Source organism: Fuerstiella sp. (assembly GCA_022447225.1).
GTDB lineage: Bacteria > Planctomycetota > Planctomycetia > Planctomycetales > Planctomycetaceae > S139-18.
The window spans coordinates 57,672-115,342 of record JAKVAZ010000010.1 but is presented as its reverse complement, the minus strand read 5'-3'; the positions used below and the strand labels follow the sequence as shown (position 1 = coordinate 115,342).

Here is a 57,671-nt window from a genome sequence, read left to right as displayed (position 1 = left end):
CACCAACGGGGTCCCGGTCCGTGATTGTCCCGAAAGCCTGATTAATCCATCACGGAACGACAAAAAAGGACTCTCTGCATACCGTCTGAGTCACTGGCTTGATCCGGCCACACTCCGTGACCCGCGAAGAAGCAGACAGGCGAAAATTCTGTTCCCACGGACTGACAACCAAGTCTAATTGTCGCACTGGACAAATTGCTGAACAGAACCGGACCGGACAGTGTTTGAGCGGGGAAATCGGCAGGCTCGGAAGTTAATGTCAATCGTCAATTTGCAACCGCCACGCGAATTAACTCTGCAGACCTGCCATTTCCAGTGCCAGATGATAAATCTCTTCTGTATCAAACTTTCTGTCGTTCGCCTGGAACAGTTCCCGCACGGCCTGCTTATGGACCTGCATCTTGGCAGCCCCAACGCCTAAGGCACCGTAACACAGAACTCCGTCACGATCGACGGCTTTGTCGGTTATCTTAATTTCTGAAAGACCTGCCGGAGGAACCGCATTCAGATCCACAGCAACTTTGAGACTATCGATCGACGCCAGACAACCGTCCGGAAGGAAACAGACACCCGCAGCGCCCGCAGCAAACAGCAGATCCACACCTTCTGCCGCCGCAAGGGATTCTTTTGTCGTGGATGCTGCGACAGGTTCCGGGCGCTCGATTTCACGTCCATCGACAATCCGGTCACAAACAGCGGCAGCACGTTCCCTGGATCGTGATGCGAGCCGCACTTTGCAGAATTCCCCGGCCAGCAGTTGCGCAACTCGCTGGCCCACAGGCCCGGTTCCGCCAAGAACCAGAGCGGATGCACCTCGCAGATCCACATGTTTTCTGGCTGCAACCACCGCAGCAGCAGCCGTTGTATTGCACCCGTTGGAATCCATCATCAGCGAAACCCGCATTGGTCCAAAAAACGTCCGACCAATTTTGTGTGCAAGTCGCTCACCCGCAGCAACATTGCTTCCGCCCACAAAGATAGCCGTGTTATTCAGATCGGCCGGCCCCCTCGTAAAGATCGCACCGTGGACCAGCCCTTCGACATTGTCTTCGCTGATACCTCCGTAACTCAATATTTGTTCTGCACCTGCATCAACGGCCACCACCTGATCAAATGTGGCTGGCTGTTCATCGGTGTCGAATTGGATGAGTATCTTCTGCATGAATTCATCGCCCAACGGTTGCGTGTATAAAAATCGAAGCACATTCTAGTGCAGTGTGCCGGGAAAATAACTAGAGCTCACATTCGAAAACGCTCCCGATGGTCGCTCTGAGCATGCCAACAAAATGGTAAGAATCCCGACCAAAAGACTCCAGTGAGGGCAGTGTCCCTGATCCGTTTCCTGCGACCGCTTCCCTACCCGCCGGAATTCCCGTTGGGCACTCTCCGTGATGCCTACAGCGGGCTGGTGTGTGATGTCATCAGACTTTAACGGGACTTCAATCGAATTCATCTGCCCGGATCCGGAATTCCAGTGCGGAGAAATACAGCGAATACGTCCGTTTTGACGTGGAGTGTCATTGCAGCATCGTCTCAGTATGATTTATTACGGACTTATGAGGGGTCTGATGAAATCGGCAATGCCACAGTACAGGCTTGCGGTTCAGCGACCTGCACACCGAACAGAATAGCCTGTGTTCGACCAGGGCCTCACCTCCCTCAATAATTGATGATGAGCGATGGAGTGCCCTGCCTCGTTAGCAGGCTGGAGATTCAGAATGCAGCGGGTTTTTGTTTCCGGAATCGGAATGACAACGTGTCTTGGCAACGATCGAAGGACGAACTGGAATCATTTAATTAATGGCAGTTGTGGCCTGGATACTCTCCAAGTCCACGACACCACCGACCTGGACGTCACTATCGGTGGTGAAGTCCGTGACATTGACCTGACACGCGTGAACGTGAATGACCTGGTCAACAGTAAACGTATGGATCGGGCAACGCAGTTTTCTGTCTTCGCTGCACACGAAGCACTGGAAGACGCCGGTCTGCCAACGTCAGACATCGGTGAGAACGCATCAGTGATCCTGGGTGCCGGACTGGCAGGTCTTGAGACTTATGAATTTCAACATGAGCGGATGCTGTCACGCGGCCCTTCGCGCGTCAGCCCCTTTACAATTCCGATGCTGATGCCCAATGCACCACCGGCATGTGTGAGTCTGGCATTCGGTATTCACGGGTCCTGCCATACGTGCAGCAGTGCATGTTCATCCTCCGGACACGCGATGATCGACGCCCTCGAAGTGCTCAGACAGGGCAATGCCGACTTCGTCATTACCGGAGGAACAGAAGCCTCTCTCACACGGCTCGGAATAGCCTCGTTTGTACGCATGAAAGCAATGTGCCGCGACAGCAACGACAGCCCAAAAACTTCAATGAGGCCATTTGATATCAGTCGTGCAGGATTTGTAATGGCCGAAGGGGCATCCATCCTCATATTCGAAAATGAGGACCACCTCAGAAAACGTGGTGGCCGGGCGTGGGCAGAAGTCCTCAGCGGAAAAGCGACCAGTGATGCATTTCATCTGGTGCAGCCCGATCCGGCAGGGAGAAAGGCCATAATCGCCATCGATTCCGCACTCGAAGCAGCAGCGCTGAATGCGGCCGATATAGCAGACTGCACATACGTTAATGCCCACGGCACCAGTACGAAGTACAATGACGCAATGGAAACCGCAGCACTGAACCGTGTCTTCGGAGACGACGCCGGCAAGCTGCGGATCAGTTCAACGAAAAGCATGACGGGACACATGATCGGGGCGGCCTGCGCTGTAGAAATGTCTGTGTCTGCTCTGGCACTGACAACCGGAATTCTACCCCCCACAATTAACTACTGCACACCCGATCCGGACTGCAATCTGAACTACATTGCCAATGAATCCGTCGAAGCCGACGTCCGCTATGCAGTTAACAACAGTTTCGGATTTGGGGGGCATAACGTCTCGCTGGTGATTGGCCGGGTGGACGACCCGGAGTTGCAGCGTACCGACGACGTTTAATGCCGTTTGACAGAATCGAAAATTGATTGATCGACAAAATCCATGTTTGTTTTGTATCGGGAATCCCGTCAGAATAATCAGTGAGGTCGACGCGGCTGTTTCGGTTCAACACTTCGGACAGCGATGATCAGCCGGTTGCTTCCAGTGTGTGCCATAAAATCGGGAGAATTACGTGATCAAACAGTTCACCGTCATACTGGGTCTGAATCTGCTTTTTATGTTTGAATCTTCAGCTGTCGATGAATCTGTACCGTCCAGACTGATTCCGGACGATGCTCGTCTTGAGACGCTGTGGGAAGAAGGAGGATTCACAGAAGGTGTGGCTGCAGGTCCCGACGGCCTGATGTACTTCAGTGATTTTGCTCAGCCCTTTGACGCTCGACCTGCAAGAATCATGAAGTTTGACCCAAAGACGGGCGACATCGCCATCCACTCAAACGACAGTAAAATGGCCAACGGCCTGATGTTTGACCGCCACGGGCGACTGCTTGCCTGTTGCGCCTCACCGCTGGGAGGCAAACGAGCCCTGGTCGAAGTTCTCTCAGACGGATCGCTCAAAACGATTGTCGACCGGTTTAACGGCAGGCGTTTTAATTCACCCAATGACATCGTCATTGATCGCCGCGGTCGAATTTACTTCAGTGACCCAAAATATGTGGGACCGGAGAAGATGGAACTACAGTCGATGGATGTGTATCGACTGGACCCTGACGGCTCACTGAGACGGGCTACGTCAGAGATTACAAAACCAAACGGTGTCATGCTTTCCCCCGATGGAAAAACGCTGTATGTCGCCGAAACCGACAACGGGACCGATCAGGCGGAATCTGTCACCGATGCTCAGATCGGCCGAATGACACTCAATGCCTTTCCTGTCGCCTGTGACGGCACGCTCGGAAACAAACACGTCATCGTGGATTTTGGCAGCGAAACAGGAATCGACGGCATGACAGTGGACACCTCCGGGCGCATCTACGCAGCAGTCCGGTCAGCAGAGAAATTTGCTGTCGTGGTTTTTGATCCTGACGGTAATGAACTGGCAAGGATCAGGACCCCCACACTTCCCACAAATTGTTGTTTCGGCGTTGGGAAAGAACTGCAAACTCTCTACATCACTGCAGGAGGCGGTTTGTACAGGATTCGCATCAACGCAACCGGTCATCATTCTGCAACTGCCCGTTCGTAACCTGACTCAGGTCCCAAACCATCCCCCCGGCAATACTGAACTCTCACCATACGGCTACCAGTGGTTGCGACACGATCAATTCGTCACTATTAACAGATTTTGGGGCTCGGACTCGGTGTAAAATCCGGTCGATCACAGATTCTGCTGCTCGTTATCAGTTCAAAACAGGACTGCAGTTTTGTTGGCAGCCGCAAAGTGTTCCGACAGCATTCAGACAACAACCGCATTCGATTCATGGAGCGGCGGCGGTTGCACCGTGAGACAATATCGCCCCGGCAGTCGCCAAACAAACGTTGCATTGTTTCACAGCCCTGCTCCAACAGGGATACGTCCTGTGGAGAAAACAGGACACAATGGCCGACCAGACGCGAATGAGATCTCTGCTTTTTTTGTCCTACGGAATTTGTTCGTCCCGGCAACACAGCCAGGACTCATACGAATAAGATATATTGATTTCTGTGAGTCCTTCGGATGGAGCGCCACCAGCATCAGAGACGATGCCCTGCACCGGCTGCCGAAAGTGCGGAAAGCAGTCTTCACTGTCACGTGATATCGTCTCAGGTGGACCACACCGACATAGACACACATAACGGCAGAATTTGCCACTGTGAGTGTGGCAGCCGGCCTGCTGATCGTTACAGGGATATTCGGGATCAGACAGGCACAGATCCAACTATCCGTTACGGACCAATTAACCAGAATTGTTGATCCAGACCTCACGATGCGTCCGATGATACCAGCGTATCTTTTTCGTTGCGCTCAGAACGGCTCAAAGCTGTTATGTTGGTAATGTCTGTGAAGACACTTCCGGCAATGAACAAACGGATGGATACAGCGAGTGGGAATTCATCAGGAACGGCAGCTAAAGAAGTTTCCGTTCTCTCAGATCAGATCCGCTCCGCTCCTGGAAAAGTCCAGCAACCACTGGTAATCCGCCCCAAACAGCTGCTCTGCAGTTTCAAGCGGCCTGGAACGGAAGGCATCTCAGGAGGAGAGCTTTCATGCGAAAGTATGGTAAATGGTTATTGGTTCTGGCTGTCCTTACAGCGGTTCCCGCTGTTGCCAGCGCGGACGGATTGACAGACAACCTTCAACAATTGTCTGCGGCGGGTAATCCAGCTCAGAAGAATCTCAATCAACAGCATGCAGAACGCGTCAAAGCAACTCTGCAAAAGGCTCAGATTGATGGCTACGGTATCAGTATCGAAGTCAATGGTGGAGTCGTAAAGCTGAAAGGCAAGGTCCGGGAACCTGGACATGTCGCTCGGGCTGAAAAAGTTTGTCAGCAACTGTCCGGGACTACTCGTGTAGTCAACGAACTGAAATACGTGTCGAAACGCCGCACTCGTTCCGGACTGAATACATTTTTCAGCCGCCTGAAAGGACGGCAAACGCAGCAGAAACAGGCGGCGCAACCCAACAGGCAGGCGGCGCAACCCAACAGGCAGGCGGCGCAGCCGTTCGTGCAGGTCAAATCCGAAGTACCGTCCGGTCCCAGCAATCAGCAAATCGCAGAACAGGTCGGTCAATCACTCAGTCAGGCCGGTCTTGCCGGACAGGATATTGGAATTCGATACCAAAACGGTGTCGTCACACTTAACGGCAACGTGGATTCTGTCACACGTCACAGTGCCGCAGAACAGGCAGCACGCAAAGTGACAGGTGTTGTGGACGTAAAAAACCAATTGAATGTGACTCAACCGGCTCCGCAGTATGCTCAGCAGACACAACCTGTGTCACATGAACAACGATTCACCACTGCAGGGTTCGTCCAGCCAGTTCAAATTCCGGCATCAGCTGAAATGGGTCAGGCGTCACCTCCAATGAGTCAGGTTTCGGCGGGACCAGCCGCAATAGGTGGTGCCGGTGTGTTCTCCCATCCGCAGCTTCCCAACCACGCCTGGCCGGCTTACGCTCAGTATCCGAACTCGGCTGCCGTAACCTATCCGACACAGTACAGTGCCAGTGCGTTCCCGTACATTGGCCCGTTTTACCCTTATCCCCAAGTTCCACTGGGATGGCGTGATGCCAGACTGCAGTGGGACGACGGTTTCTGGAATCTCAATTTTAACAAGCCACAGAGCGTTTGGGACATACTGTACAGTCCCGGCGGAAAATGAGCTTTGCTACCACATGCTGGCTCAGCTGAAGCATCCAAACATTTAAACTGATCCTAAGGTGTTTTCGTCACTGGCGAAAACACCTTTTTTCGTTGGCCATGGTCAATGGCTCCGAACTGCAGCCGGGAACGTGTCTGATCTGAAGTGTGTTGCCCGGTAGCCGACGTGACTTTGCCGCGGCTGGATGTCGGCCCGCTTTTGCCCCGTGACACAATCGTTTCAATCTGAACGGTACACACCGAAGGAACCCCGTCGAACAGACCTGCCTGTCACACCGAAACTGAAACAGCACTGTTGCTAACAGAAACCGTAAGATTAACCTCCAAATTGCCAACATTGTCACAAGTTGAATAACCGGAACGATCGATACAAGGGAAAGACATCCATCGGGATGGGTTGCGGAATAGCCCTGCCGGGTGACGCAACAGGGGCAGATTTCGCTGCCTCCAATGAACCGAATCAGGGCACTTGCCCACAATTCTCGCAGGGAAATGGAACAATGCAGACGTTTGGCAGGCAACTTCGACGTTGGGCCGTGCTGACCGCGATCTGCCTGATGACCTTCGTCAACAGCGGTTGCACGTTGACAGGCGGGGTTGTTTCGGTGCTTTATGAGTACGTGACTTTCTGGGAAGCACCCTTTCCAATCCCGGTCAGTGCCTATCAGTCTCAGCGGGTCGAAGACCAACTGTACGACAATGAGCGGCTCAGGGTGCCTATTCTGGACCCGATCGAAGGTGAAAATGCACCTAATTTCTGCATGGATCCACCGAGTGACGATGAGGTCATGAGGACGCTCCCTGACAGTCCTGCAGGAGGTTTTGCGTTTCTGAACGAAACTCACCGCAACAATGTGCGCATCGTCAAAGAGCTCATCGTGGATCGCATGGATGACTGCAAAGTTTATCCTTTGGTAGGACCGGCACGACTGCATCACTGCCACTACAAGTGCACCGTGTACTATGACAAAGTCCTTCGAAGTTACTGGCCGATACCTTTCACACACAACGATCAGACACAGGAAGTGGTCTACATCGACAAAGATCACCTGATTCGCTGTACGGGGCCGGCAACCTATTAAACCGATATCAATCTGCAGATAAATCAAAAAAAGGGCCGACATGTAAATGTCGGCCCTTTTTCTATATCCAAGTCCCCGCTATCCAGCAGTCAGGGACTGTCATTTCCCGTTGACACAATCTGTCACCTGAAGTGACGCAGGTCAACCGCCTTCGAGCAAAAGGTTCCCGCTGATCGAAGACTGGCTCAGTCAGTTGTCACCGGCCGTGGCCTGCTCAAAGCTGGCACCTGGCAGATTGACAGAATCCAGTGCGGCGATCGCGGCGTGACCATCAACTTTGCCGTCAAACGTGACAATAACCCGGCGATCATTGATCACGCCCTCCTGTTCCTGATCAACCAGTTCCACTCCTGCCACACCGTCGATATCCGCAAGCGCATCCTTGGCTCTGGGGAAACAGCCAAACGGGCATTCCATTTCCGGAATCGCCAGCGTTGCTAAATCTCCGGAATCGAAAGACGTTACTGTCGGAGCAGAATCAACAGACGAAACATCAACCGTCTGTTTCGCTGCCTGTACAGGCTGTTGGTCGACTGCATTGAAATCGTTGTCCGCACAGCCAATCAGAAATGAGGTGGACGCAAGCAGAGCAAGATGTTTCATCGTCTTCATTCGTTCGTGTTGCGGGAAGAACCCAATCGGCCCCGTCAGGTGTGTATCAAGGGCGTCAACAACCGGAGCACCCTCCCGGAATTATATTCCTTAACCGTCCAAAGACAATTCCGTACAGCAAAACAGGCCTGCTCCGCAGCAAATCTCAAAGGTTCACACACAATGCTGTACCACGAGTCACATTTGCTTCCACCAGTCAGGTTGAGCAAACAGTTCAGCAATACTCACTTCAAACCCAGGCAACTGGTCACCGCCTTTGACAATTTTCTGGTCACTCAGCACCAAGGTGTGTTCACCCCGGTTAAGAACCTGAACCTCCCGCTTGAATGGATCTGCGATCCATACACATTCCACACCGTGGTTCAGAAACATCAGTGTCCGTTCTCTCATCAACTGTCGTCGGTCGTTCGATGACGCAATTTCCACCACCAGCCTTGGTACCAGAGTGGCAATCGTCAGATCAGACTGTCCAAACCGTTGACCCTGGTCGAAATAGCTGATTGGCGGCATCAGGACTGTGTCGGGAGCAGTCTCCACAAGCATGCCAACGTCGTGCGCGGCATAACCCGAGAATTCCGAAGTTTGATCGCTCAACCACCGGGCCACAGCCCGGGAAAGGTTCAGAACAATCGTGCCGTGTTCATCATTGGGAGACTCCAGCAACACCGGTCGACCTGAGTGCAGTTCATGCCAGCGACCACCTTCCGGAAAGGTGTGCCTGGTTTCAGTAAACTCTCCGGCTGTCATGAGTCCCGTAATCATTGTTTTTCGTCCGCCAGATTCGAATTAGGACTCCATTGTCTTTTGACAGGCCTGTCTGTCCAGTCAGTCACCGGCCTGTGAATCAGTGTTCAGCAGGCCCAAAATTCCCAGGCCATAAAACGTGTACTCGGCATCGGCCTGTCGGTCCCAGCTGGCCCCCATGAACCCACCTTCTTCCTGTTCCAGTGCGCTTGACACGAATTGATGAATCCGATCCGGAGAGACCATGTCTCCTCGTCCCAGGTCCTGTGCAGTCAACAGACCGGTAAACGTCGACAGACCATCTGCAAAGGGAATACGAGCATTCGCCTGAAAACCACCTTCGCTGCTGACAACGTCTGTCAGGAAGCCCAGCACGTCTGATCTGATATCTTCGTCCAGCCCGTTCAGGTCACGGAGAAGGGCAATCGCGGCAGCTGTCGGGTTGGTGCCACTTCGCCTCATCGGATCGATCTCCACGAACCCGCCATCGTCCCGCTGCCGATCATACAAAAACTGGATCAGGGCATTCGGTCGGGGAACCGTCCTGCCAAGCATCTGCCATGTCAACGTGACCAGAAACGAATGGTAGGTGCTTCCCGCCGTTCCACCGCGGCTTTTTGCATAACCACCATCACGGGTCCGTAACGACTCCAGTCGGGCTGCAACGCGGTCAATGACATCGGAAGGCTGTTTTTCCAGCAGATTGCGTCCGTCGGACAACTGGATGACCAGCACACTGTAGAACCAACTCAGCAGGTCAATCACATTCAGTTTAAGAGGCTCCTGCGCAGACAGAAATTCTGCCGTCGAATCGACGGTTGAAGACTCCAGGCCACCAGTCACTGCCAGGCCACGAACGGCAAACCCAGTGTAATACAGGTCTGAGTCACCTTCACGACCCCGAAATCCTCCGTCGGACAACTGCTGAGTCAGCAGGAACCGTCGATGCCGTTCAATTCGCGCAGGATCGATCCGACGCAGTCCTCCGGCAATCCGATCAGCCAGTGTAAACAGATACATAAAGTTGCCTGAAAGAAGAGAACTCTGACCTGTCGAACTCCCGGCTCAACAGCATCATTCACGTGAGGATCCCGTCAATGCCGCAGAAAACCAGTCCGACAGCGTCGACAACAAGCAGGCACAGGAGCAGCCAGGCATCGGACGTTCTGTCATCGTCATTTTCCGGCTGACTTCAATGGGTCATCAGTGCACGCGCTGCCCCGGCACAGAACCGTCATCGGGCCCCAGCAGAAAGACTTCTTTTCCCCCGGTTCCACTGGCACACACCATGCCCTCACTCAGACCAAACTTCATTTTTCGAGGCTTGAGATTCGCCACACATATCACGAGACGTCCCGTGAGTGAATCCGGGTCATAAGCCGATTTGATTCCGGCAAAAACACTGCGAGTCTCGCCACCGCCCAGCGAAAGTGTCAGATGCAGCAGCTTATCAGCCCCCTCCACATAACCGGCTTCAATGATTCTGGCAACCCGGAGATCCACCTTCACAAAATCATCGATGGTGCATTCGCTGCTCATCGGTTCCTTCACCAGTGCTTCACCGGAATCTTTCCACGTATCAGCCGGATGAAAATCGGGCACAGACGCCGGTGTCGGTTCATCCGCAAATGCTTCTTTACTTTCTTCAATCATTGCAATGACCTGTTTCTCTTCAATTCGTTTCATGAGATGTTTGAATCTGCTGACCGGTGTTCCTGTCAGCGGAACCTGGGAATCATCCCAGTGTTTGATCGGAACATTCAGCAGATCGCTGGTTTGCTGAGCCAGTTCGGGAAGCACGGGTGACAGGTAAACCACCAATTGTCGAAAAAGGTTAAGCGCCACGGTACAGACATCCCGCAGTTCGTCCGCTCGCCCGGGGTCCTTACGCAAAACCCACGGCGCCGAATCTTCGACGTACTTATTGGCGCGATCACCCAACTGCATGATTTCACGCATTGCCTCGCTGTAGTGCCGGGTTTCGAACAGTTCCGCCAGCCGATCGGCTTTTCCGGCAGCGTGAGCAAACAGGCCCCCGTCATCCGGATAGACCTCTGCGAGATTCCCGTCCTGAACAAATTTCGCCGCCCTCGAAGCCAAATTGACGATGTTGCCAACCAAGTCCGAATTCACCCGGGCAACCAGTTCACCAGGATTCAAATCAATGTCGTCCAGACCGCTACTCAACTTAGCAGCGTAGTAGTAACGCAATACCTGTGGCGGCAGATGATTCAGATAAGTGGAGGCCATCACAAATGTGCCCTGAGACTTGGACATTTTCTCACCACCCACCGTCAGGAATCCATGAATATGAATTCTGTGAGGCAGGCTGAATCCGGCCGTCTTCAGCATCCCCGGCCAGAACAGCGTGTGAAAATATGTGATGTCTTTACCAATGAAATGATGAATTTCTGCGCGATCGTTCTTCCACCAGTCATCCAGCTGACCACCATGGATCTTACACCACTGTGCCGTGGACGCCATGTAGCCGATTGGAGCATCAAACCAGACGTACCATGAATTACCGGGACTGTCAGGAATTTCGAATCCGAAATACGGATTGGGACGCGAAATATCCCAGTCTCTCAATTCACTGCCCAGGAAATGCCCTTTAAGGTACCTGGCGACTTCGGGCTGCAGACATCTGCCGGACTGAGTCCACTCGTTAAGAAACTCTCGCAATGGTTCCAGCTGAATAAACAGATGCATTGCTGTACGCATTTCGGGAACAGCATCTGACAGCGTACTCGTCGGATCGATCAGGTCTGCCGGCGAATACGTCGCTCCGCACCTGCTGCAGTTGTCACCGGGCTGATTAGCAGCCTGACACTTTGGACAGGTACCTCGTACAAATCGATCAGCCAGGAATGTTTGAGCTGCCGGATCGAACAGTTGCGAGACCTCTTTCTCACGGACCAGTCCGGCATCAAGCAGCGACTTCCAGATTGTTTCACAAAGTTGACGATTTTCCGGACTGTGAGTACTGCCATAGTTGTCAAATTCGATCTGAAACTGCGTAAAGTCTCGGAGATGATCCTCCCGCATCTCGGCAATGAGGTCTTCTTCGCTGCGATTCTCACTGCGAGCCCGCAACATGATCGCCGTCCCGTGCGTGTCGTCCGCACACACAAACAGAACACGGTGGCCACGCAGTTTCTGAAATCGCACCCAGATATCAGTCTGGATGTATTCCACCAGATGCCCGATATGAATATGTCCGTTGGCATAGGGCAATGCCGCCGTGACCAGTAGCTGTCGCTGAGTCATTACAGGCCTGAAGCAAATTGAAACTAAAAAGGGGAGTCACTGCCCGGGAACGCACAAACTTTTCAACGTCGCCGGCTACTTAGTCAGAGTTCCCTTGGACGAAGGAACACCGGTTTGTCGAGGATCCACGGCAACGGCTTTCCGCAGTGCACGGGCTGTTGCCTTGAAACAGCCTTCAGCAATATGGTGACTGTTCGAACCATGGTGCAAAATAAGGTGCAGATTCATACGAGCATTCGACGCAACAGCATTCCAGAATTCCTGAATCAGTTGAGTATCAAATTCTCCGATTTTCTCAGTGGGAAATTCCACGGCGTATACAAAGGCAAATCGACCACTGAGATCCAGTGCCGAAGTCACCAGCGTTTCTTCCATCGGCAGCGTGACGTCACCATATCGCAGGATTCCCGCTTTGTCGCCAATCGCTTCTGCAATGGCCTGACCAAAACAGATTCCAACATCCTCTACTGTATGATGATGATCAACGTGCAGATCGCCCTCAGCTTTCACGGTCAGGTCCAGCAGTCCGTGCCGCGCCAGTAGTGTAAGCATGTGGTCAAAGAAACCGACATTGGTCTGAATATCGCATTCACCGGAACCGTCAATACGGAGCGACAGACGAATCGATGTTTCGGCTGTCTTGCGTGAAATTTCAGCCATTCGCGTCATTTGGAATACCTCATTGAGATTGAGTCCATCATGTGTCAATCCGGCTCTAGGGTTTTTGCCGCCAGCTCGCCTGATTCGCGATTACGCCTTCTGGCTGCCGGAGTAAACACATACACAAATCGGAAAACGTTTCAGCGGAACATTGAGCGGTAACAGGTTCTACTTCATCTGTTCAGCGATCAGAAACGCTATCTCCATTGCCTGTTCATAATTCAGTCGGGGATCCACCTGGCTGCGATAATCGCGCTGCAGATCCAGTTCAGTAAGATTGGCCGGCCCGCCCAGACACTCCGTGACATCCTCGCCTGTCAGTTCCAGATGGATACCACTCAGACGCGTGCCGACTTCATTGTGGATCCGAAACGCGGAAATGATTTCCAGCGTAATATCGTCAAAAGCTCGTGTCTTGATCCCGTTTCTGGTTGTCTGGATGTTTCCGTGCATTGGATCGCAGCTCCACAACACATTCAGCCGGGCTCGACGGACACTTTCAGCAAGCTGAGGCAGTTGAGACGCGATTCTTTCCGCACCAAATCGATGAATAAGAGTCAGCCGTCCCGGTTGATTATCCGGATTGAGAACGCGGATCAGATCGATCAGTTCATCCGCCGCCATTGAATTCCCTACCTTAACACCAATCGGATTGCGGATTCCTCGAAAGTACTCCACATGGGCCCCGTCAATCGCACGGGTCCGATCACCAATCCAGGGCAGGTGAGTGCTGAGATTATATGACCCGCGATTGCGCTGATCGGTTCGCGTGACTGCCTGTTCGAACAATAAATGCAGTCCCTCATGTGATGTGAAAAAGTCGACCCGGGTCAGTTGTTCCAGTTCCGTTTCGGACACGACTTCCATAAAACGAATCGCATCGCTGAGTGATTCCAGAATTTCCTGGTATCTGCGGGATCCTGGTGTATTCCGAACGAATTCCAGATCCCAGTTCTCCGGATGATGCAGATCAGCAAAGCCACCCTCACTGAGTGCACGTATGTAGTTGATGGTCAAGGCTGATCGTTCGTAGGCCCGCAGTAACAGATCCGGATTGGGTCGGCGATCAGCTTCGGTGAACCCGCTGCGGTTGACAATGTCTCCCCGGTAACTCGGCAATTCAACCCCGTCACGACTTTCCACACTGGCCGAACGAGGTTTGGCGTACTGACCGGCGATACGGCCAATTCGGATGACCTTCTGATGAGACCGACAGATGAGCACCAGGCTCATCTGAATCAGCACCTTCAGTTTCCGTAAAATCGAGACGGCATTGCAGTCATGGAAACTTTCTGAGCAGTCACCACCCTGAAGTACGAACGCGTTTCCGGCTGCAGCGTCGGCCAGTTGCTGCCGCAGTCGATCCACCTCCCACGCCGTGACCAGCGGAGGCAACTGTCCAAGCCTTTGCAGAATTTCGCTGACCTGTTTTTCGTCGTCGTAAACAGGCTGCTGCTGTGCAAGTCGCGACTGCCATGACTCCGGGGTCCATTCAATGCTCATAAGACGAATTGTTTCTGTGTTCAGGCCGTTTTGCACCCGATTTACAGGTAAATTCCCTCAGACTGCGGCGGATTCTCACGCAACCGGTCAGAAGAAAGCCCTCCGTCGGGTTAAAGTCGACCCGGTTCAATCACAGACCACTGACATCGGTGCCCTGGCTTGCTATACCACACTCCTCCGCCGGAACTGACACAGGGGTGACCCACAGCAGCGTAAATGCAGATAGTCACCTGCCTGAAGTATCCGGTTTGGGTTATCAGTTTTTTTCTGCACCTTGAACTGCAGCAGTAAATTATGGTTCAGATCAACGAAAATTTTCTTAAGCTCAAAGCTGGCTACCTGTTTCCTGAGATCGCACGTCGCGTATCAGAGTTTTCGCAGGCCAACCCCGATGCTGACGTTATTCGGCTGGGGATTGGTGACGTGACTGAACCGCTGCCGCCGGCCATTGTGCAAGCCATGCATGAAGCCGTTGACGAAATGGCCGGTCGTGAATCATTTCGTGGATACGGCCCGGAACAGGGCTACCCGTTTCTGCGGGACAGCATTGCCAAGTATGACTACCAGGACCGCGGTGTGAGCATAGGGGCCGATGAAATATTTGTCTCCGACGGGTCCAAATGTGACAGTGGTAACATTCTGGATATTTTCGGACCGGGAAACCGTATTGCCATTACTGACCCGGTGTACCCGGTCTACGTGGACACCAACGTCATGGCAGGACACACCGGACCTGCCGATGATCACGGTCGCTACGGCGGGCTTGTCTATCTGCCGGTGACGGAAGAGAACAATTTCATTCCGCAACTTCCGTCGGAACCGGTGGATTTGATCTACCTGTGCTATCCCAACAATCCCACAGGAACTGTGGCGACTCGCGAAACTCTTGGTCGATGGGTGAACTACGCAAAAGAATGCGGCTCCATCATTCTGTTCGACGCTGCCTACGAAGCCTACATTACAGATGACGATATTCCGCGTTCGATTTATGAAATCAGCGGAGCCCGTGAGGTTGCGGTTGAGTTCCGCAGTTTCAGCAAAAACGCCGGTTTTACAGGGACACGATGTGCATTCACGGTTGTTCCGAAAGATCTCACGGTGGCGTCTGGCGGTCAACAGGTGTCATTGCATGATCTCTGGAATCGTCGGCAGTGTACGAAATTCAATGGTGCTTCCTTTGTAGTTCAGAAAGGAGCGGCTGCCGCGTACTCCGAAGAAGGTCGCAGCCAGATCAGCGACCTTGTGAATTTCTATATGACGAATGCCCGACTTCTGAGAGAAGGACTGCAGAAACTTGGAATCACAGTGTACGGAGGAGAACATGCGCCCTACGTTTGGCTCAAAACACCAAATGACCTCAGCAGCTGGGACTTCTTCGATGTGTTGCTGTCAAAGGGACATCTGGTTGGAACTCCTGGCAGTGGATTTGGCGCCTCAGGAGAAGGCTACTTTCGACTCAGCGCCTTTAACAGCCGCGAAAACGTGGAAGCTGCACTGGAACGGTTCAAGTCAGCAGTCGACCGGTCCGTTACGTGATAACCTGACACGGACCAAAACCGAAGATTGTTCAACACCCTGGTGCCGGCGACATTAAGACTAAATCAACTCGCTCCGAACAGTTCCTGTACCGGCTATTGGAAATGGCCGGCCAAGGCCGTCATGGATGATTGTGCCGGCGTCGATACCAAGCAAATGGTAAATCGTGGCCAGAATATCCTTGGGCGAAACGGGGTTATCGCGAACGTCACCACCCAAATCGTCGCTGGACCCAATGACCTGACCACGTGGAACTCCACCACCGGCTAAGGCGATTGAGTACACTCGAGACCAGTGATCACGACCGCCCTCATCGTTGATACGCGGGGTTCGTCCGTGTTCACTCATCCAGATCACCAACGTTTCATCCAGCGTTCCACGCTGTTCAAGATCGAGAATCAGTCCGGAAAATGCAGCGTCAAATCCGGGCCACAACCAGCCCTTTAGTCTTGGAGTCTGGTTCCAGTGAGTGTCCCAGTCGGTATTGAGATACGCATATTCGTCCCAGAACACAGTTACAAACCGACTTCCAGCGTCGACCAGTCTGCGGGCCAGCAGACATGACTGACCAAAAAGAGTCATCCCGTAACTGTCACGTACGCTGCGGGATTCAGCCTGAACATCGAGAGCGTCACGAATCCTGGGAGACGACAACAGCGACCACGCCATCTGTCGATAGCGGTTGAGATTGACCACGGACCGCTGGTCTTCCATATCTTTTCTGACGTCAGACAACTGGTTCAGGAGACTGCGTCGCCGGTTGAGCCGATCCAGCGTTACGTTGTTGCTTCCTCCGACTCCGGCAATTTCAAAACCGGCTGCCGGATCAATTCCTGCATACGGATCTCTGACCCTGTGTTCCACACCGTACGGTCGCTGCTTGACAATTTCACGATTACCCTCAGCCGCAAAATTTGTCAGCACCGGGTCATAGGCGGAACCCAGAAATGTTGCATAAGGACCTGCCTGCACGGATGCCGCTTCACCGCCGCGCGAATTCATTTTCCAGGGAATTGCGACATTCCTGGGAACGTCAGGTACCTTGTCTGCCGTTCGCTCGTCCACATAATCGATGACAGATCCGATGTAAGGCCAAAGTTGTGGATCACGCGGTCGGGTCTCCAAAGCCGGAGAATAGTCAGGAATTCCACTCGTCACATAGGCCGTGCAGTGCAGTGGATAGGGGTGTGTCATCGACCGAATCAAGGACACTCTGTCCATCACCTTTGAGATCTTTGGCAACCCTTCGCAAATCTGCAGTCCGGGGACACTCGTTGATACAGGATTGAACTCACCGCGAGTTTCAGCGGGAGCGTTGGGTTTGGGATCAAAGGTCTCATGCTGCGGTGGTGACCCGTACGGCAAAAGCAGAATGCATGATTTGGCCCTGCCAAAACCGGACGAGAGACCGGACGAAACCGACGTATCCTGAGCCCTCAGCAAATCACTCAACCCCAGGCCCAGCGACGCCAATCCTCCAACGTGCAGCGAATCTCTACGGGTGAGTCCACCGCACAGCGCGCGTCTCGATCCGAGTATTCGTAGCATGAGGATGTTCCGACAGTTGTTACGTTGGCGCCCTGGAGATTTCTGCGCCGTTTATTTTATTCAGATATGAATTGATTCAGGTATCAACGACTCATTGAGTTGTCAGCACAACCGGTTGGAGTTTGCCAAAAACGAACCGAGGCTGGGTCCGCACATACTGCTCAACGGACTTCTGACCACCTCAAAATCATTCCGTGACAATGTTGTGACTACAATTTCTGAATACAATAAAGATGCAGTTCACTACGAAGCAGAATGGCATTCTGCAGGAACGCAAATGAGGCAAACGTGCGTTCTTTGCCGTCACCAAGTTTGTTCTTCGCAACTTCACCGTATTCCAAGCCGGGTTTGACAACGGTGGTGACCCCTGTCTCATTTTGAAAGTAAATCATACCATCGGCAAACGATGGAGATGCAGAATACTCGCCTGAAAGTCTGTGCTGCCAGTGAACTTTTCCGGAAACCGCGTCCACGCAACTGGCAATACCCCCATCATCGACCATATAGACCTCGTCACCAATCACCAAAAGCGACGAGCAACGGGGTACAGCTTTTTTTCTCTTCCATTTCACGTGAGAGTCCGACACCTCCCCGTGGCCGGTCGGATCAATGGCAAATAACTGCCGGTCGCCATACCCGCTGCACACGTACACCATTCCATGCCCCACAACAGGCCGGGGAACAACCGAATAACCTTCACCGTAAGCAACTCGCCACAGTTGCCTGCCGGTTTTCGGGTCGTATGACCAGACTCCCCCACTCCCGGGACAAATCGCCTGCAATCGACCCTCAGCATTCAGAAGCGTAGGCGTGGAAAAGCTGAACCCACTCGCTGGTTCAAGTTCCCGATCGGTTCGCCAGATCTCTCTGCCCGTCAGTTTGTCCAGTCCGACAACAAATCGCTTATCTCTTCCGTCACAACACATGATCAGAATGTTGTCGGCAAGAGCTGGCGACCCACCATTACCATGCACGGACGCATACACCAGATTCTGATTTTTCCAGATCACAGAACCATCAACATTCAGACACGCTGTACCGTGCGGGCCAAAGTGAACATACAGCCGGTCTCCATCCAGCACAGGAGTAGCACTCGCATGGCTGTTTTTGTTGTGAATTTCCACTTCGGTGCCCTGCTGGCCAAACACTTCGTTATTCCAAACGATTGCTCCGTTTTCGGCGTTCAGGCAAAGACAGCGCAGCGATCGGACTACGTTCTCACCGGTACCGTCGACCACAGCGGTGGTCATATAAACCCGACCGTCCGCAACAACAGGTGAAGACCAGCCTGCCCCCGGCAGGTCAACCTTCCACGCAATATTCTCACTTTCACTCCAGCTCACAGGCAGTTCGGTCGCTTTCGCATGCCCCTGGCCGTTGGGACCACGAAATTCGGTCCAGTCAGCAGATTCAGCAGAGCCGGCAACCAACAGAATTGCTGCCGCAAGTAATCGGATTTGGTCTGAAAAACTCAACATGTCAGGGTCATTGAATTTGAAGAAATAAAGCGAAAGATATCCAAGTCAACACAGTCTATCGTTCGGACAGAAAAGTTGTACTCTTGTGTTTGCCGGGTTAAGAACGGTTTCCGGGTACAATTGGGCGTTCAACCGATTCGTGGAACATTCCTGCCGGGTGTGGCACCTGTCGATATGCTCTGCAGGTGCACTGCCAGTCGTGCTGTTCGCAACCTGGGTGAATGAACACACACGACCAGCAGGAGTCCCCGCACCAAGCCAATGCCGGTTTATTTTTGAGGCCCTGATTCAGCCCTGGCCGCTCGTCTGAAAAACGTGTTTTCGACGCTCAACTCATGTTCCAGTTCAACCCGTAAGACAGAATACATTTGCAGGACTGTCCACTCAACGAAAACGCACAACAGACGACAAAGCAAGTGGGCTGCGTTTTCGCAAATCTGCTAAAATGCGTTTGCTGCATTCCCTGGTTACTGTTTGATTCAGGACAAAGAACATGATCCGAACTCTCGTGGTCATTTTAGCACTACTCCCCACAAGTATGTGCAATACGACACTGGCTCATTTCATCTGGCTGATCCCCAGGACGGATACAGATGGGCCGTCGGTTATTCACGTCTATTTTGGTGAGGACGCTCTCGACAACAGTACCGATTTTTTATCGCAGCTAAGCAATTTACGCCTGCAAAATGTGTCCGGCAATGCGGCAGCAGTCGACCTGCCAATCGCACGTACGGACACAACTTTGAAGGGGACCACAAAATTCACGGGGCACAATCTTGTGGTTACTTCCTATGACTTTGGAGTGATGGATCGAGGTGACCAGGTCTTTCGACTTAAATACTACGCGAAAGGCGGCCCCGACGTCACCGATTTTGCGTGGACAACGGCGGTTACCGCTGATGACCTGCGTCTGGACATTCATCCCGCACTTGCCAATGGTTCGGTGACACTGAGAGTACTGTTCGACGAAAAACCGGCTGCCGGTGCAAGGGTGACCGTTACCCGCCCCGGTATGGGTGAATTTACAGGCAACACCAGTCCAAAAGGTGAAGCCGTTTTTGCGGTGACGGATTCCGGAATCCACTCTGTCCTGGTGCGGCATATCCAGAAAAACGCAGGCGAACTTAGCGGAAAGAAATATCCGGAAACCCGACACTACTGCACCATTGCTCTTTCAATACCGGAGTCTGGTTTATCGACTGTGGCGACCGGGCTCCCAAACCTGCCGCGACCGGTGACCAGCTTTGGTGCGGCCGTTGTGAACAGCCAAATTTACATGTACGGGGGTCATACCGGGAATGCTCACTCTTATTCTACTGAAGAACAATCCAATGAACTGACACGACTGGACCTGAAGACCGGTCAATGGTCCACGATTGCAACGGGACCTCACCTGCAGGGTCTTGCTCTGGTGACTCATGGCGGAAAACTCTACCGCATTGGCGGTTTTACGGCACTCAATTCCGAAGGCGAAGAACACGATCTGCATTCACAGGACTGCGTCGCCGGTTTTGACCCGGCCCTCGGTACGTGGGAACAACTGCCACCTCTGCCGGAACGCCGTTCTTCCCATGACGCGGCCGTCGTTGGCGACTGCATTTATGTTGTCGGTGGCTGGATGATGGGTGACGGCGATACCACATGGCAGACTACGGCATGGAAGCTCAATCTGACCGCGGCAAACCTGAAGTGGGAAGCGATTACCGACCCGCCGTTTCAGCGACGGGCTCTTGCCCTGGCGGCTCATCACGGCCGACTGTATGTCATTGGCGGAATGCAAAAAAAAGACGGTCCCACGACAGCGGTGGCGGTGTACGATCCGGCGACGGGAGAATGGTCCGAAGGACCTTCACTGTTTGTTCAACAGCCAGACGCAGCAAGTGAGGGACAAAAGCAGGAGCAGGAACTGTCGTCCGGCCGGATGACCGGGTTTGGAGCATCCGCTTTTGCAACCGGCGGATCACTGTACGTGACGACAGTCACGGGCCACCTGCAGCGATTATCATCTGACGGTTCACGATGGGACGTCGTCGCAACCGGACTGACACCACGATTCTTTCACCGGCTGCTGCCGCTGGATGACAACCATCTGATCGCAGTGGGTGGATCAAATATGAGTATCGGTAAGTTTGAAGAAGTGGATCTGATTGATGTGCGCCACAGGTGAATCGCGGGATGAAGTCGCAAGTCCGCCGGAATTTGTGCACTATCCTTCAGTATGCGTATAACATCAGTGAACAGAGGTGCTGCGATCGCACCTCCAATTTATTTGTCTGCCGCGACAGCTCCCCGAAGTTATCTGACAAGTATGTTGAGGAATGCAATACGAACTGGTGACCGGTCACAACAGCGAGGATTTACTCTGATTGAGCTTCTCGTGGTCATCGCCATCATCGCGATTCTGTTGTCGCTGCTGTTGCCGGCGGTGCAGCAGGCTCGGGAAGCTGCCCGAAGAACGACATGCAAAAACAACCTAAAACAGATTTCCCTGGCAGTTCACAACTACATGGAAGTGGCTCTGGTACTGCCACCCAGTGCCTGTATCAATCCTGAAATCACGGTAACCGGAAACAATGGCTCGTGGAGCGTGCATGGCCGTATCCTGCCGTTTCTCGACCAAAGCAATCTGTATAATTCCGTGGATCTAACCGAAGCCTGGGACTTTCAGACAGCAATCGACGGCCTGAAGATTCCTGTCTACGTCTGTCCCTCAGATCCTCGAAGTGACGAAGCACGGGATCCTGGGAGTGGTAAAGTTACTCTTTATCCCACCAACTACGGATTTAATTTTGGCACCTGGTTTGTCTATGACCCGGTAACAGGAAACGGTGGAGACGGAGTCTTCTTCCCGAATGCCGGGCTAAGTGCGGCAGCAATCACCGACGGGTTCAGTAACACACTGCTGGTCAGTGAAGTCAAGGCATGGCAACCGTATCGACGCAACGGCGGACCGGCGACAACAGCTGTGCCGGCCGGAATCGAAGAGGCAGAAGCCGCAGCCGCCAGTGGCATCCAGTTCAAAAACACGGGGCATACCGAATGGCCTGACGGACGCGTCCATCATCATGGTTTCACTACCGTCATGACTCCCAATTCTGTCGTTCCATGTACCGATGGCTCGCAGACATTTGACTGCGACTACAACTCATGGCAGGAAGGCAACCAGGGCATCAGCGGAAACGCCAGCTATGCTGTGATTACGTCTCGCAGTCACCACCCCGGTATCGTGCAGGCAGCTCTCGTCGACGGCTCGGTCCGTTCCGTTTCAGAAAACATTGACCTGAATATCTGGCGGGCCGTGGGAACACGTGCCGGAGGAGAAATCACGGGGGAATTCTGATTTCAGGGTTAACACGATGGTTCCTCAAAGTTGACTGGTACCGAAATTGATCAGCACACCGCGGAGTCACTCCGGCTGCGAAACACCAAGCGAGGTTCTCAGCACTGACACCAATCACGGATACGAAGATCCGGTATCTGTAAACATAAAGGCCGCAAATTCGAACAACAGTCGTCATCCCCCACTCGTTTCAGGCAACCGCGTGCTGTCTGAAACGGCTGCTGTAGAGAAATCAGCAGGAAAAACGGCCTTCAACGGATTGCTGATTGACGCACAATGGTGAGCAACACCACCAAATTACCCTGGTGAGCGGGAGACGTGAGTCCCCCAACTTCCTGCGTCAGATCGCGAACCGGACGTTAGCACTCCGAACTGAGCCGTCCACCGTTAGGCACCACCGCCTAAACCAGAATCTCCCGGACGATGCGCGGCTTGAAGGTGTCGGTTAACTTTTCCTTCAGTCCGTTTCGTTCGAAGAACAGATCTTCGTGGTGGAGCCCGAGCTGATGGAGGATTGTGGCATGCCAGTCAGCAATACTGACCGGGTTCTCGACGGCTGCGAAGCCAAGATCGTCGGTATTACCGTAACTGACTCCAGGTTTGATTCCCCCGCCGGCCATCCAAAGTGAAAACCCACGTGGACCGTGGTCGCGGCCGGCCACCTTCATCTTGGTTTTATCGCTCACCTGAGCGATCGGAAGTCGACCGAATTCTCCTCCCCAGACGACAAGAACGTCGTCCAGAAGCCCACGTTGCTGAAGGTCCTCAAGCAGCTGGGCCACGGGCTGGTCCGTGCGATTACAGGCCGACGGAAGCGCATTGCTGATATCCGAATGGTTATCCCAGATCTGGCCATTGATGTACAGTTGCACGAACCTCACACCACGTTCGACCATACGGCGTGCCATAATGCACCGTCGAGCGTAGGAATCGGTCGTCTCGTTACCAACGCCATATGCTTTCAGTGTTGCCTGGGACTCCTGGCTGATATCAAGAACGTCTGCTGCTTCAAGCTGCATTCGGGCAGCGAGCTCGTAGCTGCTGATTCTTGCATCCAGTTCCAGATTGTTGGGTCGCTGCTTTCGATGAATGTTGTCAATTCGGCGCAACAGGTCACGCTGCATCCGGACAATCGGATCCGGATCCGCATTCTGTGCGTGAAGGTTCAGGATGGGGGAACCCTGTGAACGAATGCGAGTTCCCTGGTAGACCGGGGGAAGAAAGCCGTTCTGCCAGCTTTGCACCGTATTGACGGGCAGTCCAAGCGGGTCATCCAGAACAACGTATGCAGGAAGGTTCTGATTGACACTTCCCAGACCGTAGGCAATCCATGCGCCGACGGAAGGTCTCCCCGGCAGCAGTCGACCGGAATGGATCTTGAATAATGCGGGTTCATGGTTCGAGTGTGAATTGTACATCGACCGGATAATGGCGATTTTATCGACATGCTTTTGAAGATGCGGCATCACATCGGAAACCCATGCGCCACTCTCTCCGTACCGATCAAACTGAAACGGACTTCGCAGCAGTCCACCTGCCGACTCCGGGGATGACACATCCTGAGCGATCTCATTGAAATACGGCTGGCCGTGACGCCGGTCCAGTTCAGGCTTCGGATCAAACAGATCGACCTGACTTGGCCCACCGTTCATGAACAGGTGGATCACAGCTTTGGCCTTCGCCGGAAAGTGAGTCTGGCGCGGCTGGAAGTCATAAATCCGCCGAGGACCGTCGGTCGCGGGTCGAATGCCATCGACACCGGAAATCGTATCGCGTCCGGTAGCGTCACGATTGGCAAGGTACGCCAGTGCGGCTCCCATCGTGCCATGGGCAGCTCGGTGAAAGAACCGCCGCCGCGATTGAGCCGCGTCGTGATTTTGAAACAGCACGTCAGTCTCCCCAGGGCTTCACAGCCGCTTGAACACCATGGTTCAGGTAAATCAAAAACCTGAATCTCCAATGGTCACAGGGTGGTTAGTCAATGTACAGAAATCCGGCGGAATTAAGAATCGTGTGACAGTAAACACGAAGCGCTTCCTGTGCAGGATCACCATTCTTTTCTTCAGTTTGTTCAGAAGAGTATTCAGCCCATTTTTCTTCGAGTTCGCCGAGCGTTCTGCGTCCAAAATCCAGTTCTTCCTGAGTCGGTCGCCGGGACAAAGCCGCAAGATACAGGCGTTGAATTTTCGAATCCGACTCCATTGCTGTTTCATCAAGACCTGCCGCAAAACGAGCGGACAGACTCCGCACCATCTGGTTGTTCAGCAGGTACAACGCCTGTTGCGCAACATTGGAATTGGCGCGAATCTGGCAAGCCGGGTTCATTTGCGGCAAATCAAAGGTCTCCAGAAACGTTGGCATCTCCTTTCGACGCTGGCGGAGATAGACGCTTCGGCGGTATTTCTCTTTCCGGGGAACAGCCATGACCAGACCGTCGCTCGCGACACTGACCTCGTCCGGTTTGCCAAATGGCGTATCATCGAGCGCATCGGCGATACAAATCAGTGTGTCGCGAATTTCTTCCGCTTCCATTCGGCGCAGGGACATCCGAGAGATCCATTTGTTGTCAGGATCGACAGCAAGGTGGTCGTCTGAGACGACTGACGACTGCCGCCATGTTCGCGACGTCAGGATCAGGCGATGCATGTGTTTGACGCTCCAGCCACTGTTGACGAATTCCCGGGCCAGCCAGTCAAGCAGTTCCGGATGAGTCGGTCGGTCGCCCAGTTTTCCGAAATTGTCCAGTGACGCGACAATGCCGCGTCCAAAGTGGTGTTTCCAGATACGGTTCACCATAACCCTCGCTGTGAGCGGATGATCGTGTTGGATCAACCATCTGGCGAAAGCCAGTCGTCGTCCCGTTTTTCCAGCCCCGGGCCACGGCTCGACCGGCTCAAACGGTGTCCTGCCGTCGGTCAGAACAGCGGGAACTCCCGGACCAACCAGTCGTCCGGGCTGTTGATAATCACCGCGTCGAAAAACGTAGGTTGGGGAGGGTTCGCCACGATCCCACAAAGCCCGAATCTGAGGCACTTCCTGCATGTCGGCCCTGATCGACTTAATCGCCGCGTTGACCTCGTCGAACACCTTTTTATACGTGGGCGTGTTCTTAAGCTGATCATCCGTAAGCTTCAGCCGTGATCCGTAATCTGCAACAAGCTGCTTCTGATCCTCAAGCCTGTCCTTTTCCGCCGTGTTCACAGCAATTCGAACTTTATCGCGGATTGTTTCCGGCAGGCGCGCAAGCTCTGTGTCAAGTTTCTCTTTCTGAGCGGCTGCTTTCGCGGATTTCAAACGCTCGTTTTCACGGTCAATTTGGGGCTGAAATTTCTGATTGTGTTCTGCGACGGCCTGCCGCTGCCATGGAAAGGCAACGTCCAGCGTACGAGCCTCGAAGTGACCATCCGACTGGCCCGCAGCACTTGTGGGCTTGAGCCAGTCATGGATATCGAACGCCCCCTGAAAGACAGCGACCAGCCGGTAATAGTCGCGGTGAGGGAGGGGGTCATACTTGTGGCTGTGGCAGCGGGCACATTTGAGTGTGAGTCCCAGCACCGTGGATCCCAGGATGTCGATTTCGTCGGCCAAAACTTCCATCCGTTCAGGGACAAAGTTGACAACGTCTGAACCGGTCCCGTCAGGTGCCATTCGCAGGAACCCGGTTGCAACAAGGTTATCAATCACTTCGGGTGTCAGTCGGTTCGGATCGGAATAGTCCGCCAGCTCGTCACCTGCAATCTGTTCCAATAGAAATCGGGAGTACGGTTTGTCTTCATTGAATGCGCGGATCACATAGTCGCGGTAGCGGTACGCGTACCTTCTGACAGGATCGGAACTTCTTTTTCCTTCTGAATCAGAGTAGCCGGCAGCGTCCAGCCAGAAACGCCCCCACCGTTCTCCATAACGGGGAGAATCAAGCAGGCGATCGATGGTTCTCTCATATTCCGTCGCGTCATTACTTTCAACAAATGAATCAATCAGTTCCACTTTCGGAGGAAGCCCGGTCAGATCAAAGCACATTCTTCTCAGTAACGTTCCCCTGTCCGCTGCCGGATTAAACGACAGGTTGTTTGTTCGCAGTTGTCTCATCACGAATGCATCGATCGGGTGATCGCCTGCACCGTTTGACTGAGGAACATCAATACTGGCCGGCAGCGGTTGAAAGGACCAGTGCTGACGATCCTCATCTGTGACCATCCGATCCGGTTCACTCGTCGCAACATCCGGCACGATATCAACAGTTGGGGCACCGAGACTGATCCAGTTTGCGATCTGCTCGACCTCAGATGAGGTGATTGGCAGGACGCCTGCGATAATCAGTTGATCACGCGGAGGCATTTCCCCGGCATGAATCCGTTGCAAAAGCAAACTCTCCTCAGGCTTACCGAGCACGATTGCCGGACCTGATTTTCCACCCTTCAACATCGATTCCCGGGTTCTGAGATCGAGTTCACCCTTCCGGACACGTCGGCCGTGGCAGGACGTACAGCGGATCAGCATAATCGGCAGAATATCATGCTGGTTCAGCTGCATACGGTCGAGAAAGTCTTCAGGTCGGGTCCCGTCCGCGAACGGTGATCCACCTGCGATCCACCGTTCAATTATGTGCAATTCATCGTTCGTGAGTGCGGTGCCTTCTCCTTCGGGTGGCATCAGGCCCTCATGCAGCATTTCAACAAGGATGCTTTCTTCCGGCTTTCCGATCTCGATCACCTGACCGGATTCGCCACCATTGAACAGTCCCTCACCGGTCGTCAGATCCAGTTCGGCCTTAAGTTCATTGGGGTTGTGACACCGGGTGCATTTTTCGTTCAGAATCGGCAACACGTCGGTCTCGAATTCCGGAGACAATTCGCCCTCCTGTTGATCTGCGGCAAATAGAGAACCACAGATCAATCCGATAACCAACGTTGCTGCAGAAAATGAACTGAAATTTTTGAGACGCATTGCTACTCACGCACCCCGGCTGACATCCTGAAACGCTGCAGGCACCCGTTGTCAGGACAGGATGCCGTCAATGACACTGGCTTCAAACACGTGAGTCAGTTTTTCCTCAAGACCAAGTCGTTCCAGGAGAAGTTTTTCGTGGTCCAGTCCCAGCAGATGCAGGATAGTGGCATGCCAGTCCTGCACACTCACTTTGTTTTCTTCAGCAGCGAAACCAAGTTCATCGGTGGTCCCGTACTGTGTACCACCTTTGATCCCGGCACCGGCGAACCAGGTCACCATGGCATTCTTATTGTGGTCGCGTCCGGATGTTTTTTCGCTGTTACTGCCTGCGAGCTGCGCGATTGGCAGTCTCCCGAATTCGCCCCCCCAGACCACCAGCGTGCTGTCCATAAGGCCGCGCTGCCTGAGGTCTTTCAGGAGTGCCGCGACCGGTTTATCGGTGAACTCACACGCCGACCGCAGGCCGCTGGCAAGGTTTCGATGACTGTCCCAGATTTGACTTCTAATATAGAGCTGAACAAAACGCACGCCGCTTTCCACCAGGCGTCGAGCGATCAGACAACGACGCCCGTAGGATTCAGTCTTCGGATCGTTGATGCCATACATCTCCAGCGTCTCTTCACTCTCCTGAGAGAGATCCAGCGTATCATTGGCCTCAAGCTGCATGCGAGCGGCCAGTTCGTAGTTCGCGATCCTCGCGTCCAACACCGGTTGTCCTGGTCGCTGTTCCCGATGAAAATTGTCCAGTCTGTTCAACAGGTCTCGCTGGATCCTGACAACTTTCTCCGGTTTTTCTTTATCAGGTTCAAGATCGAGGACGGGTGAACCGGTCGAGCGAAACCGAGTCCCCTGGTAAACAGGAGGCAGGAAACCGGCCTGCCAGTTTTCAACTCCGTTGACGGGCAGTCCTCCCGGATCATCAAGAACCACATAGGCCGGCAGGTTCTGATTTTCCGAACCCAGACCGTAGGTCACCCAGGAACCGAGTGACGGATAGGCCGACAACATACGGCCGGAATGGATCTTGTACAGAGCATGCTCGTGGGCAAATGTTGTGGTGTGCATCGACCGAATCAATGCGATATCGTCGACCTGTTGCGCCAGGTGAGGCATCACCTCCGAAACCGACATGCCACATTCGCCATGCTGACGGAATTTGTAGGGGCTGCGTTTCAGTGCACCGACGGAGTCGATAAATTCAACTTCTCCGGCGATTTTTTTGAAATAGGGTTCGCCGTGTCGCTTCGTCAGTTCCGGTTTGGGATCAAATAAATCCATTTGGCTGGGCCCACCGTTCATGAACAGGTGGATCATCGCCCTGGCTTTTGGTTCGTGGACCGGTTGCTGTGGAAGAAGGTCATGGACGCGCCGATTGTGGCTTGACTCGTTGGCAAACAGATCTCCGCCAAGCAGTTGTGCCAGCGCGGCACCGTACAAACCACTTCCAACATGATCGAAGAAGCTGCGACGGTCTAAATTGTGATGGTGTTGGACTGTCATTGTTATGCCATGAGAGAGAGAAGCCCAGGTAGCGTTAGTCGATGTAAATGAATTCAGCCGAGTTGATCAGAATATGACACAGGTCCGCCACGGCCCGTTGATTGGAATCAAAATTTCCTTCACTCCGCGCTTCCCGCAGCTGACTGAGTGTCTCGGTTGCGAACCGGTTCTCATCGGGCATCGGCGGTCGGCCAAGAGCAAGGGAATAACAGACTCTGATTTGTTCGCCGGAATCGGCACCGGCTTTTGTTATCACACGTTCGGCAAACGAGAGCATCAGCTGGTCAATGATCTCATTATTCAAAAGATGCAATGCCTGAGGGGCAACGGTTGACTGTTTTCGTTCCAGGCAGTTTGGAGTTGGGCGTGGCAGATCGAAGCACTCAAGGATCGTCATGTTTTGTTTGCGGTTGTGCTCGACATAAATGCTGCGCCGCCAGCCTTTGTCTGTACCAATTGCCGTTACCAGACCGTCGGCCCGTACGTTGACTCCATTGGCAAATCCGAACGGGGTCTCGTCCAGGCGACCGGAAATGTACAGCAGGGTATCCCACAGTGCCTCAGCCTCCATGCGTTTCATTGGAAATCGAGACAGCAGGTCGTTATCCAGGTCGTGTCGTTCATGTTCAGGTTTCACCAGCGACGACTGTCGGTAAGTACTGGAATTCAGGATCAATCGGTGCATGTCCTTGATACTCCAGTTGCATTTAACAAACTCCCTGGCCAGCCAGTCCAGGAGTTCGGGATGAGTAGGAAGGCTGCCGGTGAGACCGAAATTATCCAGTGATTTTACGAGACCGTGCCGGAAGTGATGCTTCCAAATCGTGTTCACCATCACACGCGCCGTCAGCGGATGATCGGGCTGCACCAGCCACTTTGCCAGTGCCAGGCGGCGTCCCGTTTTTTTCGATCCCGGCCATGGGGGCTTAATGTCGAGTTTACTCGTGGACAGCACAGAAAGGCTGGCGGGCCGCACCAGGTCACCGGGTTGAAGGTAACTGCCTCGGTTCAGCAAATACGTGGGAGAGGGTTCACCACGGTCCCAGAGTGCACGAATCATTGGTCTTGGACGACGTTGTTTTTTGAGTGAGCCGGTTTTTTTGTTCGCCTCTTCGACCGCTTTCTTAAATTCCTCACTGGATTTTTTGAGCTGCTCATCGTCCGGAAAGAGCGTTGATTCGAACTTTGCGATCAACCCCTTCTGGTGCTCATCGCGTTCATCGTCGGCGGTTGCCACAGCTCGCCGTACGTCGCTGCGGAAGGATTCCGGCAGTTCGGCAAGCTGTTCTTCCAGATGCTGCTGCCGAATGGATTCCGTGCGCAGGCTCAGGGCTTCCTTCAGGGCACTGATCTGAGCCTGTAAATTCTCGTCACGTTCTTGCCACTGACGAAGCTCTTCCGCCGGCACGTAAGGCAGATTCCGGAACGAGTGCCTTCCCTTGTTGATGGATTTGAGCAGGTCGTCCGCATTCGGTTTCAACCAGTCGTGCTCATCATACGCTCCTTTAAAGACGGCCGTCAGAGAATAGTAATCCTCCTGAGGAATCGGATCGAACATGTGTTCGTGACAGCGAGCGCATTTAATCGTCAATCCCATCACGGCTGATCCAAGGACATCCACCGCATCGGCAACGACGTCCAGTCGGTTGGGCACAAAACCAGTGACGTTGAACCAGGTGGGATCCGGAACCATTCTGAGAAACCCTGTCGCCACAAGATTGTCATAGATCTCAGGCGTGATTTCTTCGGCATTTTCATAGTCGGCAAGTTCGTCACCGGCGAGCTGTTCGAGCAGGAAACGGTCATACGGTTTGTCTGCGTTGAACGCACGGATCACATAATCGCGATAGCGGTATGCATATGGCCGGAGGATGTCCTGTTCACGCTCGCCCTCGGTGTCCGCATAGCCTGCCCGATCAAGCCAGTAGCCTCCCCAGCGTTCTCCGTATCGTCGCGAGGAAAGCAGTGATTCAATTAATCGTTCCCAGGCACCTGGACGAGTATCCGTCAAAAACGCATCCATCAGATCCGGTTCCGGGGGCAGACCGGTCAGATCAAACGCGGCTCGTCGAATTAAAGTTCTTCGATCAGCCACCGGAGACAGACTCAGTCCTTTCGCTTCCAGCTTCTCAAGAATAAATGCGTCAACAGCGTTCCGGACGAGGTCAGGATGCTGGACATCCGGCGCCGTAATTTCACCAGGTGGCTGAAACGCCCAAAACTCTCGATCTTCATCGGTGACCAGAGGTTCCACTTCAGAGTCCAGTGAAAGTTTTTCGCCATCCGGTGCTCCGGCCCTGATCCAGGCCGTTAGCCGCCGAATCTCGTCTGGTTCCATAGGTTTCACACTGGCTTCAATCAGACGTTTGCGCGGAGGCATTTCTTCCGCATGGATTCTCTTCAACATCAGACTGTTCTCCGGTTCCCCGGGAACGATAGCCGGACCGGACTTACCTCCCTTCAGAATCAGGGCCCTGGTGCGCAGGTCCAGTCCGCCATCCTGATGCTGGCGTCCGTGACAGGTTGCGCAGCGCAACAGTAAAACGGGAATCACATCATGTGACGTAACTGCTTGTTCACTATCCATATTTTCAGCTTCGATTGCTCTGGTCGATGCCAATACAACAATCGCTGCTGCCACAAAGACAGTTTTTGAGACGGAGACAGTCATAGCCACAAATTTATCCTCTATCCCTGCTGCAAGTCTCACCCGATTCTAACGCGGAATTGCCTCAGACCATGCGGAGGACTGCGCGGCGGCACCTCGGAACTTCCACTGGTCTCTTTGATAATCTGACTCAATATGAACAGGTCGACTGAACTCACAATTCTAACTGGAGTCGGACTGAGACGAAACAGCTGGCTGGAAATTGCAGGTCGGTCGGTGTCAAAACACTGATATACCTTGTGTTACCCCCCCGTAATCTCGCAGGAAGTCGACGTATTTCGACCGAAACAGGTTCGCCGAGATGGCAGCCATGAGACTTGCACCGGATTTAACGGACGATGTCGAGACCTTCGGGCACAATTGCCAGGGACTTTTCAAATTGTTTGTGATTCCCTGTGACTGCCATCGTGGCAAGCAGAACAGATTCGGGAAACCGAACTGACCGTGTGATCTCTTTTTCCCGCAGGAAAAGCCAACAGTCACTGATAAGTTTTCTGCCTTCAGTCCGTGGAATCTCAATCGTTCTGATGAGATCCAGTCCCATTTCTTCCTGTAGATTGATGAAACAGATCGAGCGAACCAAGAATACGTTTTGATTGACTGAATTGTGTTCCACAGCTGACAGTGAGTGAATCCGCTTGCGAATCAATGCAATTACGTCTCAAATACACTGTCATCGTAGCCACCAGGAGTCGACGTGTTCATCACTGGTGGTGAGCATCGCGCAGGCCAGATCCGTTGTGTCCGGCAATAAATCGATTTGATCATTCTCGATGTGCCTGATGCGGGTTGGTTTTCAATACCAGAATTGGACCACGGGGAGCGTTCTATGCCAGGCATCAAAGGTCCGGCGATATTTCTTGCTCAGTTTCTAAGAGACGAAGAGCCCTACAATAATCTGGAAAATATCGGAAAATGGGTGGCCGGACTCGGCTACAAGGGCGTGCAGATTCCGGCGTGGGACACTCGAGTCTTTGATCGGGATACTGCGGCCGAATCCAAAACGTATTGCGATGACTATCGGGGCCAACTCAGTGAGATGGGCTTGGTGCCGACCGAACTGGGGGCTTATCTTTCCGGTCAGGTGATGGCGATCCACCCTGCCTACGAAATCATGTTCGAAGGCTTCCATCCCGACGGTCTTCGTGGCAATGAAAGAACCGAGTGGGCCGCCGATCAACTTCGGAAATGTGTTGACGCGTCCGTGCATCTGGGCATAGACCTGATCCCGACGTTGTCCGGTGGCTTAGCCTGGCACATGGCGTATCCATGGCCTCAACGGCCGGAGGGCGTCATTGACGAAGCTTTCAAAGAACTGGCGCGTCGCTGGAGACCGCTGCTGGACTATGCACAGGAACGGGGCAAGGCGTTCGGCTACGAACTTCATCCGGGCTCAGATTTGTACGATGGTGCCACCTTCGAAATGTTTCTCGAACATACGGACGACCATCCTGCCGCCTGCATCAACTATGACCCCAGCCATTTCCTGCTGCAGCAACTGGACTATCTTGAATTCATTCGGATCTTCAAAGACCGCATCAGAGGTTTCCACGTGAAAGATGCTGAGTTCCGTCCCAGCGGTCGCGTCGGTGTTTACGGCGGGTACCAGTCCTGGGCCGGTCGAGCCGGACGGTTCCGTTCTCTGGGTGACGGTCAGGTAGATTTCACCAGCGTTTTTACACTGCTCACCGAAGCAGGTTATTCGGGGTGGGCCGTACTGGAGTGGGAATGTGCGGTCAAGAGTCCGGAACAGGGGGCCGCCGAAGGTGCACCGTTTATTTCCAGACACCTCATCGAAACGTCCGATGTTGCATTTGACGACTTCGCGGCCAGCGGTGTCGATGTTGAAGCCAACCGCCGGATTCTTGGATTTGGCTGAGTCACCTAACCTGTGGCACAGGCTTTAGCCGTTAGCCCTGGCTTTCCGGTCTGGAACGGCGTGTTTGCCTGAGGGATTGGTGCTGCCGCGTTCAGCTCTTTGAGTACGCTCCAAACAAAGAACAATAAACAACAGAGGAGACAGAAAATGGATTCCTGGAAACGTAAACTACGAATGGGCATGGTTGGCGGCGGTCAGGGAGCTTTCATCGGCGGTGTCCATCGTTTGGTCGCCGCCCTTGATGGTCAGATTGAACTCGTAGCCGGAAGTTTCTCTCAGGACCCGGAGAATACCAGGACCACCGGAAAACAACTCTATCTGGATCCGGACCGCTGTTACGACACGTACCAGCAGATGGCAACAGCGGAGGCTCAGCGATCCAGCGACGACCGCATCGATTTTGTGAGTATTGTTACGCCAAATTCCTCGCACTTCTCGATCGCAAAGGCGTTTCTTGACGCAGGCTTTCACGTGGTATGTGATAAACCCATGACGCATACGCTCGACGAAGCAAAAGAGCTCGTCGAACTGGTGGAAAAATCGGGACTGATCTTCGCGCTGACTCACAATTACACCGGACATCCGCTGATTCGACATGCCCGACACATGGTTCGGTCCGGTGAGATCGGCACGGTGCGCAAAGCCATCGTTGAGTATCTGCAGGATTTTCTCATGGTGCCTCATGAGAAACTGGGCCAGAAGCAGGCCGAGTGGCGTGTGGACCCCAAGCGATCAGGAATCGGAGGAACACTGGGAGACGTGGGAACGCACTGCGTCAACCTGCTGGAGTATGTCACAGAAGATCCGGTCTCCGAGTTATGTGCAGACAAAAGCACATTTCTGCCTGATCGTGTTCTGGACGAAGATGTCAACGCGCTTCTCCGCTTCCAGGGAGGAGGCAAAGGTGTCCTGTGCATCAGCCAGGTGGCCACCGGTGAAGAAAATGGTTTGACGCTTCGTGTCTACGGTTCTGAAGGCGCGATTAAGTGGGCCCAGGAAAATCCGAATTATCTTGAAGTTTACAAATACGGGGAACCACGGCAGACGCTGACACGCGGGCAGGGCTATCTGTCCGACGTGGCAGGAGCAGCGACTCGCATCCCGACCGGACACCCGGAAGGCTATCTGGAAGCCTTTGCTAATATCTATGTTGGAGTGGCGGAAGCGGTCAGACGACATCTCGACGGGAATCCGATGAAGACCGAAGAATACGATTTTCCCACCGTGAACGATGGCCTTCGCGGAATGCAGTTTATCTATTCCGCCGTGGAGTCAGCCGACAATAATTCGAGTTGGGTTTCGATGTAAAGTCGTTAGCGTCAACGTCGGTCCACCAGTTCCTCATCCGCAGTCCGAGAGCCGGAATAACGGTTGAGTACGCGTAATTCTTTAAAAGCCTGCACCAAAAGGAGAGTCAATGAGCACACAAACGAGGAATGCCCTCGTGACAGGTGCCAGCAAGGGTGTCGGACGCGGAATCGCTGTCGACCTTGCCAAAGACGGCTGGAACGTTGGAGTCAATTATTGTCGGGATGAATCCGGCGCTGAAGAAACCGCAAACGCTGTCCGCGAGACCGGCCGCGACGCGTGGCTGCTGCAGGCGGATATTGGCTTCAGTGATCAGGTTTCGCTGATGTTCGAACGATTTATCGAGCAGGCCGGGACAATCGATCTGCTGGTAAACAACGCCGGTGTTCAGACATGGAAAGCGATGCTCGATCTAAAGGAAGAAGACTGGGACCGTACAATCCGCACCAATCTGAAAGGCACATTTCTGTGTACGCAACAGGCCGGACAGTTGATGCAAAACCGCGGTGGACGCATTATCAACATTGGTTCGGCGGCCAACAAAGCCCCCTTCCCCATGTTGAGCGACTATTGTGCTTCCAAGGGTGGAATCGAAACATTTACGACTGTCAGTGCTGTTGAGCTTGGCCGTTACGGGATCACGGTCAACTGCGTGGCACCTGGTGCCATTGAAATTGAGAGAACCAGCCTGGAAGACCCTGACTACGCCGGAGAGTGGGGTTCTCGCACCCCCATGGGACGTGTGGGAAACGTCAGCGATGTGGCTCACGCGGTCGTGTTCCTGGCGGGAGAAAAATCAACTTTCGTCACCGGACAGACTCTCTACGTCGATGGCGGCATGTTCTCGCAGGTTCCCTGGTTTTATGAATATGAGAAAGACAACTGAATGAACGTTAATACGACAAAACGAAAACTTGAGGCCGGCGAACTCGTGATCGGCAGCTTCGTGTATGTGCCATCCGCAAGGTTAACCGAGATTGTTGGTCTGCTCGGCTTTGATTTCGTGGTGATCGATATGGAACACGGACCGGTCGATATTGGTATGGCTGAAGACATGGTGCGTGCCGCGGAATACGCAGAAGTCACACCCATCATCCGTGTATCCCATAATACGGGTCATTTGATTCTCCGAGCCCTGGACGTTGGTGCACTGGGCATTCACGTGCCGGAAATCAGCCAGGTTGATGAAGCAAAAGACATGGTCGCCAGTTCGAAATACGGCCCCCAGGGACATCGAGGACTGGCCGGGGTCAGAGCATCCGGATACGGACTTAAAGGTTCCATGCCGGAATACACGGCTGCCGCCAATCGCGAAACGATGGTAATCGCCCATATTGAACACATCGATGCAGCCAATAATCTGGATCAACTTTTGGAAGTCGAGGGAATCGACGTGTACTACGTCGGCCCGGTCGATCTGTCTAACAGTCTGGGAGTCCCGGGAAAAGCCAAAGACCCCAAAGTCGTCAACTGTGTTGAAGACTGCATCAAACGTATTGTAGCCGCCGGGAAAATCGCCGGCTGTATTGCGGCGGATGTGGACGCGGCCCGACGATATACCGACCTGGGGGTGCGTTACCTGGCAACACACGCCATTGCTCATATGGCGAAGAATTCCAGACAGTTTATTGAGGATGTCAGAGCATGAGTAATCAACCAGCGGACAGGACTAATCTTGACGGCCGGATCGCTGTCGTGACCGGAGCGGCTCAGGGACTCGGACTCGCGATGTCAGAACGACTGGCCCGCGATGGCGCCACTGTTGTGATGGCGGATCTGCAGCAGGACAAAGTGCAGACCGAAGCTGATCGTCTCCGGCAGGACGGACTCAGTGTTCACCCGGCAGCACTCGATGTCGCCAACAGCACCGAAGTCACAGCGTTCTTCGACAAAGTGGTCGAACAGCACGGAAGCCTGGACGTCCTTGTCAACAATGCGGGAGTCGGACAGACGGTGACGCCGACAGTCGATCTGAGCGATGAAGAGTGGCACCGCGTCATGAACATTACTCTGAACGGAACGTTTTACTGCTGTCGTGCGGCCGGGACCATCATGGAGCGGCAGGAGTCCGGATCCATCGTCAATATTTCATCGATCAACGGGCAGAATCCCGCGGCACTGGTCGCGGCGTACAACGTGGCCAAAGCGGCCGTCATTATGCTGACGCGCACGCTGTCACTGGAACTGGCAGCCTATGGTGTCCGCGTCAATGCGGTTTGTCCCGGCCCTGTGTACACAGACTTCAATAAGTCTGTCATGGATCAGCGCCGCCAGAGTCTGAACATTTCCATGGATGAAATGGTCAATCGGATTGAAAAAGCTGTTCCGCTGGGACGCTGGGGAGAAGCTGCAGATATCGCAAACGGTGTCGCGTTTCTGTGCAGCCCCGCGTCGGCATGGATCACCGGAGAAGTCCTGCGTGTGAGCGGTGGTCTGGAAGGTGTCGCCGCTGCTCCCCCGAAAAGGCAGAAGACCTGATTCACGCCCTGGACAGGACTGTTGCAGTCCGAACACAGTTGAGCTCAGAGAGTTGTGCTTCCTTTGGCTGACTGTAATCCCTGATTTTAAGTGCGAAGTCAGTAACGACTTCGATAGCGATCAGCGAGTACTCGGTTTCATTGGTCGTGAAGTCGGTGCGGCCCTTTACAGGCTTCACAGCACGTCCTGAATCAATCAATTGTCTCATGAAACCTGTGTTGTCATTCGTTCTGCGACCAAAGCCGCCAGCGTCACCTCCGTTCCGGCAAGGCCCAGTGAATAGAACAACGTAATTTCTTCCGGGGAGCGATCGATGGATTCGGTTCCGGCCACGAACGGTGCAAGTTCCTGCAGGCTGTTGTGCAGCGGGCTTTGCGCTGTAATAAACTCGTCGCCGTAATCATCAACCTGGGCCAGCGTGTCGGTTATCAGCCGGGCTGCCCGTTCGGCGACATGCAGGTCAAATTCGTGGTTGTTTTTGAACTTTGGGCCAATGTTATTGATGTGGACTCCCGGCTTGAGCCAGTCGGCCTGAATCACCGGAGTGGGACTCACCGTAGCACAAATCAGCACATCCGCGTCTTCGACGGCATCACGCGCAGAGCCCGCTGCCTGCACCGGTTGACCTGACTCCCTGGTCATTTGCGCAGCAAATTCAGCACAGCGCTGTGGATTGCGACTGAATACCCGAATCTTTTCAAACTGTCGAACTGCCGCAGCAGCCAGTAACTGAGTACGTCCCTGGGGACCGGTTCCGATGAGCCCCAGTACTTTGGAATCCGGGTGTGACAAATATTTGACGGCCACACCACCGATGGCGCCGGTACGAATCGGGCCCAGTTGAGTCCCCGCAACGACCGCCCTGATTGAACCGGTGCTGCCGCAGAAAACCGCTACCAGTTCATCGCGCCCGGGTGATTTGAAATGTTTCATGTCATAGGCTCGAAAACCGACCAGCGCCCCTCCGCCGGTAGAGCCCCCAACAGTAAACACAAGTTTCCCCGCTTCGCCCATATTAGAAACGGAGCGTGCCGGAGCGATCAACGCGCCCGCCGCATGCAGCCGAAAAGTCTCTTCCATGCAGGTCACTGCCTGCGACATGGTCAGGTTTCGGGAAATATCATCGTCATTAATTAACAAACAGCTCATTGAATCCCCTTTTTGCTGATCACACCCCCTGGTGCTGAGACAGTCACTGCCCCTCCGAAGATTGCAACAGGTATACGTACATGGCGGGATGCCCTGTCAGGCGATTCCTGCACACCCGATGCAACGGGACTGACTCTTTCTGCCAAATCTCCGCACGACATTCAGTGATCGTGCGGGCCATGGAATAACACGTGTTCGCGATCGCCCGCCGAAATGACGTAAGCAAACAGGTCGAAGATATCTTCCTGCGTCAATCGGTTCAGCAGACTCTTCGGCATCAGTGACGTGTCACTTCTGACCCGTTCATCGATCTCAGCCCGTTTAAGCACTGTCGGACTGTTCTTGGCCAGCGGATCAATCACCACCTGCACTTCTTCATCTGTTTCTTTCATGATCATACCGGTCACTGTTTTTCCGGAAGTCATCACGAATGTCCAGGAACGAAATCTGTCGTCGATCTCCTTAGATGGATCGATCATCGATTCCAGCAGATGTTTCACCGTCCGTTTTTTTGGTTCCAGCTTCGCCAGGTCGGGACCGAACACACGACCTTCGTTGTTGAGTTGATGGCAGGCCACACAGCCGGCAACTTTGAAAAGTTGCTTTCCAACGGAAAACGATCTGCCGTTTTTCAAAGATTTGATGTCAGCCAGCAGATCGGGCACCGTCCATTCGCGGTTACGGCCGGTCATTTCAAGCAGACTGTCCCTGACCGGTAACGGATTGTCCGCGAGATACGTTTCCGGTGCAGCCTGATATTCCTCCAGGCTGGCAACAACATACAGAGCGCCGAACATACGTCGCCAGTGTCCGGGGTAGGTACAAACATAAGGATAGACGCCCGGAGTCTCAGGAACTTGGAAACTGAGTGACTGAGTCTCCTCAGGCTGCAGAAGTCGACTGGCCAGCAAAACTTTGTCCGATTTTGGAATGTAATGCCTCTGAATGGCGTCAGGATCACGTGCTGTTGCTTCGGCCTGTTCACCAATCTCCCGCATCGCACCTGGCTGTACAATCGCAAAGTTATGGGGCATATCATCGGAGTTGGAAAAACGAAACTCCACCGGCTTACCGACTTCTGCCACGAGAAGTTCCTTATCAAAGATCATTCGGGCAGGAACAGTACCGATTGCAATCACTCGCACATCGAGGTTTTCCAGACGTTCCAGCAGCGCTTTACCGTCATTTTTTCCCAGACGCGGCACCAGCGACCTGGCCAGCCGCACCGCTTCTGACGCCTGTTCACCCGTGCGTCCGGAAGTTGGCATTGAAGTCAGGTAGCCGATGAGGTTGTCGGCTATCGGTTGTACGGCTGATTCGGGCCAGTCCGCAACCGGAATCTGAAGCAGTGTGTGAACAACGGGAGATCGACTGCGCCCCGCTTTCATCAGACCAGAAAGTTCGCTGACACGTGCTTCCTCATGTCCGGGAACTGCAGCCAGCGTTCGAACGGCAGCATCGGTCAGTGACTCACGTTGAGCAACGGACACCGAATGCAGCAGTGACTGTACAATCGTAAATACCGATCCGCGCAGCGAATCGTCTGTAATATGGGGAACGGCGTTCAGAAAATCTCTGACCGATCTCTCATCTCGACTTGCCGCCAGCCAAGCATCATCAGCAGAGCTATCTGCAATAATCAAGGCCGCAACTGCAGCCTGACGCGTGACGGAATTCCGTCCGTTTGCAGCGAGTTCCTCCAGTCGACCCCGCTCCGGCCGAAGATCTGTAAACGGCACCTGCACAAGCAGTCGCATTAACGACGTCGCATCACCATCGTTCAGATCGTACTGCTCAATTAATTCAAGCAACAAAGGCAGAGTGTTTCTCGCGCGAATATCAGCAAGTCCTTTCAGTGCAGTACGCAATGCTTTGAGTGAGGCGTCCGGTCGGCCGAGAACTGCTTCGTACAGATCGGCATCCGGACTCAGCCTGAGCAAATCGGATGTCGCAGCGTGCCGCAGTGCGTACGTTCTGGCGACATCAGATAATGGCTGTTGTGCAGCGATTGAATCTTGGATGATGTTGTCCAGCTGCAGTTTTCTCCGGGCGTATTTCAGTACCGTATCGAGTTCCGGATCGGTTGGCAGTGTGGACACAGTAAAGACCGCTTCGGCAGCATCACTGCCGCCGAACGACACCGCAGTCTTCACAGCTTCCGCGCGGACCAGTGCCGATTCGTCCGTCGCCGCCTGATTAAGCAATCGCTTCCAGTCACCGATCTTTGCTGTCCAGTTGCCCAGAGTGCGAATTGCGGCAGCTCGCACACGTGGTTCTCTGGCTCTGTAAACCATTGCCAACAGGCCCGGGTTGGGAATGCGTTGTTCTTCGAAGACCCACAGACATTCCAGAAGTGCCTGTGCATCCCTCGGATTCTGAGAGTCAAGATTTGCCGCAAAGTTACCGACCTGGTGCATGATGTTTTGCGGATCCTGACCACTGAGCTCCAGTCTGGCCCGGTAACGGACGCTGTTTTCTTTGGCATAGAATGCCTGACACACTTCGGCAACCGGCTTTCCTTTCAATCTGGGTGTTTGAACCAGCGGTCGTCCTTTTGCAGTAACGCGATAGATTCGTCCGTGTTCGTCGTCACGGTTAGGATCTCTCATGTTGTGTTGCATGTGACCAATGAGCGCATTGCTCCAGTCAGACACATAGAGTGCTCCATCACCACCGATTTCAACATCAGTCGGTCGGAAATTCGGATCATCAGCTAGCAGGATGGGTTCAATTTCTTTCGCCGTTATATCAGCTCCGCTGTAGTGAACTTCGTGCTGCAGAACCCCCAGTACACCAATGCAGTTGCAGATCAGAAAATTTCCCTGCATGTCATCGGGAAAGTGACTACTGGAAAGAATGCCGGTTGCAGCAACCGGACGCACACGTTTTTTAAACCACTGTTTGTTGCCTTCACCATTTCCGATATTGACGTAACTGCCAGTGCCGCTGGTGCCATCGTTGGCAAAGTGGTAGCCCCACTGATCCATGACATGACCATGCGGATTCGGACCGATCGGAAACACAAAGCTCATTTCGAAGGTCCGAGGATCAAAGCGATGAACACCGCTGCGACCTGACCGGTAAGTGCCGGTTGGTGTTTCCATGCTGGCCACATTAAAGATTCCTCTCGACCAGTAGAGGCCTCCATCCGTACCGATCAACATCGCATTGGCAGAATGGTGTGTATCGGCACTGGAGACCCCCTGCAGCATACGGATCCTCACGTCGGCAGTATCATCACCATTCGTGTCTTTCAGGAACCAGATTTCCGGAGGAGCGGCAACCAGTAATCCCCCCCCCCAGAATTCAATCCCGGTGACACTATTCAGTTCATCGGCAAAGACACGACACTCATCGGCAACTCCGTCGCCATCTTCATCCGGCAGACACAGAATCCGGTCGCGACGCGCTTTCGTGGGATTCCAGTGCGGATACGACGGCCAGACGGACACGAACAGACGCCCGTCTGTATCCACCGCCATCTGCACAGGATTGATCATTTCCGGAAACATTTCCTCAGAGGCAAAGACGTTAACCTCCAGCCCCTCCGCAAGCGTCATCGTTTCTGCTGTGCCCTGAGGGCTGAGATATTCGAATTTGTCTCCTTGTAGAGGCCCGGGTTTGTTGGTCTTCACCAGCAGCGTTTCAGGAAGATTGTCATCCGTAATTGTGAGATCACCGCCCTGAGCGATCGCCCAGATGCGGCGGTCGCGGGTCGCCGTCATCACGTCAAAGATCTCCATCTCCCGCATCATCACGTCACCGTTGGACTGGCCAAACCAGGCGAGTCTGGAACGACCGCCAAACACGTTGTATTCGTCGACGACCCGATAACGACTAAACCAGTGAAGATTCTTGTCAAGGACCGCAGCCTGCAACTTCGGCCATGCCGTACCCGACTTTTGAATTTGTGCTGCTTCACCGAACAAGACGCCCACAATATGTTCGGCAAGCTTTTGGTTGCCGTGTTCAAGCAAATGAATACCGTTGAGTGTCAACGGTTCGTCAGCTGTGGTGTACATCTGCAGCGTTGGATGAAACAAATCCACGAATGCAACGTCTCTGTCGGCACAGACCGCCTGCATCGCATCGGTATACAATCCAAGATTCTGATTATTTGCTGAACCATCGGGCAGATGCGGACTATGGAGATCCTCATGAGCAATCGGCGAAAACATCACAATTCGGGGAGCAGATCTGCCGTTGTACTGCTGCTGCCGCATGCCATCCAGAATCTCGGTGAGGTTCTGTCGGAAGGATTTGAGTCCGCCTTCGCCTCGAAACGCTTCGTTGTATCCAAAAAATCCAAAAATCACGTCGGCTTTGACTTTAGCCAGCCATTGATCCGGTGAACCGAAATTGTCAGCTCGACTCCGTTGCTTCAGCTCATCGCCAGGATACCCAAGATTGCGAAAAACCAGGTCGTGGTCGGGAAAGACCGCCTGAATGTGCGCCTCGAGCCAACCGTGGTGCTGCATGCGGTCAGCCAGTGTGTTGCCGATGTAAGCAACATGATCGCCGGGATTTAACTTCAGAATCGGCTGGTCTGACCGGGCAACAGAAGCTACGGTTGATATCGTCGTCAGGATTGCCGAGAAACAGATAACGGTGCCTGATCTCATGAAATGCTCCCGGGAATACGGGCAGGTAAAATGGCAGAACACATGACGCGCCGCACACAATAGAATGTCGAAAGGCGAATTGCCTGTGCTGATGCTGTTTTTTTCTCATCGATTCGTTACGGATGTGTGTCGACAACAGGCCGACGACACAACCGGTTAAGTTCTTTCTGTTCGCGGGCGGGCCGCAGATTCACAGCTCGCGGTCGCAGAATACGCAAAACAGCCCTGAGGGCTGACAGGCCCGGTACCGTTGAACGGGCAGGAAGACTTGACGTCAACTGTGTCTCCAATGGTGAATCCGGAACAGAACGTTTCACCGTAGCCATCCGTCCAGTGTCCTGTCCCAATTCTGCAGTTCACAGTCCACACGGTCTGTCCGGCCTTCCGTGAACCGGTCGCTCCTGGCTATTGTCCTGTCAGCAGTCGTCGCCGATCGAATTGCGGCAACGAGAATATCGCAGTCAATGCTGGAAGAGACGGAATGTCCGATCAGGAAACAGTTGAATCGCGTGATTTCGTACGTCAGATCATCGAAGACGACATGCGCAGCGGGAAATGGAAGGGGCGCGTCCATACCCGGTTCCCTCCGGAACCCAACGGCTATCTACACATCGGCCACGCCAAAAGCATTTGTCTGAATTTCGGTGTTGCCGAAGAATTTGGCGGTAAGACGAATCTGCGCTTCGACGATACTAATCCGGAAAAAGAGGATACGGAGTATGTGAACGCCATCCAGAAAGACATCCGCTGGCTGGGGTTCGACTGGGAAGATCGTCTGTATTTTGCTTCCGACTATTTTGCCCGGCTTTATGAGTTCGCCGAACAGTTGATTCAGGACGGCAGGGCTTACGTCTGCAGCCTTTGCCTGGAAGAAATCCGATCCGGACGGGGAACCCCCTCTGAAGCTGGAACGGACAGCCCGTGGCGTAACCGCAGCATTGAAGAAAACCTGGATCTTTTTCGCAGGATGAAGGCGGGCGAGTTCCAGGACGGGGAACATGTTTTAAGAGCAAAAATTAACATGGCTCATCCTCACATGCTGATGCGGGATCCCATCATGTACCGCATCCGACACGTGGAACATCACCGAACCGGTCATGACTGGTGCATTTACCCAACGTACGACTTCACTCACGGCCAGTCGGATTCGCTGGAAGGGGTCACTCACAGCATTTGCACGCTGGAATTCGAGAACAATCGTCCACTGTATGACTGGTACCTTGAATCGCTCAACATCCATCATCCGCAGCAGATTGAATTCAATCGTCTGAACCTCACGTACACGGTGATGAGTAAACGTCGTCTACTGGAACTGGTCAATGAAGGTCATGTGACAGGCTGGGACGATCCTCGCATGCCCACACTCTGCGGGTTACGACGACGCGGTTATACGCCGGCCTCCGTTCGAAACCTGTGTACGCACGTGGGAGTGACCAAGCACGATGCAACAGCAGACATGGTATTGCTGGAAAACAGTGTACGTGAAGATCTGAACAGGACGGCGGAACGCCGAATGGCCGTGCTGAATCCCGTCAAGGTAGTCATCACCAATTATCCCGAGGACCGTGAGGAAGAAATTCAGGCAATCAACAATCCGGAAGATGATGCTGCAGGCACACGAACGGTCCCGTTCAGTCGGGAACTATGGCTGGAACGGGACGACTTTATGGAAGATCCCCCAAAGAAATTCTTCCGACTGGCTCCAGGTCGGGAAGTCCGTCTCAGGTACGCCTATTTCATTCGTTGTGATAAAGCCATCAAAGACACCGATGGAAACATCATCGAATTGCATTGTACCTACGATCCCGAGACTCAGGGAGGAAACGCACCCGATGGCCGGAAAGTCAAAGCCACTCTGCACTGGGTGAGTGCTCTGCATGCTGTGGAAGCTGAAGTACGCCTTTATGATCATCTCTTCGCGACAGAAGACCCGAACGATGTTGGAGCATCCGAAGACTGGAAAAGCAACCTGAATCGGAACTCACTGCAGATAGTTCGTAACGCAAAACTCGAACCGTCTCTGGGTACCGCCTGCGTCGGTGATCGGTTTCAGTTCGAGCGTCTTGGCTACTTCTGTGTTGATCCGGACAGCACCAACGAACAATTCGTCTACAACCGCACGGTCACCCTGCGAGACTCCTGGTCGCGCGGAAAAAAGAAGTGAAGGTCTTAATATCCAGTCGTGGCAGAACGTGTCACCTCGATCACAACCTGCCATCAGACTGACACTTCTTTTAAATTGACGTGGACATATGGTTGTTTTTTCGCCGGAACGCATCCCGTCAGGTCGTATGCAGCTTCGCGCCGAATCCACACAACCGGCAGTGTTTGCCGGATAACGTCATCGGTCTCGACTTTGGCACGTTGTGTGCAAATTGTCTCTTCGGTCTCGCAGATGTCTCCTGAATGGCTTCGGGAGTCGGGACCGTTATCGGTGGTCTGAACATCACCGATTTTCAGAACACCTTTCTGTGAGGGACAATCAGATGACTAAACCAACCTTTCTTCTGATGGCAGGGATGGTCCTGTCCTCGTCTGCATTTGCTCAGGTCGGGTCCGGCTCCTGTCACCAGAGTACATTGGGTTGCGACCTCAGTCGGTGTTCGAAGAGTTCGGACCAACTACGACTGGCAACGAATGATCGACCTGGGTATCCGCCTTTGTCTGGATATCAGGATCCGTACTGTAAAGACGGACAGTGCAACATTAACTTCGGAAAACCACGAAACAACTGTGACACCGAAAATTGTGAAATTGGCCTGCGACACGAAAACCATGGTTCCGGTTCATTCCCTTACGTTTCCGAGCGTGAAGTCGCAACAGGTCGTACTCGACGACTCGACGAACGGTTGAAACCTGAATATCAGACGAGTCCGTCGAATTCGAACAGGGAACGTCGCGAGTCTCACCCTGTTTCCAATCGTTATCGACCGACTGGTTTTGAAATGCAGGGTGCCATAGCTCGAACCATCTCGTGGAATACCGACATTCGTCGAGCAGCCAACCTGGCGAATCAGGAGAATCGACCGATTCTGATTCAGATATCTGCTCCCTGGTGCTCGCACTGTGAACGGATGAAAAACGAGACTTACACGGATCCCAACCTGATGGACCTGATCAGCCAACGATTCGTGGCAATCGCCGTCAACGCTGACGATCAAAAAGACTTTGTAAGGCAGATGGGAATCCAATCTTTGCCGACCACACTGATTGTCGCTCCGGATCTGCGTATCCTGAATCGCCGGCACGGATTTCAGTCAGCCCAACAACTGATGCAGACGCTGTCCCGATAATGCCCCCTGAACGCATGCACACCGGTCAACACCTGCCAGGACAGCAGGTGCCACCCCGCAGCGTGCTCCTGGAAACCATTCTTTGCAGGGTCTCTTACGGAGAGACAATCCGCCACATTCAGGGCGGTCGTTATGCGTGGAAATCAGAACACGAAGCGGACCAGCCACTCGGCTCATATCCGATCACGAATCACACCGTCGGATAAGCACTTGCAGCGGGCATTCGGGGCAATATTGATCAATTCCTGTAATACGAACGCTGGCATATCGGAACAATTTCTGAACCGGACTGAGTGACACGTCCGACCTGATCAGGTCAGTCACCAAACGCAGTCTGGAAGATTTCACCTGGAACTTTGTTCAGCTAGAGTTGGTGATCGGATACCAAATCTATGAGAACAAATCGACAAGTCAGAAATCTCTTCACATCGGTGGCCGTGTTTCAGGCGACATTTGCAGCGTGGGCATCGTTCACCGGCCTGCTGCTTACGTCCTCTGATTCAAAAGCCGAGATGCCGTTTCATCCGACAGCCGGCGAACGACAATTGTTCCTCGATGATGTCGGCATACAGAAGATTGAAAATCTCAAACGGACGATGCACCAGCCTGTCAAAAAAGGTGCGGTGATCCGACCGAACTGGCAACTGGGCGTATCAAGTGTACAGGTTCGCACGGCCCCGGTCTGGGATGCTGAGCAGCAGATTTTTAAGTTCTGGGACTGTGCTGCCACCCCACCCGATCTGACGGCCACAGGGAAAAACTACACCGGCTATTACGAAAGTCCTGACGGACTTCACTGGTCTCAGCCGGAGCTCGGTCAGGTGACTTACGAGAGATGGCCGCGCAATAACTATATCTCACTCATGGCGGGAGAACACCACGTTCGAACGGATTACGTCATTCATGATCCGACAGATCCCGATCCCTCGCGTCGTTATAAGTGCGCACTGCCGCCGGTCGGATTCGCCGTTTCACCCGACGGACGTCGCTGGAAAATGCTTCCGGATGTGCCCGGTGTGCCCAGTGGAGATGAAGCAAATTTTTCCTTTGATGAAAAAGCAGGATTATTGATTCTCACCGTCAAACGCAATGGACCCAACGGACGGTCCGTTTATCTGGAAACCAGCAGAGATTTCAAAATGTGGACAGATCACGGACTCATATTTCATACCGATGATCTCGACCAGAAGATGGGCCTGGACAGGATCAGAACGCGACTTGCCGATGATTCGCTGCAGCCGGTGATGTCGATCGACCCGACCCGCTACAACGTGGACGTCTACAATATGGGCGTGTTCCGATATGAGTCACTGTATGTCGGCATGCCAACGATGTACTACTCCACCGGACCGTCTGTCGACGGCACAAACACCGACGGTTTTCATCTGGTCCAACTCACGTGCAGCCGGGATTTAAAAAACTGGCAGCGACTTGGCGATCGCCGGCCGTTCATCGACAGTTCACGACCCGGGGATGGAGCTTATGATCTGACAGGAATAATCGGACCATCGAACGCCGTGCTGCGTGGTGAGGAGTTGTGGTTTTACTACACAAGTGCCAAGTATCGAACTCGACCTCCTCGGCCGGACCCGGATGCCTGCGCGATCTCGCTGGCTGTGCTGCGACGGGATGGTTTCGTCTCACTGGATGCCGGTGAAACTAAAGGGACGATTCTCACTAAACCTTTCCGAATGACCGGCACGAAATTGTTTCTGAATGCTGATGCACCGCGCGGCGAGATTTGGGTCGAGGTGCTGGACAGCAACGGGGCCGTTTTGACACGGTCGAAGCCGGTCACGGGAAATGTGATGCACGAACAGGTCCACTGGCAGCAAAGTGATATCGCCCGTTTTGAGGACCAGACAGTTCAGCTGCGTTACCTGATACGAAACGGCCGGTTCTACTCCTACTGGACGGAGTGAGGACACGTCGCAGGACAGTTTCTTTCAGCGCACGAACACTGTGCGTTCCGAAAATCGGGGCAGGCACGAGGCCGGCAGATTTCGCAGCTGTTTGACATCAACGCCTGGAGCCGATGCCGGTCCCTGTCGGCTCCGTTAATCTCTGAATCACCTCGGCTGGCTCAGCCAGGCAGGCCTCGGTTGAACATGACCTGAGTACAGCGTTCAGCAGCAACGGTGTGACTGATATTACGCCAGTGCCTGCTGAACAACGTGGTAACGTTCTTCATCCGGTCCGGTGAGCCGCCTGTCCAGTCCATTGTAGAAATATGCCAGATGCCGATGGTCGAGTCCCATCAGATGCAGAATGGTGGCGTGTAAGTCGGAAACGTGCACCCTGTCTTCCACGGCCGCAAAACCAAGTTCGTCTGTAGCACCAATCACCTGGCCACCCCTGATACCCGCGCCAGCCAGCCACATCGAGAAACCAAGCCAGTTGTGATCGCGTCCCGGTTTTCCAACACCTTCACTGGTTGGCGTACGTCCGAATTCACCACCCCACACGATGAGCGTCTCATCCCACAGACCACGTTGTTTTAGATCGGTAATCAACGCGCTAATAGGCTGGTCTGTTTCACCAGCGTGCAGCTTATGGTTGCTGATACAGTCCGTGTGGCCATCCCAGGTGTCCTCGAGATGTCCGCCACCGGAATACAACTGTACGAACCGCACTCCTCGCTCGATTAACCGCCGCGCTGTCAGACATTTGTTCCCGAAATCTGACGTGAGTTTGTTGTTTAACCCGTACATTTCTCTGGTTCGTGCATCTTCCGCGCCAAGATCCACCGCCTCGGTCGCACTCGACTGCATTCGATAAGCCAGTTCATACGACATGATTCTGGCAACCAGCTCCGATTCACCAGGATGTCGTGTCAGGTGTTTTCGGTTCAATCGTTCCAACAGATCGAGGGAATGACGTTGTGTCCTGTCCCCGACGCCTTTCGGCGTGGCAAGGTCAAGAAGTGGGGTACCCCCGTTACGGAACAGTGTTCCCTGATAGGCAGCCGGCATGTAGCCCGACGACCAGTTCGACGCGCTGCTGATCGGTCCTCCGCGAGGATCCGTCATGACAACAAAGCCGGGCAGGTTTCGACTTTCTGTTCCCAGACCGTAACTCATCCATGAACCAAGACTGGGCGACCCGATTTGTACGTCGCCGGTATTCATTTGCAGACAGCCCGAGGCATGTGCCGCGGTATCGGCATACATCGAACGAATGACGCACAAATCGTCCGCGTACCTGGCGGTCTGTGGAAAAATTTCGCTGATCGGCAGCCCACTCTGCCCATGCTGGTTAAACCTGAACGTCGATTGAGCGAGGTAGCCAATTTTTCGACCGCCGCTACCAAATTTCGCTTTGCCCCTGTACGGAGTACCGTGGAACTTCGTAAGCGTGGGCTTGGGGTCAAAGGTATCCACCTGGCTGGGCGCACCGTTCATAAACAGAAAGATGCAGTGTTTCGCTTTACCCGGAAATTGAGGCGGCTTGAATGCCGAAGCCATTTTCTGTGCATTTGCCGCAACAGCACGATTTGCAAAGAAACCATCACGCGACAGCAGGTCGATTAAACCCAGGCCGGCAAAGCCACCGCCAACCTCCCAGAGGAATTCCTGACGCGTTCGCTGGCAGGGAGTATTGTTCGGTCTGAAACGTGGGCTACCGTTCATCAGTCGGGTCTCACTTTTGATCTGTCGCAACGGGCGATGACCTCTCCTGGAGGAGCGATTTAGAATTTAATTTGGATATGAAAACTCGTTGAGGTTGTAAATAACCCGGCACACCTGAACGAACGCACGACGATGGGCCCTCTCTGCTGTCAGTTCTTCACCTTCTTTCAACTCACTTATTGATCGCTGTGTTTCCGTTTCCATAAAATCAACCATTGCCCGCCGCTCTTCGTCATTCGGCAGTCGGCACAAAGTCAGTCGCCATGCACGCGCGACCTGTGCACTCGGGTCGTCTCCGACTTCTCTGATGACCCGTTCAGCCAGGTACGTTGCCTGTTGGTTGACGAAATCACCGTTGAATAATGTCAGCGCCTGCGGCGACACGCTGGTGATATTGCGTTTTTCAGTGGAACGCGTTGTGTCGCAAAAATCGAGTACTTCGAGCATCGGTACGACGATCGAGCGTTTAACAAATGCATAAACGGTACGTCGTGACTGGTCCTCGCGACCTGACGCTTCCCAGATATTATTCCGGTCTGCGTGACTTTCAATCACAACCTGCGGGATGTCCAGTTTCACGCCAGGTCCGTACATCTCGCGGTTCAGTCTGCCGCTTGAAGCCAGGATTGAATCGCGGATGGTCTCAACCTGCAGTCGTTGATAAGGAAATCGCCACAACAGTCGATTGGCGGGGTCCAACTGGGCATATTCCGAGTTTGAACTTTTACTCATTCGGTAGGTATTGCTGCACACGATCAGACGATGCAGTTTCTTCAGCGACCAGTTCGCGTCGTTAACGAACCAGTGTGTCAGCCAGTCAAGCAACTCGGGATGTGTCGGTGAATCGCCCATCACACCAAAGTCGCTGGGTGTGCGGACGATGCCCTCACCAAAATGGTACTGCCACACCCGGTTCACGATGACACGGGCAGTCAGCGGATTTTCCGCACTGGCAATCCACTTCGCAAACCGCAGACGTCGACCTGTGGACCTTTCACGCACGTGAAATGCAGGTTGCTCGCGGACGAGTACCGCCGGAAGTCCGGGCTGAACTTCCGGCCCGGGCGAAGCCGCCCGACCACGAAGCAGCAGAAAACTTCCAGGCGGCTTGGGACTCTCTTCATGTAGAAAATATCCTTTGGGAAGATCCGGTATCTGCTCCTGCAGTTGAGTGATCTGTCGCCGGAGATCATCAAAGCGACGCTTCCTTTGCGGAGGAAACCCGTCCTCAAGCTGCTGATCAAAGTTGGTCTGGTGAGTCGTAACCAGCTGCTTTTGTTCCGAGTTTCGTTCGTCGACAGGAATCGTGAATGCCGACAGAACTTTTTGGTCCAGGCTGCTGACACCGGAGGTCAGGAATTTTTCACGAAAACCATCGCGAAGTTCCTGTTGGCGATTTCGCAGACCTTCGATCATCCGATCCCGTTCGGCAAGCTGTTCGAGTTGTTCAATCGACCCGGCGGGCATGTCGGCATCCCGACGGGGTCGCTTCATCGGGGCCATGATGGCGGACATGCGGTAATAATCATGCATCGTCAACGCGTCGAATTTGTGATCATGACAACGCGCACATCCCAATGACAAACCCAGGAACACCTGTGACGTTGTGCGAATGATGTCGTCGAGTTGATCATGGCGATATTGAGAGGAATCTGCCGGTTCATCGTCCCAGGATCCAAGACGATAAAAGCTGGTGGCCAGCACGGTCTGTGTGTTGCGATCGGTCATTTCATCACCTGCCAGTTGCTCCAGTACGAAGCGATCGTACGGCTTGTCCTGATTTAAAGCGTCGATGACATAGTCTCGATATCGCCATACGTGTCGTTTTTCGGCATCACGTTCGTAGCCATTCGATTCGGCGTATCGTACAAGATCCAGCCAGTGCCGCGCCCAGCGTTCACCGTATCCTGTTTGTCGTAAGAGCTGGTCCACCTGCTCATCAAAATGCTCAGCGGTTGGCTCTTCGAGAAACCGATCCTGACGGTCAATCGTCGGCGGCAGTCCAGTCAGATCGAGATACAATCTTCTCAACAGATCATGTGGTCTGGCCGTCGGAGCCGGTCGCCACCCCTGCTGTTCCAGTTTCACCAGTACGAAATTGTCAATCGGTGTTCGGATCCAGTCGGTATCTTCCACAGCAGGCACTTGCGGCTGCCGAACCGGCACATAGGCCCAGTGCTCCCGATCGCTCTGCACAATGCTCGCATCGTAGGCCGCTAATTGATCCTCGGAGTCGTCAGCAACCAGTCTGCCACCGAGCAGCACGAGTACGGGAATGGCAATGCGAAGAGCGCACCTGCCAGGAAACTTCTCGACGTTTTTGGGTAACAGCATGCCGGCCGTTTTACCATGAGAGAACCCGTATGGTCAAACAATTCTGGCAATGGACGCCTTCCGTCTGACGTTGAGTTTGCGCCGACTGCCAATGTCAGATTCTATCAGAGCATCTGGATTTGGGTCCCGTAACGAATCCATCATATTTGTTGGGAATGGCAGGTGACTTCAGGACTTCGCACCTCCTGTGCACTACGTGCTGAAACGTTGGGGAAGAGCTGATTTTATCTGAGCCGCAGGTCAGCAGCGCCGGATTGCACGAGATCCCCGTATAATGAGGGCGGACGAATCGCCTGGAGGCTACAATGTGCTGATTGCACATCAGCCCTGACAATTCGCTGCTGAACAAAGTCCAAACCGTTCCAAACACGGTGCACAGTATCTTTCGTGAGCATGGTCCACCGTGGTCTGAGTGTGTCCCGCTGTACCGGCAGCCAGCCATCGTGGTGACTTCATGCCTGATTTTGATTACGACCTTCTTATCCGGGCGGGGCGTGTCGTTTGTACAACGACCGGTCTGGATGGCCCAGGCGCCGTTGCGGTTCGTGGCGATCGCATTGTGGCGTCCGGTGCCTCTTTGGACGGAACTTCGCGGCAGACTCTGGAATTTCCAAACGGACTTTTATTGCCCGGGCTGGTCGATCTTCATGCTCACCCCGCAAACAGCGGGTCCAAATACGGGGTCGATCCGGACGTCGAATTTCTGCCCCGGGGGGTGACAACCGTGCTTTCTCAGGGAGATGCCGGGGCCAAACACTGGCGGACATATCGTCGTGACACGATCGAAACCAGCCGAACACGTATTCGGCTGGCGATTAATCTGTCGGCACATGGAGAAAGCCCGGACGGAGCATGCTTTCAGGACAGCGAATGGGTCGACATCGATGCGTGTGCGGAGACCATTGCTGAAGGCGGCGATTTCATTTGGGGCATTGCAGTCAACGTCAGTCGCATCTCATGTGCCCTGAATCCTCAGGACGTCGTACAAAGTGCGTTGAACGTGGCTGAACGAACAGGCAAGCCGCTGCTGTACGGCATGCGGAATCCGACCGACTGGCCGATCGCAGAACAACTGGCGTTGATCCGGCCTGGCGACGTCGTGACTTACATCTTTCGTGACGACGAATGGAGTATCATCGGCGATGACGGCAGGGTCCTGCCGGAAGTCTGTGAAGCGCGCGATCGTGGTGTCTTGTTCGATGGCTGCCACGGGCTTGCCAGTTTTTCGTTTCGGGTGGCAGAAGCAGCGTTTGCCGAAGGCTGGTATCCGGACACCATTTCCACCGACCAATATGCTGCTCATCTCGGTGTACAACCGTCGCATGACCTGCCGAGGATGATGAGTAAATGCATTGCCGCGGGAATGCCGGAACATGAAGTGCTGGCTCGTGTCGGTGCGAGTCCTGCCAAAGTTCTGCAGCTCGCCGGTGAAGTCGGCACGCTCGCTCCCGGCAGCAGCGGCGACCTAACCGTACTGGAAAGGAACGACTCCGCAGCGCCTCTTACGGATTGTTATAATCAGATTCGTTCCGGCGGTTGCTGGGAGGCGAAACTGGTGGTTCGCGCAGGCGACGTCGTGAACGACTGAACGCCTGGTGCTGTGGATCTCTGCTTGATGGGAGCCTGGTGAATGTGGGTGTTTTTCAAATTGAAGCGACAGCGGTTGTCAATGACCTCGTAACTGAGACTCACTCAACTCGTTGAGCATTGACTCCCCGTTCACAAACGCCCGACAATTTCGCGAGAAAATGTCGTAGATTCGTTCGAGGAAATGGGGGCTGGAACAGGAACCGGATACGTGGCAGGTCAGAATGATATTGGGCATCTCCCACAATGGATGTTCGGCAGGCAGCGGGTACTCGTAGTGGACGTCAAAAGACGCACCTCGGATCCATTTTTCACGGAGACAACGGAGCAGTGCCTGTTCATTTACGATCCCGGCCCGTGCCGGATTGATCAGGACGGCAGACGGTTTCAGCATCCGTAACTCCCGTTCGCCCAAAATTCCTTCGGTTGCGTTAGTCAGGGGCATCGTAACGAACAGATAGTCGACGTCCCCCATGAATTCCTCAATGTCATCCGGACTGAAGACACGATCCGGCAGTTCGCCTGCCGGATCGCCGGTTCCGGGTACGCAATAGATCCGGTCACGTGGTTTGGTCGTGCCGTCCCGCGTCATCGCCCACACTTTAAGGTGCAGCGCCTGCGCCACACGGGCGGTCGCTCGTGCAATGCCGCCATATCCGAAAAAGCCGATCGTCCGACCGAACACGTCGCTTTGAAACTGAGCTGCTCGATCCCAAATCTTTCTCTTCTGATTTTCCAGCTGGACGCGTATCTCACGCTCCCACATCAACATCATCATCACGTTCCATTCCGCGATCGGCACATCAAAATTACCCAGTCCATTCGTGACGCGTATGCCGCGCTGAAGGATCGGCAGATCCCGGAGCTGTGTGTAACCTGCGGAGCTAAGCTGGATCCACTGCAGTTGGTCAAATCCGTCGAAATTGACCGGTGGAAATTCGCACAGCAGTATGTCCGTGCCGCGCATCAGTTTGGCCGGTAAACGTTCAGCGGGCGATTCGATGCGGGGACCTACCCGGATACAACAGTCAGGACAGGCAGCGCGAACTCGTTCCAGTGCCTTGTCATCCGGTTCGAGCGTCACCAGGATCGTCAAAGGCTGACGTTTCACTTGCACGATCCTTTGCCTGGCACAGTCGACCATTCACCGGAATCTCTCTGGAACGGGTACCGATTTTTGGTTGCGTCAGTTAGCTGAACACCTAACCCCGGCGCCTCCGGAGGCAGAATATAGCCATTCTGAAAACGATATCCTCCGTCGGTGTAGATTTCTGTGTGCAAAGGGCCAGCCAGAGGAGGGATTTCCAGAATAGCCACATTGGGCGTGGCGAAGGCGGCGTGGATATTCTGCATGACACCGGCACCGGAGGCCCAGGCGTGGGTCGCGACTTGTTTGCCCTGCACTGCAAACTGTCGCGCCACGTCGAGAAATGCCGCAATGCCGATGTACGCTGCGTCCGGCTGGGCGATGTCAAACGCGCGGCGGTCGGCATAATGACGAAACTCCTCGCGGGTACTCAAGCATTCACCGCCGGCGACTGAAACAGACGTGCTGGCGCACAGCTCGGCGTAGCCTTCCAGGTCGTTGTAGTGCAGTGGTTCTTCATAGAAGAACAGGTCGTATGGCTCCATCGCCTGCAACACCGCTCTGGCCATTCCGACATTCCAAACGATCGATTCTTCTCCTTCCACGTTGCTCATGTGGCCGTCCATGCACACATTAAAGTCACGTCCAATATACTGACGTACCGCCTCCATTTTTTCAGTTTCCATGTCGACCCAAGCCGCAGGACTGCGGCTTTTAAACCTCTCACCGGTATGCGCATTGAACCATCCGGACGCAACCTTCGCGGAGTTGAACCCTGCCTCACGATACATCTCGAATTTTTGGATCAGATCCGACCAGGGGTAAATACTGGCACACCCGGTGGCATAGCATGGCAGACGGTCATGCAGCCTGCCGCCCAGCAGTTGATGAACAGGCACTCCGAGTATCTTTCCTTTTAAATCCCAAAGTGCCCCTTCCACTCCCGCCAGCACATTGACGCCTACTCCGGTCCGCGTCCAAAAATTGCCGCAGTGATACATCCGCTGCCACAGTTGCCGCGGTTCAATTTCCTGTTCGGACACTCCTGTCAGGACGGGCTTAAAAAAATTTACGATTTCCGGAACGAGTTCCGGAGCGTGGTATCCGGTGTACGTCTCGCCGATCCCTACCAGATCCGTATCGGTGTGAACTTCGATAAAAGCTGCGGATCGCAGCTTTCTCTGCTGCTGCAGAAACGGATCATTACCTGAAGGCCCGGTCAGCAATACTGTTTTGACGTCGGTGATCTGCATGGAAGATTGTACCGTGTAGGTCTAAAGCCAATTGGAGTGGGACGAAGTTCGAGAAGGTCGAAGGTCACAGTTACCGGACGGTTGTCACCAGTCCAGTGTCCGACTGGTATGAAGATGCAATACAGCATCCTGGACCGTTCACACCAAGACAACGTTCGGAGCCCCTGTTTGGAACACGGACTGACGTTTTCCGGATGTTCAGATTTCTGTCGAAGTTGAGTCTGGTGATCATGGCGCGACGCAAATCAGAAAAACGGATTGATTGTTTCGATAACCGGCCGTCTGACGTCTTCACGCCAGGCTTTGTTCTGTCTTCTGTACTGCGTCTCTTGGGAACACGATGATTCGCTGATCGCCGGTGTTTTCAGAGGCCCCGGCACGAACGATTGGCAGCGGGTCGAACCGGTCATTCAACTGCCAGGGCAGGGCAACGGTGAATGATGTTCACAACTTCCGGGAAGCATTGCGAGTTGAACACACGTACAAAAACACGCCGGATACTTTTGTTCTCGACGTATGAAATCAAACCCGCGGATCGAGAATGCAAGGTTTTCCCGAGCCAAATTCTCTTGGCGACAACTCGCGCCCCAGGCGATCGCATCAAGCGTAAACTAATTAAACGTTCTGCAAAAGTTCGGGTGCTTTATGATAATTCGCAGCTAACGAACTGTTTTGAACCGGGTAAACAACAGTGGTGAGAACGCGCATAAAACACCGAAACATGGCGGTCATCAGCATTACCAACAACATTCTGAGGTCCCAGGGAAATCTTCACTAACCGGAAATACCGTTAATTCCGGGATAACGAGATCATCTGGAAAAGTCGTTGGCCGACACTAATTTCCTAGTGGCACTGTTCAATTCTATTCCGGCAAGCGTGATCTATTATGGACAGGCTACCAGACATCGGACCATTCTGCTTCTGTTTCTGTCTTCTCAGTGCTGCATGGGGCCAGGCACAGACTTCGTCTGAAACAATTGCCGAGGTCAGATATTCGACCGATTCTTGGTCGTCCGGAAGCCAAACCGGGAAGACCATGCATGATCCCTATTGGGACCAGGCCAAAACCCACCGAAACTACACCCAGTATCTGCACACCGACACCGCCTATTTCACGGACATTTTCAATTTCCAGAACCGTCAGTCGGATAAGGAAATCAAGGTCCTCACCAATGGCACCAAATGGGGCGATGAAACGCACGTTCTATTTGGTATGCAGGGCCGAATTTCAGCCTTGGCAGCGCACACCAATCGTACCGACAAGTTCAGCTACCTGACTCGGTTCCCTACGGATTTCGAGGGACGACACGCAACCGACGCACGGCTCCTGCAAGCAAATGCGGGTGTGACAGGACACATTGGCAGCTACATCCACGTTCACAGTGAGTTACTCTTCTCTGACGTTTTCTCTTTTCGGGATTTCAAACAGGGAAGCCTCCAGATGCGGCAGTCCTATGTGGTCTTTGGTGATCTGGACCAGACTCCCTGGTATGCTTTTCTCGGCAAGAAGAATTTGAATTTTGGAGACATGGGCACGCTCAGCCCGTTCTCACAATCAGTTGTCTGGCATTACTTCGGAGCGTTGCACGAATCCATCGGTGTCGGCTATGAAGACGGAACTTCGAACGTCACTCTCTCTGCGATCAATGGAGGCCGAGGAATCCGCGTGGCCGATTCGAATGAGAAAGGTGATCTGAACAACTTTGCAGCCAACGCCCGTTGCCGGCTGCAGTACAGTGAGGAATGCCTTCTGCAACTGGGAGCCGGGTTTCTTTACGGAACCATTTATGATTCTTCGACCGCCGAGCACCTCGATCCAAACGTATTCGGTACATGCAACCCCGCCTGGGACGTGAATT

40 protein-coding genes (2 of these 40 cut by a window edge) are annotated in these 57,671 nt (G+C 53.6%); 19 read left to right on the top strand and 21 right to left on the bottom strand.

Translation table 11 applies throughout. The features are described 5' to 3' along the window. Window positions 1-41, top strand: partial view of an ABC transporter ATP-binding protein/permease gene (locus MK110_12530; GenBank protein ID MCH2212122.1) — the final stretch only. 1,942 nt of this gene lie to the left of the window's left edge; only the last 41 of its 1,983 coding nucleotides appear in the window; its start codon lies beyond the left edge, outside the window; it ends in the stop codon at window positions 39-41. A gap of 248 nt (window positions 42-289) precedes the next feature. Here the strand turns inward: MK110_12530 and MK110_12525 are convergent, their stop codons facing one another. Continuing rightward, the gene (locus tag MK110_12525; GenBank protein MCH2212121.1) at window positions 290-1,162 is read right to left on the bottom strand and encodes an NADP-dependent methylenetetrahydromethanopterin/methylenetetrahydrofolate dehydrogenase; all 873 of its coding nucleotides are present in this window, start codon (window positions 1,160-1,162) and stop codon (window positions 290-292) included. 556 nt (window positions 1,163-1,718) lie between these two features. Between MK110_12525 and MK110_12520 the strand changes: the two genes are divergently transcribed. The 4 genes from MK110_12520 to MK110_12505 all read left to right on the top strand — a co-directional run bounded on the left by MK110_12520 (window position 1,719) and on the right by MK110_12505 (window position 7,386). Then, window positions 1,719-2,999, top strand: coding sequence for a beta-ketoacyl-ACP synthase II (locus MK110_12520; GenBank protein MCH2212120.1), 1,281 nt, complete (start codon window positions 1,719-1,721; stop codon window positions 2,997-2,999). A gap of 172 nt (window positions 3,000-3,171) precedes the next feature. Further along, window positions 3,172-4,185 (top strand): SMP-30/gluconolactonase/LRE family protein, encoded by a 1,014-nt coding sequence (locus MK110_12515; protein MCH2212119.1) that lies wholly within the window; start codon window positions 3,172-3,174, stop codon window positions 4,183-4,185. Between the two features lie 1,001 nt (window positions 4,186-5,186). Next, window positions 5,187-6,305 carry a BON domain-containing protein gene (locus MK110_12510; GenBank protein MCH2212118.1) on the top strand — a complete coding sequence of 373 codons (1,119 nt, stop codon included), beginning with the start codon at window positions 5,187-5,189 and terminating at the stop codon, window positions 6,303-6,305. A 499-nt stretch (window positions 6,306-6,804) separates the two neighbouring features. Continuing rightward, the gene (locus MK110_12505; protein ID MCH2212117.1) at window positions 6,805-7,386 is read left to right on the top strand and encodes a hypothetical protein; all 582 of its coding nucleotides are present in this window, start codon (window positions 6,805-6,807) and stop codon (window positions 7,384-7,386) included. A 189-nt stretch (window positions 7,387-7,575) separates the two neighbouring features. On the opposite strand, the gene MK110_12500 is transcribed toward MK110_12505, so the two are convergent. The 6 genes from MK110_12500 to MK110_12475 form a co-directional block, all read right to left on the bottom strand. Next, window positions 7,576-7,989 carry a hypothetical protein gene (locus MK110_12500; protein ID MCH2212116.1) on the bottom strand — a complete coding sequence of 138 codons (414 nt, stop codon included), beginning with the start codon at window positions 7,987-7,989 and terminating at the stop codon, window positions 7,576-7,578. Between the two features lie 186 nt (window positions 7,990-8,175). After that, on the bottom strand, window positions 8,176-8,760 hold the full coding sequence (locus MK110_12495) for a Uma2 family endonuclease (protein ID MCH2212115.1): 585 nt from the start codon (window positions 8,758-8,760) through the stop codon (window positions 8,176-8,178). Between the two features lie 63 nt (window positions 8,761-8,823). Then, entirely contained in the window at window positions 8,824-9,762 is a 939-nt protein-coding gene (locus tag MK110_12490; GenBank protein MCH2212114.1) for a geranyl transferase, read from the bottom strand. Window positions 9,763-9,945: 183 nt separating this feature from the next. Next, window positions 9,946-12,009: a methionine--tRNA ligase gene (gene metG / locus MK110_12485; GenBank protein MCH2212113.1), complete on the bottom strand. Its 2,064-nt coding sequence runs from the start codon at window positions 12,007-12,009 to the stop codon at window positions 9,946-9,948. Window positions 12,010-12,084: 75 nt separating this feature from the next. Next, on the bottom strand, window positions 12,085-12,669 hold the full coding sequence (gene hisB, locus MK110_12480; GenBank protein ID MCH2212112.1) for an imidazoleglycerol-phosphate dehydratase HisB: 585 nt from the start codon (window positions 12,667-12,669) through the stop codon (window positions 12,085-12,087). A gap of 168 nt (window positions 12,670-12,837) precedes the next feature. Next, window positions 12,838-14,172: a 3-deoxy-7-phosphoheptulonate synthase class II gene (locus MK110_12475; protein ID MCH2212111.1), complete on the bottom strand. Its 1,335-nt coding sequence runs from the start codon at window positions 14,170-14,172 to the stop codon at window positions 12,838-12,840. Between the two features lie 294 nt (window positions 14,173-14,466). On the opposite strand from MK110_12475, the gene MK110_12470 reads away from it, so the two are divergent. Beyond that, entirely contained in the window at window positions 14,467-15,708 is a 1,242-nt protein-coding gene (locus MK110_12470; GenBank protein ID MCH2212110.1) for an LL-diaminopimelate aminotransferase, read from the top strand. Between the two features lie 60 nt (window positions 15,709-15,768). On the opposite strand, the gene MK110_12465 is transcribed toward MK110_12470, so the two are convergent. Next, on the bottom strand, window positions 15,769-17,256 hold the full coding sequence (locus MK110_12465) for a DUF1501 domain-containing protein (GenBank protein MCH2212109.1): 1,488 nt from the start codon (window positions 17,254-17,256) through the stop codon (window positions 15,769-15,771). A 209-nt stretch (window positions 17,257-17,465) separates the two neighbouring features. Beyond that, complete coding sequence (locus MK110_12460) at window positions 17,466-18,734, bottom strand: PQQ-binding-like beta-propeller repeat protein (protein ID MCH2212108.1); 1,269 nt, start codon at window positions 18,732-18,734, stop codon at window positions 17,466-17,468. A 493-nt stretch (window positions 18,735-19,227) separates the two neighbouring features. On the opposite strand from MK110_12460, the gene MK110_12455 reads away from it, so the two are divergent. Beyond that, a complete protein-coding gene (locus MK110_12455; protein MCH2212107.1) occupies window positions 19,228-20,901 on the top strand; it encodes a hypothetical protein in 1,674 nt (557 codons plus the stop codon). Between the two features lie 51 nt (window positions 20,902-20,952). Continuing rightward, entirely contained in the window at window positions 20,953-22,074 is a 1,122-nt protein-coding gene (locus tag MK110_12450) for a DUF1559 domain-containing protein (GenBank protein MCH2212106.1), read from the top strand. A gap of 401 nt (window positions 22,075-22,475) precedes the next feature. Here MK110_12450 and MK110_12445 read toward each other — a convergent pair whose 3' ends face one another. From MK110_12445 to MK110_12425, 5 genes are all read right to left on the bottom strand, one after another. Continuing rightward, window positions 22,476-23,963, bottom strand: coding sequence for a DUF1501 domain-containing protein (locus MK110_12445; protein MCH2212105.1), 1,488 nt, complete (start codon window positions 23,961-23,963; stop codon window positions 22,476-22,478). Window positions 23,964-24,048: 85 nt separating this feature from the next. Next, window positions 24,049-27,021 (bottom strand): DUF1553 domain-containing protein, encoded by a 2,973-nt coding sequence (locus tag MK110_12440; GenBank protein MCH2212104.1) that lies wholly within the window; start codon window positions 27,019-27,021, stop codon window positions 24,049-24,051. A gap of 51 nt (window positions 27,022-27,072) precedes the next feature. Beyond that, the gene (locus MK110_12435; GenBank protein MCH2212103.1) at window positions 27,073-28,524 is read right to left on the bottom strand and encodes a DUF1501 domain-containing protein; all 1,452 of its coding nucleotides are present in this window, start codon (window positions 28,522-28,524) and stop codon (window positions 27,073-27,075) included. 34 nt (window positions 28,525-28,558) lie between these two features. After that, window positions 28,559-31,195, bottom strand: a complete 2,637-nt coding sequence (locus MK110_12430; protein MCH2212102.1) for a DUF1553 domain-containing protein — start codon at window positions 31,193-31,195, stop codon at window positions 28,559-28,561. A gap of 325 nt (window positions 31,196-31,520) precedes the next feature. Continuing rightward, window positions 31,521-31,775, bottom strand: coding sequence for a hypothetical protein (locus tag MK110_12425; GenBank protein ID MCH2212101.1), 255 nt, complete (start codon window positions 31,773-31,775; stop codon window positions 31,521-31,523). A gap of 246 nt (window positions 31,776-32,021) precedes the next feature. Between MK110_12425 and MK110_12420 the strand changes: the two genes are divergently transcribed. From MK110_12420 to MK110_12400, 5 genes are all read left to right on the top strand, one after another. After that, the gene (locus MK110_12420) at window positions 32,022-33,071 is read left to right on the top strand and encodes a sugar phosphate isomerase/epimerase (protein MCH2212100.1); all 1,050 of its coding nucleotides are present in this window, start codon (window positions 32,022-32,024) and stop codon (window positions 33,069-33,071) included. Window positions 33,072-33,218: 147 nt separating this feature from the next. Continuing rightward, on the top strand, window positions 33,219-34,379 hold the full coding sequence (locus tag MK110_12415; protein ID MCH2212099.1) for a Gfo/Idh/MocA family oxidoreductase: 1,161 nt from the start codon (window positions 33,219-33,221) through the stop codon (window positions 34,377-34,379). A gap of 109 nt (window positions 34,380-34,488) precedes the next feature. Continuing rightward, window positions 34,489-35,265: a 3-oxoacyl-ACP reductase FabG gene (locus tag MK110_12410; protein MCH2212098.1), complete on the top strand. Its 777-nt coding sequence runs from the start codon at window positions 34,489-34,491 to the stop codon at window positions 35,263-35,265. Next, window positions 35,266-36,027, top strand: a complete 762-nt coding sequence (locus MK110_12405) for an aldolase/citrate lyase family protein (protein ID MCH2212097.1) — start codon at window positions 35,266-35,268, stop codon at window positions 36,025-36,027. After that, window positions 36,024-36,857: an SDR family oxidoreductase gene (locus tag MK110_12400; protein ID MCH2212096.1), complete on the top strand. Its 834-nt coding sequence runs from the start codon at window positions 36,024-36,026 to the stop codon at window positions 36,855-36,857. The genes MK110_12405 and MK110_12400 overlap by 4 nt, the downstream gene beginning before the upstream one ends. 1 nt (window position 36,858) lies before the next feature. Here the strand turns inward: MK110_12400 and MK110_12395 are convergent, their stop codons facing one another. The 3 genes from MK110_12395 to MK110_12385 all read right to left on the bottom strand — a co-directional run bounded on the left by MK110_12395 (window position 36,859) and on the right by MK110_12385 (window position 42,628). Next, window positions 36,859-37,065 carry a hypothetical protein gene (locus MK110_12395; GenBank protein MCH2212095.1) on the bottom strand — a complete coding sequence of 69 codons (207 nt, stop codon included), beginning with the start codon at window positions 37,063-37,065 and terminating at the stop codon, window positions 36,859-36,861. Continuing rightward, window positions 37,062-38,006 carry an ornithine cyclodeaminase family protein gene (locus MK110_12390; GenBank protein MCH2212094.1) on the bottom strand — a complete coding sequence of 315 codons (945 nt, stop codon included), beginning with the start codon at window positions 38,004-38,006 and terminating at the stop codon, window positions 37,062-37,064. The genes MK110_12395 and MK110_12390 overlap by 4 nt, the downstream gene beginning before the upstream one ends. A gap of 161 nt (window positions 38,007-38,167) precedes the next feature. Beyond that, window positions 38,168-42,628, bottom strand: a complete 4,461-nt coding sequence (locus MK110_12385; GenBank protein ID MCH2212093.1) for a GDSL-type esterase/lipase family protein — start codon at window positions 42,626-42,628, stop codon at window positions 38,168-38,170. Between the two features lie 481 nt (window positions 42,629-43,109). On the opposite strand from MK110_12385, the gene MK110_12380 reads away from it, so the two are divergent. The 4 genes from MK110_12380 (at window position 43,110) to MK110_12365 (ending at window position 47,843) form a co-directional block, all read left to right on the top strand. Beyond that, complete coding sequence (locus MK110_12380; protein ID MCH2212092.1) at window positions 43,110-44,792, top strand: glutamine--tRNA ligase/YqeY domain fusion protein; 1,683 nt, start codon at window positions 43,110-43,112, stop codon at window positions 44,790-44,792. Window positions 44,793-45,114: 322 nt separating this feature from the next. Then, window positions 45,115-45,921: a thioredoxin family protein gene (locus tag MK110_12375; GenBank protein MCH2212091.1), complete on the top strand. Its 807-nt coding sequence runs from the start codon at window positions 45,115-45,117 to the stop codon at window positions 45,919-45,921. Continuing rightward, window positions 45,921-46,127, top strand: coding sequence for a hypothetical protein (locus tag MK110_12370; protein MCH2212090.1), 207 nt, complete (start codon window positions 45,921-45,923; stop codon window positions 46,125-46,127). The genes MK110_12375 and MK110_12370 overlap by 1 nt, the downstream gene beginning before the upstream one ends. 186 nt (window positions 46,128-46,313) lie before the next feature. Next, window positions 46,314-47,843 carry a hypothetical protein gene (locus tag MK110_12365; GenBank protein ID MCH2212089.1) on the top strand — a complete coding sequence of 510 codons (1,530 nt, stop codon included), beginning with the start codon at window positions 46,314-46,316 and terminating at the stop codon, window positions 47,841-47,843. 228 nt (window positions 47,844-48,071) lie between these two features. Here MK110_12365 and MK110_12360 read toward each other — a convergent pair whose 3' ends face one another. Next, the gene (locus MK110_12360; protein ID MCH2212088.1) at window positions 48,072-49,550 is read right to left on the bottom strand and encodes a DUF1501 domain-containing protein; all 1,479 of its coding nucleotides are present in this window, start codon (window positions 49,548-49,550) and stop codon (window positions 48,072-48,074) included. A 66-nt stretch (window positions 49,551-49,616) separates the two neighbouring features. Then, complete coding sequence (locus MK110_12355) at window positions 49,617-51,884, bottom strand: DUF1549 and DUF1553 domain-containing protein (GenBank protein MCH2212087.1); 2,268 nt, start codon at window positions 51,882-51,884, stop codon at window positions 49,617-49,619. 454 nt (window positions 51,885-52,338) lie between these two features. Here MK110_12355 and MK110_12350 point away from each other — a divergent pair, with 454 nt between their 5' ends. Next, window positions 52,339-53,472: a hypothetical protein gene (locus tag MK110_12350; GenBank protein MCH2212086.1), complete on the top strand. Its 1,134-nt coding sequence runs from the start codon at window positions 52,339-52,341 to the stop codon at window positions 53,470-53,472. A gap of 78 nt (window positions 53,473-53,550) precedes the next feature. Here MK110_12350 and MK110_12345 read toward each other — a convergent pair whose 3' ends face one another. Both MK110_12345 and MK110_12340 read right to left on the bottom strand, forming a co-directional pair. Next, on the bottom strand, window positions 53,551-54,582 hold the full coding sequence (locus tag MK110_12345) for a D-2-hydroxyacid dehydrogenase (protein MCH2212085.1): 1,032 nt from the start codon (window positions 54,580-54,582) through the stop codon (window positions 53,551-53,553). After that, the gene (locus MK110_12340; GenBank protein ID MCH2212084.1) at window positions 54,579-55,811 is read right to left on the bottom strand and encodes a mandelate racemase/muconate lactonizing enzyme family protein; all 1,233 of its coding nucleotides are present in this window, start codon (window positions 55,809-55,811) and stop codon (window positions 54,579-54,581) included. The genes MK110_12345 and MK110_12340 overlap by 4 nt, the downstream gene beginning before the upstream one ends. A gap of 1,037 nt (window positions 55,812-56,848) precedes the next feature. Between MK110_12340 and MK110_12335 the strand changes: the two genes are divergently transcribed. Then, window positions 56,849-57,671: the 5' portion of a hypothetical protein gene (locus tag MK110_12335; GenBank protein ID MCH2212083.1), read on the top strand. It continues 365 nt past the right edge of the window; only the first 823 of its 1,188 coding nucleotides appear in the window; its start codon is at window positions 56,849-56,851; the stop codon falls past the right edge of the window.

Bases quoted from the DNA above. Each gene is read 5' to 3' on its own strand.
- MK110_12470 (MCH2212110.1), top strand. From the start codon at position 14,467: ATGGTTCAGATCAACGAAAATTTTCTTAAGCTCAAAGCTGGCTACCTG.
- MK110_12385 (MCH2212093.1), bottom strand. From the start codon at position 42,628: ATGAGATCAGGCACCGTTATCTGTTTCTCGGCAATCCTGACGACGATA.
- MK110_12340 (MCH2212084.1), bottom strand. From the start codon at position 55,811: ATGCAGATCACCGACGTCAAAACAGTATTGCTGACCGGGCCTTCAGGT.
- MK110_12395 (MCH2212095.1), bottom strand. From the start codon at position 37,065: ATGAGACAATTGATTGATTCAGGACGTGCTGTGAAGCCTGTAAAGGGC.
- MK110_12475 (MCH2212111.1), bottom strand. From the start codon at position 14,172: ATGAGCATTGAATGGACCCCGGAGTCATGGCAGTCGCGACTTGCACAG.
- MK110_12460 (MCH2212108.1), bottom strand. From the start codon at position 18,734: ATGTTGAGTTTTTCAGACCAAATCCGATTACTTGCGGCAGCAATTCTG.
- MK110_12360 (MCH2212088.1), bottom strand. From the start codon at position 49,550: ATGAACGGTAGCCCACGTTTCAGACCGAACAATACTCCCTGCCAGCGA.
- MK110_12390 (MCH2212094.1), bottom strand. From the start codon at position 38,006: ATGAGCTGTTTGTTAATTAATGACGATGATATTTCCCGAAACCTGACC.
- MK110_12520 (MCH2212120.1), top strand. From the start codon at position 1,719: ATGCAGCGGGTTTTTGTTTCCGGAATCGGAATGACAACGTGTCTTGGC.
- MK110_12400 (MCH2212096.1), top strand. From the start codon at position 36,024: ATGAGTAATCAACCAGCGGACAGGACTAATCTTGACGGCCGGATCGCT.
- MK110_12510 (MCH2212118.1), top strand. From the start codon at position 5,187: ATGCGAAAGTATGGTAAATGGTTATTGGTTCTGGCTGTCCTTACAGCG.
- MK110_12365 (MCH2212089.1), top strand. From the start codon at position 46,314: ATGAGAACAAATCGACAAGTCAGAAATCTCTTCACATCGGTGGCCGTG.
- MK110_12490 (MCH2212114.1), bottom strand. From the start codon at position 9,762: ATGTATCTGTTTACACTGGCTGATCGGATTGCCGGAGGACTGCGTCGG.
- MK110_12465 (MCH2212109.1), bottom strand. From the start codon at position 17,256: ATGCTACGAATACTCGGATCGAGACGCGCGCTGTGCGGTGGACTCACC.
- MK110_12495 (MCH2212115.1), bottom strand. From the start codon at position 8,760: ATGATTACGGGACTCATGACAGCCGGAGAGTTTACTGAAACCAGGCAC.
- MK110_12405 (MCH2212097.1), top strand. From the start codon at position 35,266: ATGAACGTTAATACGACAAAACGAAAACTTGAGGCCGGCGAACTCGTG.
- MK110_12420 (MCH2212100.1), top strand. From the start codon at position 32,022: ATGCCAGGCATCAAAGGTCCGGCGATATTTCTTGCTCAGTTTCTAAGA.
- MK110_12375 (MCH2212091.1), top strand. From the start codon at position 45,115: ATGACTAAACCAACCTTTCTTCTGATGGCAGGGATGGTCCTGTCCTCG.
- MK110_12410 (MCH2212098.1), top strand. From the start codon at position 34,489: ATGAGCACACAAACGAGGAATGCCCTCGTGACAGGTGCCAGCAAGGGT.
- MK110_12440 (MCH2212104.1), bottom strand. From the start codon at position 27,021: ATGCGTCTCAAAAATTTCAGTTCATTTTCTGCAGCAACGTTGGTTATC.
- MK110_12430 (MCH2212102.1), bottom strand. From the start codon at position 31,195: ATGACTGTCTCCGTCTCAAAAACTGTCTTTGTGGCAGCAGCGATTGTT.
- hisB (MCH2212112.1), bottom strand. From the start codon at position 12,669: ATGGCTGAAATTTCACGCAAGACAGCCGAAACATCGATTCGTCTGTCG.
- MK110_12435 (MCH2212103.1), bottom strand. From the start codon at position 28,524: ATGACAGTCCAACACCATCACAATTTAGACCGTCGCAGCTTCTTCGAT.
- MK110_12525 (MCH2212121.1), bottom strand. From the start codon at position 1,162: ATGCAGAAGATACTCATCCAATTCGACACCGATGAACAGCCAGCCACA.
- MK110_12455 (MCH2212107.1), top strand. From the start codon at position 19,228: ATGATCCGAACTCTCGTGGTCATTTTAGCACTACTCCCCACAAGTATG.
- MK110_12500 (MCH2212116.1), bottom strand. From the start codon at position 7,989: ATGAAACATCTTGCTCTGCTTGCGTCCACCTCATTTCTGATTGGCTGT.
- MK110_12380 (MCH2212092.1), top strand. From the start codon at position 43,110: ATGTCCGATCAGGAAACAGTTGAATCGCGTGATTTCGTACGTCAGATC.
- MK110_12505 (MCH2212117.1), top strand. From the start codon at position 6,805: ATGCAGACGTTTGGCAGGCAACTTCGACGTTGGGCCGTGCTGACCGCG.
- MK110_12350 (MCH2212086.1), top strand. From the start codon at position 52,339: ATGCCTGATTTTGATTACGACCTTCTTATCCGGGCGGGGCGTGTCGTT.
- MK110_12415 (MCH2212099.1), top strand. From the start codon at position 33,219: ATGGATTCCTGGAAACGTAAACTACGAATGGGCATGGTTGGCGGCGGT.
- MK110_12370 (MCH2212090.1), top strand. From the start codon at position 45,921: ATGCCCCCTGAACGCATGCACACCGGTCAACACCTGCCAGGACAGCAG.
- MK110_12450 (MCH2212106.1), top strand. From the start codon at position 20,953: ATGCGTATAACATCAGTGAACAGAGGTGCTGCGATCGCACCTCCAATT.
- MK110_12355 (MCH2212087.1), bottom strand. From the start codon at position 51,884: ATGCTGTTACCCAAAAACGTCGAGAAGTTTCCTGGCAGGTGCGCTCTT.
- metG (MCH2212113.1), bottom strand. From the start codon at position 12,009: ATGACTCAGCGACAGCTACTGGTCACGGCGGCATTGCCCTATGCCAAC.